Genomic DNA, 56,376 nt, shown 5'->3' on the forward strand with positions numbered 1-56,376 from the left:
TCGACCAGCTTGTAGACCAGCCCCACGGTGGGCGCGCCGGACCCGGTGACCACGGCGGTGCCCGCGCCGTACATGTCGACGGGCTCGGCGGCGAGCGCGGCGATGGCGTACTCGTCGAGGTCGCCCGAGACGATGATCTTCGTCTCGGTGGCGCCGAGCGAGTCGAGCAGCTCGCGGGACTGCTGGGCGATCACCGCGAGGTCGCCGGAGTCGATCCGGACGGCCCGCAGGCCGGTGCCGGCCACGGCGATCGCGTTGCGGATGCCCTGGCTGATGTCGTACGTGTCGACGAGCAGCGTGGTGTCCTTGCCCAGCGTGGCGACCTGGGAGGCGAACGCCGTCCGCTCGTCGTCGTGGAGCAGGGTGAAGGCGTGCGCCGCCGTCCCGGCGGTGGGGATGCCGTAGCGGCGGCCCGCCTCCAGGTTCGAGGTGAAGCCGAAGCCGGCCAGGTAGGCGGCCCGGGCTGCGGCCACGGCGGCACCCTCGTGCGCCCGCCGGGATCCCATCTCGATGAGCGTACGGCCCCGGGCCGCGGTCACCATCCGGGCGGCGGCCGCCGCGACGGCGCTGTCGTGGTTGAGGACCGACAGGACGAGCGTCTCGAGCACGACACACTCGGCGAAGCCGCCGGAGACGGTGAGCACCGGGGAGTTGGGGAAGAAGAGCTCGCCCTCGGCGTACCCGTCGATGTCCCCCGTGAAGCGGTAGTCCCGCAGCCAGGCGGCGGCCTGCTCGTCGACCACGCCGGCACGGAGCAGGTAGTCCACCTCGGCCGCGTCGAACCGGAACTCGCGGATGAACTCGATGAGGCGCCCCGTGCCGGCGACCACGCCGTATCGACGGCCGGTTGGGAGCCGGCGGCTGAACACCTCGAAGACGCACCGGCGGTCGGCGGTGCCGTCGCGCAGCGCCGCGCTCACCATGGTCAGCTCGTAGTGATCGGTCAGCAGTGCGGGGCGAAGGGTGGTCACGGCACCAGCCTAGAGTTCACCCGACGGCCCCGCCCTCGTGGCCCGGGATCGCCCGCAGCGCCGCCCGCAGCTCGGCACGGCCCGCCACGCCGAGCTTGGCGTAGACGCGCTGGAGATGGTTCTCCACCGTGCGGGCGGAGAGGAAGAGCTTCTCCGCGATGGCCTTGCTGGTCACCCCCTGGGCGGCGAGCCGGGCCACCTCCCACTCCCGGTCGGTGAGCGCCGGCGCCCCGGCCCGCAACGCGGGTGTGCGGATCAGGTCGCACCGGTTCAGCAGGGCGGCGAGCCGCTCCCGGGCCTCGCCCGCCGCCGCGGGCCGGTCACGGCGCAGCCGGTGCAGGGCCGTGGCGGTGGCCTCGGCGGCGTACACGTTCAGCTCCCGCGCCGCGAAGTCGCCGGCGACCGCGAGCAGGTCGGCCGGCGAGTCGGCGGCCGCGGCCCGGGCGTGCCGGGCCAGCAACGGCGGCAGGTCGCCGTCGACGCGTTCGGAGAGCTCGGTGAGGCGCTGGGCGACGGTGCGGCGGCTGCCGTCGGAGCAGGTCGGGCCGACCGGGGTGCCGGCCTGGTCGAGCCGGACCAGGTCGTGCAGGACGTGCACCTCGTGGCCGGCGAAGCCGTCCGCCCGGAGCCGGTCGGCCAGGTCGACGAGCTGCTTGACCGCCCCGGGCAGGTCACCCGCCGCGGCGAGGACCGCTCCCCGGGCCTGCTCCAGCCACGGGTAGAGCACGGCCATCCCGGGCGCCTGGGTGTTGTCGGCCTCGGCCATGGCCTCGGCGGCCTGGACGGCGTCGCCCCGGAGGGCCGCCGCCTGGGCCCGCTCGGCCTGGGCGAGCCCCGCGTAGACCCGGCTGGTGGCGAGCACCGCGCAGGCGCCGAGGCTGGTGCGCAGCGCCGCGTCGCTCTGGCCGCGCAGCCGCGCCGCGTACGCCTGGAGGATGGCGAGGTAGCCGGTGCCGAGTCGGAAGTCGCCGGCGCCGGCCAGGTCGGCGAACTCGTCGGCGGCGATCGCGTCGATGCCGGCCAGGTCGCCGGCGAGCGTGAGGCGGGTGCCCCGGGCGAGTTCGAGGGCGAGTTGCAGGTACGGCATGTCGGCGCGCCAGCGGGCGGCCTCGGAGTGCACCTGGGCGATGGCCGTGCCGCTGCGCCGCAGCTGCCCCTGCGCGGCCTGCAGGTAGGCGATCGTGGACCGCGCCAGCTCGCGGGCGGCGACGCTGGCGGCGGGGCGGTCGAGGACGCCCTGACTGAGTCGCAGCGCGGTGGTGGTGTCGAGCCGGTGCAGCCGCATGATGGCCTCGAACGCGCGGACGCGCGCCTGGTCGGCCGAGTCGGTGAGGTCGGCCGCCCGCGCGGCGATCTCCTCCACCGTGGACTCCCGGCTCAGACCCCAGTAGGTGACCATGCCGCGCACGGTCAACCAGCGGCTGAACCGCGGGCCGTCGGTGGCGTCGGGGGAGAGGGCGTCGATCACCTCGATCGCCTCCTCCGGCCGGTCGGCGAACATCAGGATGGTGGCGAGCAGCTCCGCCGCGTCGAACCCTCCGCCGGCGTCGAGCGCCGCGCGGGCCAGCCGGGTCGCGAGTGGTACGTCGTACCGGCTGAACGCCTGACCGGCCGCGTCGAGCAGGAGCGCGGCGTCCTGCGCGGTGCCCGAGTCGAGCCGCCACACCGCGACCCGGAGCAGGTCGTCGCGGCGCCGCTTGCCGACCCGCTCGAGCAGCTCGGCGAGGTGGGCCTGGAGGCGGCGGGTGCGGCTCACCGGGCAGCGGCGGCGCATGATCTCGCCGTAGAGCGGGTGGGCCAGCCGGACGTTGGTGCGCCGGTCATGGCGGATCACCGAGATGAGGCCGCGTTCCTCGGCCACCTCCACGTCGTCCGGGTCGACGGCCTGGTTGAGAAGGTGCAGGCCGAGCGGCTCGCCGAACGCGACGAGCTCCACGACCGCCCGGACGCCGGGGGTGAGCTGACCGATGCGGGTGTCGATGAGGTCGGTGAGGTTGGGCGCCAGCTCGAACCGCCCGGTCCACTTCCAGATGCCGTACGTGCGGGTCAGCTCGGCGCTGCCGGAGGCGGCGTGGACCAACTCGCGCAGCAGCAGCGGGTTGCCCGCGGAGAGTCGTCCGAGCCGGTCGGCGGAGCCGGCGTCGACCGGGCCACCGAGGATCGCGGCGAGCAGCCCGGCGGTCTCGGCCGGCGCCATCGGGCTCAGCTCGGCCTTCTCCACCAGGTCGTCGGTCCAGAGTGCCCGGATCGGCAGCGGGATCTGCTCGCCGTCGCGGAGCGTGCCGATCACGGTGGTGTTGTCGGCCCGGGCCACGAGGTGCACGAGCGCGGCCGACGGCGGGTCGAGCAGGTGGGCGTCGTCGATGGCCAGCACGATGCGGCGGCCGGCCGCCTGCTGCTGGAGCACGTCCAGTGCCCAGCGCAGGATGCCGGCCGGCGAGAGGCCCTGCGGCTGCTCGGCGGGGAGCACCTGCACGAGACCGCCGAAGGGCAGCGCGGCGGTCGTGGCGCTGGCCGCGATCGACCAGATCGCGTAGCGATCGGTGGGCAGCGCGGCGACGCCCTCGCGGAGCAGCCGGCTCTTGCCGATGCCCGCGCTGCCGCTGAAGAACAGCCCCCGTCCCTCCGCGCCGGTCACCGCCGACAGCAGACGGTTGAGCTCATCCGTTCGGCCGACGAAACTCCACCGACTCATCCCGGCAGCATATCCATCGAAATCGGTCCGCGTGCAGACCGTCACGCACCGAAGTTGAGTAATCCCGCGATTACCGGTGAGTATCCGAAGTGTTCCGCCAGGTGGCCGGATGGCTCGTAGTCTTCCGGCATCCGGTTCTTCGCACCGGAGATTCCACGCGGCCGGCGTTGCCCGTCCGCCCGTCCCGGGAGGTCGCCCTGATGAAGCCGGGTCCTCTCCCCTCCACGGACGTGTCCGAAATGCCCGGGCCGAGCGACCTGCCGCGATGCGCACCCCTGCCCACCCGCCTCGGTGTGACCGAGCCCGGCCCGGACGAGCCGCTCGGCGTGCTCGCCGTGGGTCCGGGCGGGGCCAACCGCCGCGGCGTGCTCGCCACCCTCCTCGACCTCGACCCCGCCCTGCTCGGCACGCCCGACGGCAGCTGGCTGGTGATGCGCCACTCCGCCACCTCCACCCGGGCGGCGTACGTCCCGGGCTACCGGCAGCCCCACCCGTACGGCGCCGACCGGACGGCCGCCGGCCCGGCGCTGGCGCGTCCTCCACGCCGTGTCGAGCTCGGCCTGCCCGACCCGCTGCTGCGCCACTTCAACCTCGTCGACACGACCGACACGGGCGCCCTCGGCGTCGCCGGGGCGCGGGTGGTGCTCGACGCGGTCGGCCGGGCCGGGGCGCTGCTCTTCGTCATCGCCGCCGACCAGGCGTTCACTGCGGCGGAGCTCAACTTGCTCGCCGAGGTCGCCCGCACGCCGGTCACGGTCTTCTTCGTGGTCACGCCGGGTTCGGCCGGCTGGTCCGGGTCCGACGGCACGGCGGCGACGGAGGACACGGGGGCGTCCGTCCCGCCGTCCGGGGCCGGGCTCCCCTCGCCCGGCCCCACGGTCGACCCGGTCGCCGTGACGGTGGAGGCGCACCGTGCCGCGCTGCTCACCGCCGTTCCCCGCCTCGCCGAGGCGCGCTGGTTCGCGCTGCATCCCGGCGCCGCGGCCGACCTGCGCCGGGCCCTGGTCGGGTGGGCCGCCGACGAGGGGCTGCGCCGAGCCAGCTCCGACCCGCCGGTGCTGCCCGGCGAGCACGTCCGGGTGTCCGTGGCCGCCGACCCCGGTGACTGGTCGGAGCGGCTCGACCGGCAGACCCGCACCTGCGCCCAGCGCATCCGCCAGCACCTCGCGCTCGAGCTGGCGAACGTCCACCTGCGCGTCGTGCAGGAGATCGTCTTCGGGGTCGGCTGCGAGGGGCTGCCCCAGCTGCTCGACCGCGAGATGGAGGCGCTGTCGCTGCTGGCCACCGCCCAGTGCGACGGCGCCGTGCGCGGCATCGTGGACGACGCCGTGGCGCGCGTGTTCGGCGCCCCGCTGCCCGATGGCGTGGACCGGCGCGTCGTCAAGGCGATGCGGTGGGGCCTCATCGAGGACCGGACCGGCCGCGACCTCGACCGGGTGCTGCTCGTCACCAGCACGGCCGGGGTGGCGGGCCTCAGCGGTGACGGGGCGATCGACGCGCTGGCGGGCTATCCGAGCCGCGCCCGCGCCGAGGTGCTCCCGCCGGTCGCCGTCGCCCTCTCCGGCGGCTGCTGGCAGCACTGGCGCAGTCCGGGCAACAACGACCCCAACGAGGCGCGGGCGTGGGCCCAGCGGGCGCTGCGGGAGGTCGAGCTGGAACTGTCCCGGGAGATCTCCCGGCGGTTCGAGGTCGTCCGCCTCGGCCTCGGGGCGGTGCTCTCCGATGCGGTCGACCACGGCATCCTGCTCGCCTGACGGCGCCCGCGCCCCCCGGCCCGCCGGGCCCGCCTGCCCACCCCTCGGGCGCGGCGCCGGCGGGTCGGGGCCGCCTGCCGAGGGCGATCCCGGCCGGTCCGGCGTTCCGGTTCCTCGGTTCCGGGAAACCGGTGGCACGATGGGGGGCATGGCGGCTCCGCAGGTTGCACCGGTCGAGACGCCGGCCACCGAAGAGGTGCCGGTCTCGGACCGGCAGTGGGTGACGATCGTGTGGGACGACCCGGTCAACCTCATGACGTACGTGACGTGGGTCTTCCAGAAGCTGTTCGGCTACAGCCGGGAGAAGGCCGAGAAGCTGATGCTCGACGTTCACCACAAGGGGCGCGCCGTCGTGTCGACCGGCGCCCGGGAGCGCATGGAGCACGACGCCTCGCAGCTGCACGCGTACGGGTTGTGGGCAACGGTGGACCGCTCGTGAGCGCGAGGAGTGGGCCGGGGTTGCGAGCCCCGCAGTCGCGAACAGGAATGTCGCCGTGAGTATGTTCCGCCGCCAGAGCGGCCGCTATGTCGCGACGTTCGCCGTCGACGAGGTGCGGGTGCTGCGCAAGGTCGCCTCCGAGGTCGTGGGCCTGCTCACCGACGGCTTCGACCATTCCGACCCGGTGGTGGGCCGGCTCTTCCCCGAGGTCTACCCCGACGACTCGAGGAGCAACGCCGAGTTCCGCCGCTACACCGAGGGCGACCTCAAGACCGCGAAGATCGACCAGGCGGGCGCCATCCTCGCCGCACTGCCCGGCGAGGCCGGCGAGGTGCGGCTGGACGCCGAGGCGGCCGAGGCGTGGCTGCGGGCGCTCAACGACGCCCGGCTCGCCATGGGCGTCCGGTTGGAGATCAAGGACGGCACCGACCTCGGCGAGGAGCTCGACGAGGCGGTCGCGGAGGATCCGACGTCCAGCCGGGTGTTCCAACTGTCCGTCTACGCGTATCTCGGTTATCTCCAGGAGTCCCTGCTCAACGCCCTGATCGACGGGGCGTGACCGCCGCCACTTCGCCGCCCGGGCCGGCCAGGCGTTAGGCTGGAGCGCGTGCTGAGCATCGACCGGTCGATCGTCGACGCGATCGTGGCCCACGCGCGCCGGGACCACCCGGACGAGGCGTGCGGGGTCGTGGCCGGTTCCGTCGGCAGCGACGCTCCGACCCGGCACATCCCCATGGCGAACGCGGCCCGCTCCATGACGTTCTACGAGTTCGACTCGATGGAGCAGCTGCGGGTGTGGCGCGAGATGGACGACCGGGACGAGGAGCCCGTCGTCATCTACCACTCGCACACCGCGACCGAGGCCTACCCGTCCCGCACCGACGTCTCGTTCGCCGGTGAGCCCGGCGCGCACTACCTGCTCGTCTCCACCCGCGAGCCCGACACCGAGGAGATCCGCTCCTTCCGGATCGTGGACGGCGTGGTGACGGAGGAGCCGGTCCGGATCGTGGACGCCGCAGTGGATCCGCACGCCGTGCAGTCCTACATGTTCGGGCAGAGCCCGGCGACGGTCGACTACGAGTGTTCCGGCCGCTGATCCCTCGCGCCGCAACACCCGTTTACGTCCCGTCACCCGGCACACAAGGAGCACGACATCATGGCCATCGAGGTTCGCATCCCCACCATCCTGCGCAGCTACACCGGCGGCGCGAAGGTCGTCGAGGGCAGCGGCGACACCCTGGGCGACCTGCTCACCGACCTTGACTCCCGGCACGGCGGCCTGCGGGCCCGCCTCGTCACCGACGCCGGCGCGCTGCACCGCTTCGTCAACGTCTACGTCAACGACGAGGACGTCCGCTTCCTCGGCGCGCTCGACGCCAAGCTGAGCGACGGCGACAGCGTCACCATCCTGCCGGCGGTCGCCGGCGGGGCGTTCGGCTTCGCGGCGGCCGCGGCCATCGCGCAGCAGAAGGTCACCGGTCCCACGACGGCCGGCCACCCCTCCGCCACCCGCTGAGGCGGCGCGCCATGGCGCGGTACGACAGCCTGCTCGACGCCTGCGGCGGCACGCCGCTCGTCGGCCTGCCCCGGCTCTCGCCGACGGTCGCCGCGGGGGCGCCGCCCGTGCGGCTCTGGGCGAAGCTGGAGGACCGGAACCCGACGGGCAGCATCAAGGACCGGGCGGCGCTGTTCATGGTCCGGGCTGCCGAGGAGGCCGGCCGGCTCCGGCCGGGGGACACCATCCTCGAACCGACCAGCGGCAACACCGGCATCTCGCTGGCGATGGTCGCGAAGCTGCGGGGCTACCGGCTGGTGTGCGTGATGCCGGAGAACGTGTCGACCGAGCGGGTCCAGCTGTTGCGGATGTACGGCGCGGAGATCATCTTCTCGCCGGCGGCGGGCGGGTCGAACCAGGCGGTCGCCACGGCGAAGCAGATCGCCGTCGAGCACCCCGACTGGGTGATGCTCTACCAGTACGGCAACGAGGCGAACGCCCGGGCGCACTACGAGACGACCGGGCCGGAGCTGCTGCACGACCTGCCCACCATCACCCACTTCGTGGCCGGCCTGGGCACCACGGGCACTCTCATGGGCACCGGACGGTACCTGCGGGAGAAGGTCGAGGGGATCCAGGTCGTGGCCGCGGAGCCGCGCTACGGCGAGCTGGTCTACGGCCTGCGCAACATCGACGAGGGGTACGTCCCCGAGCTGTACGACCCGGGCGTCCTGTCCCGTCGGTTCTCGGTCGGCACCCGCGACGCCGTGCTGCGCACCCGCCAGCTCGTCGAGGTGGAGGGGATCTTCGCGGGCTTCTCGACCGGGGCCATCCTGCACGCGGCGCTGGCGGTCGCGCACGAGGCGGTGCGTGAGGGCCGTCGGGCCGACGTGGCGTTCGTGGTCGCCGACGGCGGTTGGAAGTACCTCTCCACCGGGGCGTACGGCGGCACGCTGGCCGACGCCGAGGAGGCGCTGGAGGGGCAGCTCTGGGCCTGAGCCCGCGAGCCCCGAGGCGGGTGCCGCCGGCCGCGTCGTGCCGGCGGCACCCGCTTTCGCATGTCGCCGCGCCATCACGGAGCGCGACGGTCGATCGGGTTCACGGCCGGCCCGCCGGAGGGTCGGCCGCCGCCGGACGCGCTGGGTGTCACCTTGGTGACAACTTTCTACGGATGATTCTTGCGCCCCCGCGCGCGGGCGTAGGCTGCGCAGCGTGGCGTACGCGTCGGTAGAGATCATGGGCCGAGCGGTGACCGGCGCGGCGACTACGAAGCGTGACGGCGAGAGCACCAGATGCGACTGACCGTCCTGGGCTGTGCGGGAAGTTTCCCCGGGCCGGAGGCCCCCTGCTCCTCCTACCTGATCGAGGCGGACGGCTTCCGGCTGCTGGTCGACTTCGGCTCGGGGTCGCTCTCCAGCCTCCAGCGCTACGCGGGGCTGCACGCGCCGGACGCGATCCTCCTGAGCCACCTGCACTGCGACCACATCCTCGACGCCGTGACGTACGTGGTGGTCCGCCGGTACGCGCCCGACGGCCCGTACCCGGCCCTGCCGGTGTACGCACCCTCCGGCGCGCCCGACCGCCTGATGGCCGCGTACGGCGACGACGGCACGATGGACGACGTCTACCAGTTCTACGGCCTCCAGCCCGGCACCTTCCCGATCGGCCCGCTCACCGTCACGGTCGACCGGGTCAATCACCCCGTCGAGACGTACGGGGTGCGGCTGGAACACGAGGGACGGGTGCTGTGCTACTCGTCCGACACGGCCCCGTGCGACGCGCTGGTGCGGCTGGCCCAGGACGCCGACGTGTTCCTCTGCGAGGCGAGCTACCTCGACGGGGTCGAGAACCCACCGGACCTGCACCTGACCGGCCGGGAGGCCGGCGAGGCGGCCACCAAGGCGGGTGTGGGCCGGCTGCTGCTCACGCATCTGGTGGCCGCCTGGGGCAGCGAGGCGCACACCGTCGAGTCGGCCGCCGCCGCGTACGCGGGCCCGCTCGAGGTGGTCCGCGCCGGCGCCAGCTACGACATCTGACCCGCTCCACGCCCGGGCCGCCCGGCTATCGCTCTTGCCGCAGTGTTCGCCAACCGGTCAGCATCCGGTCGTCTTACGCACCCGTGGCACCCGCACGGTGTGGGCATGCGGATCGCCATCGTGACCGAGTCGTTCCCGCCGGACGTGAACGGCGTCGCGCACTCCGTCGTCCGGGCCGCCGAACACCTGGCTGCCCGCGGCCACGAGCCGCTCGTCATCGCGCCTGCCCCGCCCGGCGCCACCCGACACGACAGTGGCGGGCACCCCTACCCGGTGGTGCGGATCCCGAGCGTCCCGATGCCCCGCTACCAGGGCTTCCGGCTGGGTGTGCCGACGACCCCCCGCCTCACGGGGGCGCTGCTCGGGCACGCGCCGGACGTCGTCCACCTCGCCAGCCCGTTCGTCCTCGGCGCGCGCGCCGCCACGCTGGCCGTGCGGCACGGGCTGCCCACGGTGGCCGTCTACCAGACCGACGTGGCCTCGTACGCCCGCGCGTACCGGCTCGGCTGGGGCGAGGCGGCCGCGTGGCGGCGGCTGCGCGAGATCCACAACTCGGTGCAGCGTACGCTCGCGCCGTCCACCCGCGCCGCGGCCGACCTCATCGCCAACGGGGTGCAGCGGATCTGGCTGTGGCGGCGGGGCGTGGACGCGGAGCGGTTCCAGCCGGCGAAGCGGTCCGCGGAGCTGCGCGCCGGGCTCGCCCCGAACGGCGAGCTGCTGGTCGGCTACGTCGGGCGGCTCGCTCCCGAGAAGCGGGTCGAGCTGCTCGCGGAGACGTCCCGGCTGGCCGGTGTCCGGGTGGTGGTGGCGGGCGACGGTCCCGTTCGGCGGCAACTGGCCCGGGCCCTGCCCGGGGTCACCTTCCTCGGTGTCCGGCACGGCGAGGACCTCGCGCGGCTCTACGCGAGCCTCGACGTCTTCGTGCACACCGGCCCGCACGAGACGTTCGGCCAGACCGTGCAGGAGGCGCTGGCCAGCGGCGTGCCGGTGGTGGCGCCTGCCGCCGGCGGGCCCGTGGACCTCGTCGAGTCCGGGGTGACCGGGCTGCTGGTGCCGCCGGGCGACGGGGACGCGCTGGCCGCCGCGGTGGCCGCGCTCGCCGCGGACGAGGAGCGCCGCGTCGCGTACGGGCGGGCCGCCCGCGCGGCCGTGCGGCGGCGAAGCTGGGCCGCCGTGGGCGACGAGCTGATCGGGCACTACGAGGCGGTACGCGCCGGCGCGACGGCCGCGAACCTGCCCGCCGCCTCGTGACGGGGTCGGCTCCCGCCGCCGGGCTGCGGATCGTCCGGTTGGCCAACTTCGTGACGGCCCGCTCCGGCGGGCTGCGGACCGCGCTGCACCAGCTCGGTGTGGGCTACTGCGAGGCGGGGCACGAGCCGGTGCTGGTCGTCCCCGGGCGGCGTCCCTCCGACGAGTGGCACCCGTGGGGGCGGGTGATCACCCTGGCCGGGCCGGAGCTGCCGGCCAGCGGCGGGTACCGGCTCCTCACCGCGCGGCGCCCGCTGGCCCGGGTCCTCACCGAGCTGGCGCCGGACCGACTGGAGGTCTCCGACCGGTTCACCCTGCGGTGGACGGGGGACTGGGCGCGGGCGCACGGCGTGCCGTCGGTGATGGTCTCGCACGAGTCGCTGACCGGCCTGCTCGGGCAGTGGGAAGTGCCGGGTGCGCTTCGCCGCCCCCTCGCCGACCGGTTCAACGGCCGCACGGCCCGGGCGTACGACCGGGTGGCCTGCACGACGCGGTGGGCGGCCGAGGAGTTCGCCCGGATCGGTGCGCGCAACGTCGACCTGGTGCCGCTCGGGGTGGACCTCGCCACGTTCCATCCCGACCGGGCCGACCCCGAGGTGCGCGGCCGGTACGCGGACCGCGGCGAGCTGCTGCTCGTGCACTGCGCGCGGCTGTCCCGGGAGAAGCGGCCGGAGCTGGCCGTCGACGCGCTCGCCGCGCTCCGCCGGGCGGGCGTGCCGGCGGTGCTCGTGATGGCCGGCGACGGCCCGCTGCGGGCCGCGTTGCAACGGCGGGCGGCCGGGCTGCCGGTCACCTTCACCGGCTTCCTACCGGACCGGTTGGCCGTGGCCGCGCTGCTGGCCAGCGCCGACGTGGTGCTCGCACCCGGGCCCGTGGAGACGTTCGGGCTGGCCGGGCTCGAGGCGTTGGCCTGCGGCACCCCCGTGGTCGTCAACGCCGCCAGCGCGCTGCCCGAGGTCGTCGGCACGGCCGGGCGGGCCGCGGACGGCTCGCCGGCGGCCGTCGCCGAGGCGGTGCGGCACCTGCTCGCCCGGCCCGAGGCGCAGCGGCGCGCGGCGGCCCGGGCGCGTGCCGAGGAGTTCGGCTGGCCCGCCGCCGTGGCCGGTTTCCTGCGCGTGCACACCGCCGAACCGGCCCGGCCGCCGGCACCCGCCTGACCGGGCGGCCACCGGCCCGGGGACACCCGCGCGACTGGATCCGGCCACCGCATAGGGTGCAGGCATGGCACGACCCGACGGGCGACGGCCCGACCAACTCCGACCGGTGACGCTGACCCGGGGATGGAGCACCCATCCGGAGGGCTCCGTGCTCGTCGAGTTCGGCGCGACGCGGGTGCTGTGCACGGCGAGCGTCACCGAGGGGGTGCCCCGCTGGCGCAAGGGTTCCGGTCTCGGCTGGGTCACCGCCGAGTACGCGATGCTGCCCCGGGCCACGAACACCCGCTCGGACCGGGAGAGCGTCAAGGGCCGCATCGGCGGGCGTACGCACGAGATCTCCCGGCTGATCGGCCGGAGCCTGCGCGCCTGCGTCGACCTCAAGGCCCTCGGCGAGAACTCGATCGTGCTCGACTGCGACGTGCTCCAGGCCGACGGCGGCACCCGTACGGCGGCGATCACCGGCGCGTACGTGGCGCTGCACGACGCCGTCACGTGGCTTGCCGAGCGCAAGGCGCTGGCCGGCAAGCCGGCGGCCGTGATGCACCGGTCGGTCGCGGCGGTGAGCGTCGGCGTCATCGGGGGCGAGGCCCGGCTCGACCTGTGCTACGCCGAGGACGTGACCGCCGAGGTCGACATGAACGTGGTCTGCACCGGCACCGGCGACTTCGTCGAGGTGCAGGGCACCGGGGAGGCCGGCGTGTTTCCCCGGAGCCAGCTCGACGCCCTGCTCGACCTGGGCGTGGCGGGCTGCGCGGAACTGGCCGAAGCCCAGCGGAAGGCGCTCTCATGAACAAGGTGCTGCTTGCCACCCGTAACCGCAAGAAGCTGGTGGAGCTCCAGCGGATCCTCGACGGCGCGCTCGGCGCGCACCAGGTCGCCCTGCTCGGCCTGGACGACGTCGAGGAGTACCCGGAGCTGCCGGAGACCGGCCTCACCTTCGGCGAGAACGCGCTCATCAAGGCGCGGGAGGGTTTCCGGCGCACCGGCCTGCCGACCGTCGCCGACGACTCCGGCCTGGCCGTCGACGCCATGGGCGGGATGCCCGGTGTGTTCAGCGCCCGCTGGTCCGGCCGGCACGGTGACGACCAGGCCAACCTCCAGCTCCTGCTGGACCAGACCGCCGACGTGCCGGACGAGCACCGCGGGGCGTCCTTCGTCTGCACGGTGGCCCTCGTGCTGCCGGGCGGCAAGGAGCACCTGGTCGACGGCCGGCAGGCCGGACGGCTGCTGCGCGCCCCGCGTGGGGAGGGCGGCTTCGGCTACGACCCGATCTTCCTGGGCGACGGGCAGACCCGCACGAACGCCGAGCTGACGCCGGAGGAGAAGGACGCGATCAGCCACCGCGGCAAGGCGCTGCGCGAGCTGGCCAAGCTGATCGCCAAGGTCCTGCCGCCGGCCGCCTAGGCTCCACGGTCACCGCACGTCGGGCCCGCACGAAGATCCCCCACGTCGGGCCCGCGCAAGATCCGCACAACATCCGGGAAGTAGTGGCCTCCACCATCGCTGAGGCCACTACTTCGGGGAAGTTGCGCGGATCTTGGGCATTCCCGGACCGCCGTGCTGCCGACGCCGGCCGCCTTGCCCGCAGGGGTGGCCGCCCACACCGGACGGCCGCCCCCGAAGCGTCAGCTCAGCGACCCGATCTCCCGCTCGATGGCCGCGCGCAGGTCGGGGCCGCGCAGCACCTCGCGCGCGGCCTCCATGAGCGGTGCGAGGAACACGTCCGGGCCCGGCTCGCCGGCGATCCCGCCGAGGGCCTCGACCGCTGCCCGGCCGGCGGGCGACGGGGTCAGCGGGGCGCGGAGCTGGAGCCCGCGTACGGCCGCCAGCAGCTCGACGGCGAGCACGCTCGTCAGGTTGTCGAGCACCGTGCGCAGCTTCTTGGTGGCCGCCCAGCCCATGGAGACGTGGTCCTCCTGCATCCCGCTCGTGGGCAGCGAGTCGACGGACGCGGGGGCGGCCAGCCGGCGGTTCTCCGCGACGATCCCGGCGGCCGTGTACTGGGCGATCATCAGCCCGGAGTTCACCCCGGCGTCGGGCGACAGGAAGGCCGGCAGTTCCCGGGAGCGGGTGACGTCGAGCAGGCGGTCGACCCGCCGCTCGGCGATCGCCCCCACCTCGGAGGCGGCGATGGCCAGGTAGTCGGCCGCGAAGCCCAGCGGCGCGCCGTGGAAGTTCCCGGTCGACTCGACGCGGCCGTCGGGCAGCACCACCGGGTTGTCGACCACCGACAGCAGCTCGCGGCCCGCGACCGTCGAGACGAACTCCAGCGTGTCCCGGGCCGCGCCGGCCACCTGCGGGGCGCAGCGCATCGAGTACGCGTCCTGCACGGCGTGCGCGAGGTCGTCGCGGTGCGAGTCCATCACCCGGGAGTCCTGGAGCAGCCGGTGGATGTTCGCCGCCGAGGCCGCCTGGCCGGGGTGCGGGCGGATCGCGTGCAGCTCGGGCAGGAAGGGCCGCTCGGAGCCGAGCATCGCTTCGATGGCCAGCGCCGCGGTCACGTCGGCCATGGTGAACAGGTGGGCGGCGTCGTGCAGGGCGAGCAGCAGCATGCCGAGCATGCCGTCGGTGCCGTTGATGAGCGCCAGCCCCTCCTTGGCGGCCAGCTCGATCGGGCTCAGGCCGGCCTCGCGCAGCGCCTCCGCCGCGTCGACGCGCTCGCCGGCCGGGCCGAGCACCCAGCCCTCACCGAGCAGCGCCAGCGCGCAGTGCGCCAGCGGGGCCAGGTCGCCGGAGGCGCCGAGCGACCCGTGTTCCGGCACCCACGGGGTGATGTCGTGGTTGAGCAGGTCGACCAGGGCCTCGGCGACCAGCGGCCGGACGCCGGACCGGCCCATCGCGAGCGAGCGGACGCGCAGCAGCATCATGGCCCGCACCACCTCGCGTGGCATGGGCGCGCCGACCCCGGCGGCGTGCGAGCGGATCAGCGCGTGCTGGAGTTCGGCGCGCCGCTCCGGGGCCACGAACGTGTTGGCGAGGGCGCCGAAGCCGGTGGAGACGCCGTAGACCGGCCGGCCGGCCGCCTCGATGCCGTCCACGATGGACCGACTGGTCGCCATCGCCTCCGTGGCGGCCGGGTCGAGCACGACCTTGGCGGCGCCACGGGCCACGGCGAGCACGTCGGCGGGTGTGATCCCGGTGGGCTGGATGGTCACGGTCGTCATTGCGGAACTCCGTTGTGCAGGACGGTGCGGATCAGGGGCACACCGGGCCGGTAGGCCAGGTGCAGGTGGGACGGGGCGTCGAGGACGACGAGGTCGGCCCGGGCGCCGGGGCGCAGCACCCCGACGTCGTCGCGGCGCAGCGCCCGCGCGCCGCCGGCGGTCGCGGCCCAGACCGCCTCCGCCGGGGTCATCCGCATCTCGCGTACGGCGAGCGCGATGCAGAACGGCATCGACGAGGTGTACGACGAACCGGGGTTGCAGTCGGTGGCCAGTGCCACGGTGACACCGGCGTCGATCAGCCGCCGGGCGTCCGGGTAGGGCGACCGGGTGGAGAACTCGGCGCCGGGCAGCAGCGTGGCGACGGTCGTCGTGGCCCGGCCGGAGGGCCCGTCCGCGGCGGTCGACGCCAGCGCGTCGACGTCGGCGTCGCTGAGGTGGGTGCAGTGGTCGACGCTCGCCGCGCCGAGTTCCACCCCGAGCCGTACGCCCGGGCCGGGACCGAGCTGGTTGGCGTGCAGGCGCACGCCGAGGCCGACCGCCTGCCCGCAGGCGAGGATGGCCCGGGCGTGGTCGACGTCGAAGGCGCCCCGCTCGCAGAACACGTCGATCCAGCGGGCGTGCGGGGCGGCGGCCGCCAGCATCGGCCCGCAGACCATACCGACGTAGTCGTCCGGGCGGTCCGCGTACTCGGCGGGCACGACGTGCGCACCGAGGAACGTGGTGTCCTCGCTGAACTCGGCGGCGATCCGCAGCGAGCGGGCCTCGTCGGCGACGGTGAGGCCGTACCCGCTCTTGATCTCGATGGTGGTCGTGCCCTGCCGCAGCGCCTCGCCCCGCAGCCGGCGGACGGTGGCGCGCAGTTCGTCGTCGCTGGCCGCGCGCGTGGCGCCCACCGTGGTCCGGATGCCGCCGCCGGTGTACGGCTCGCCGGCCATCCGCGCCGCGAACTCGGCGGCGCGGTCGCCCGCGAACACCAGGTGGGCGTGGCTGTCCACGAACCCGGGGAGCACGGCCGCGCCGTCGGCGTCGATGCGTCGGTCGGCGGCCGGGGCGTACCGGGCCGGCCCGATCCAGGCCACCCGCCCGTCCTCGACGAGCAGGGCGGCGTCGCGCCGGAGCCCGAGCGGGCCGCCACCGCCCTCGCCGGAGCCGTTGGTGACCAGCTCACCGATGTTGTCGACGAGCAGGCTGCCGGTCATGCGGTCACCTCCGTGATGGCGGCCTGCAACTCGGCCGGCACGTCGACGGCGAGGTGCCGGCCGTCGGCCACGACCGTCCGGCCGTCGACCACCACGTGCGCGACGTCGGCGGCGGTGGCCGCGAAGAACGCCCCGACCGGCGGGACACCGGCGGTCCGGGCGCTGTCCAGCCGTACCGTGACCAGGTCCGCGCGGGCGCCGACGGCCAGCCGGCCGGCGTCGGTCCAGCCCAGGGCCGCGTGCCCGGCGACGGTGGCCGCGTCGACCAGCCGCGCGGCCGTGAAGTGGCCGCGCCGGCGGGTGCGCAGCCGCTCGTCCAGCTCCACGGCCCGCGCCTCCTCGAAGATGTCGATGACCGCGTGGCTGTCGCTGCCCAGGCTGAGCGGGCTGCCGGCGTCCGCCATCCGGCGCGCCGGGCCGATGCCGTCGGCGAGGTCACGCTCGGTGGTGGGGCAGAGGCAGACGCCCGTGCGGCTCTCCCCGAGCAGCGCCAGGTCGGCGCTCGTCGGATGGGTCGCGTGCACGGCGGTCGTGGCGGGGCCCAGCACGGCCCGGTCGGCGAGCAGGCGCGTCGGGGTGCAGCCGTGCACCGCCCGGCAGGCGTCGTTCTCCGCGGGCTGCTCGGAGAGGTGCACGTGCAGCGGCGCGTCGCGCTCACGTGCCCAGCTCGCCACGGTGCCCAGCTGCTCGGCCGGTACGGCCCGGACCGAGTGCACGGCGGCGCCCACGCGGGCGTGCCCGCCCTCCGGCGTGAAGGCGGCCACCCGCTCCGCCCACCGCGCGGCGTCCCCGTCGCCGAAGCGCACCTGCGGCCCGGTGAGCGGCCCGCCGTCCACCGACGCCGTGAGGTAGCAGGCGTCCAGCAGGGTGATCCGGACACCCGCGTGGGCGGCGGCCTCGACCAGCGCGGCGCTCATCGCGTTCGGGTCGTCGTACGCCGTGCCGTCCGGGGTGTGGTGCAGGTAGTGGAACTCACCCACGGAGGTGATCCCGGCCAGCGCCATCTCGGCGTAGGTGGCCCGGGCCAGCGCCAGGTACGAGTCCGGGTCGAGGCGGGCGGCCACCGCGTACATCTGGTCCCGCCAGGTCCAGAAGTCACCTCGCCCGCCGTGCGTGCGCCCGCGCAGCGCCCGGTGGAAGGCGTGCGAGTGCGCGTTGGCCAGCCCGGGCAGGGTGAGCCCGGGCAGCCGTACCGCGTCGGTGAGGACCTCGACCCCGGCGGTGGGCGCGCCCGCGCCGGCCAGCGGGGTCACCGCCGTGAACCGACCGTCCTGTGCCTCGATGAGCACGTCGGCGGTCGGCTCGCTCCGGTCCGGCAACCAGGCGTACTCGGCCAGCCAGCGCGTCGCGGTCATGCTCCGCGCCCCCTTCGGCGCTGGACCGGTCGCGACATCGGGGCGGCAGGACCGCCGCGGAGCCGGCCCCGGCGGCCGGCCGGGAACGGCGTCGCCGTCAGCATGCCAGCTCCTTGAGCACCCGGGCGAGGGCGGTGACGCCGGCGGCGCAGTCCTCGTCGGTGGCCGACTCGGCGGGGGAGTGCGACACCCCGGTCGGGTTGCGGACGAACAGCATCGCCGTGGGCAGGTGCGCGGCGAGCACACCGGCGTCGTGCCCCGCCCCGGTCGGCAGCACGGGCGCGTCGAGCAGCCGGGCCAGCCGCCCGGCCAGCCCGCCGTCGAACGCGACCAGCGGGGTGGCCGACTCCTCGGTCAGCGTGACCGTCGTCCCGTCGCGCCGGGCCCGCTCGACGGCCTTGTGGTGCACCGCCTCGACGAGCCCCGTGAGGGTCTCCGGCTCGGCCGCCCGGGCGTCGAGCCAGCCGCTGACCCGGGACGGGACGGCGTTCGTCGCGTTCGGCTCCACCGACACGCGGCCCACGGTGGCGTGCGCGTCGCGCAGCCGGGCCTCCTTGTTCGCCGCGAGCACCGTGAACGCGTACGTGAGCATCGGGTCGCGGCGGTCGGCCATGCGGGTCGTGCCCGCGTGGTTGCCCTCGCCCGCGAAGTCGAAGCGCCAGCGGCCGTGCGGCCAGATGGCGCTGGCCACGGCGACCGGCGAGGACGTCTCCGCGAGCGCGCGGCCCTGTTCGACGTGCAGCTCCACGAAGGCCCGGAACCGTCCCAGCAGCTCGGGGCGGGCGCCCGCCGGCACGCCGCCGAGCGCCTCGGCGAAGCTCACCCCGGCGGCGTCGCGCAGCACCGCCGCCCGCTCCGCCGGCAACGCGCCGCTGAGCAGCCGAGACCCCAGGCACGGTACGCCGAACCGGCCGCCCTCCTCCTCGACGAAGGCGCCGACGACCACCGGCCGGGCCGGGGTGACGTCCGCGGCCCGCAGCTCGTCGACGGCGAGGAAGGCGCTCACGATGCCGAGCGGACCGTCGTACGCCCCGCCGTGCGGCACCGAGTCGAAGTGGCTGCCGGTCAGCACCGCGTCGCCGGCGTCCGGGTCACCCCACCACGCGAAGAGGTTGCCGTTGCCGTCCTCGACGACGGGCAGGCCCCGGTGGGCCGCCTGGTCGCGGAACCAGCCGCGCAGCCGCAGCTCGGGCTCGGTGAGCGCGTACCGCAGGTAGCCGCCGCTGCCGGCGTCCCGCCCCACCGGGGCGATCTCGTCCCACAGCTTCCGGAACCGGCCGACGAGATCACTCACGCTGGACCCCTCTTGTTCGCGACTGCGGGGCTCCGCTGCGCTGCACTCCTCGCGCTCACGGCGCTCCTGTTGTTCGCGACTGCGGGGCTCCGCTGCGCTGCACTCCTCGCGCTCACGCGTCGCCCTCCGCCATGGGCACCCGCACGCCGGTCCGCTCGGCGACCTCGCCGGCGATGTCGTATCCGGCGTCCACGTGCCGGATGACGCCCATAGCGGGGTCGTTCGTGAGCACCCGCTCGATCTTCTGGCCGGCGAGCGCGCTGCCGTCGGCCACGCACACCTGCCCGGCGTGGATCGAGCGGCCCATGCCGACGCCGCCGCCGTGGTGGATGGAGACCCAGGACGCCCCGCTCGCGGTGTTGACCAGCGCGTTGAGCAGCGGCCAGTCGGCGATGGCGTCGGAGCCGTCGGCCATCGCCTCGGTCTCCCGGTAGGGGCTGGCCACGCTGCCGGCGTCGAGGTGGTCACGGCCGATGACCACGGGGGCGGACAGTTCACCGGAGGCGACCATCTCGTTGAACCGCACGCCGGCCTTGTCGCGCTCGCCGTAGCCGAGCCAGCAGATCCGGGCCGGCAGGCCCTGGAACGCGACCCGCTCGCCGGCCATCCGGATCCACCGGGCGAGGGACTCGTTCTCCGGGAACAGGTCCAGGATGGCCCGGTCGGTGGCCGCGATGTCGGCCGGGTCGCCGGAGAGCGCCGCCCACCGGAACGGTCCCTTGCCCTCGCAGAACAGCGGCCGGATGTACGCGGGCACGAAGCCGGGGAAGTCGAAGGCCCGCTCGTAGCCGCCCAGCTTCGCCTCGCCCCGGATCGAGTTGCCGTAGTCGAAGACCTCGGCGCCCGCGTCCTGGAAGCCCACCATCGCCGCCACGTGCCGGGCCATCGAGGCCCGCGCCCGGTCGGTGAACTCGGCTGGCTTCGCGGCCGCGTAGTCGCGGGCGTCGGCCAGCTCCACCCCCACCGGCAGGTACGACAGCGGGTCGTGCGCGCTCGTCTGGTCGGTGACGATGTCGATCTCGACGCCCTTACCCAGCAGCTCGGGGAAGACGACGGCGGCGTTGCCGACCACGCCGACGCTGAGCGCGCGGCGTTCCCGCTTGGCGGCGAGCACCCGCTCCACCGCGTCGTCCAGGTCGTCGGCGATCTCGTCGAGGTAGCGGTCGTGCGCCCGGCGCTCCAGCCGGCCGCGGTCCACGTCGACGATGAGGCAGGCGCCGCCGTTCATGGTGACGGCGAGCGGCTGCGCCCCGCCCATGCCGCCGCAGCCGGCGGTCAGCGTGAGCGTGCCGGCGAGGCTGCCCCCGAACCGCTTGGCGGCCACGGCCGCGAACGTCTCGTAGGTGCCCTGCAGGATGCCCTGCGTGCCGATGTAGATCCACGAGCCGGCCGTCATCTGCCCGTACATGGTCAGGCCGAGCTGCTCCAGGCGGCGGAACTCCGGCCAGGTCGCCCAGTCGCCGACCAGGTTCGAGTTGGCGAGCAGCACTCGCGGCGCCCACTCGTGCGTGCGCAGGACGCCCACCGGCCGGCCGGACTGCACGAGCATCGTCTCGTCGTCGCGCAGGTCGGTGAGCGTACGCACCAGCGCGTGGTAGGACGGCCAGTCCCGGGCGGCCTTGCCGGTGCCGCCGTAGACGACCAGGTCGTCGGGGCGCTCGGCCACCTCCGGGTCGAGGTTGTTCATGAGCATCCGCAGCGCGGCCTCCTGCGGCCAACCGCGGGCGGTGCGCTCGGCGCCACGGGCGGCGCGGACCGGGTGGGACATCTCGGTTCTCCTCTCAGCCGAGGAACAGCTGTCGGCGGGCAGCGGACGCCTCGAACGCCTCGAGCCGGCGCTGGGTGTCGGCCGGTGCGGCGTCGCAGATCGCCTGGAGCAGCACCATGGCCAGGGTCATCGGGGCGGTGTGCAGGTCGAAGACGAGGTCGGTGCCGACCGTGGCGGGCAGCACCACGTCGGCGTGCTCGGTGGCCGGGCTGACCGGCGAGTCGGTGATCGCCACGACGGCGAGCCCGGCGGCCCGGGCCTCGCGCAGCGCGTCCAGGGTCTCCCGGGGATAGCGGGGGAGCACGAACGCGAGCAGGGCGCTGGCCCCGGCCTCGGCGGCCTGCTCCAGGCGGTCGGTGAGCAGGCTGCCGCCGTCGTCGAGCACCCGGACGTCCGGCAGAACCTTCGCGGCGAAGTAGGCGAAGTACGCGGCCAGCGGCGCGGCGGCGCGCAGGCCGAGCACCGGCAGCGGCCGGCTGGCGGCGAGCAGCTCGCCGGTTCCGGCGATCCGGTCGCGGTCGGCGAGTTGGGCGGCGAGCCGGTCCAGGTTGCCGGCCTCGGCGCGTACCGCCTGCTGGAGTTCGTTGCCAGCGTCGGTCGGGCCGTCCGGCGTGCCGGCGGCCAGCTCGCGCAGCCGGCGGCGCAGCGCGGGGTAGCCGTCGTGGCCGAGCGCGACGGCGAACCGGGTGACGGACGGCTGGCTGACCCCGGCCAGCTCGGCCACCTCGGCCGCGGAGAGGTACGCCACGGCCGGCGCGTGCTGCACCAGGCAGTGCGCGATCCGGCGTTGGGTGGGGGTGAGCCGGACCCCGTGGAACAGGTCGAGCACGCGCTGGGTGGGCGCCGCGACAGCTCCGTCATTCACACGGGGACTCTATGCATGAAAACTTTCAGGAAGCAAGACGTGCGCGCGGCGGCACCTTCCACCGACCTGTCGTTCGGCCGACCGGTGGGCAGCTCCGCTCGCTCCGGCTCTGTAGGATCCGCAAGGCGGTTGAGCTAAGGAGTGGCATGCAGCCCGAGAGCCCATACAGGTACACCCACATGCTGGGCGCGTGTCAGGTCGGCAAGGCCTGGGCCGCGGTGGATGGGCAGGGGCGGTTCGCGACCGTGGCCGTGTTGGACGGGGTCGCGGCCTCCGACCCACGCTGGCGGGAGGCCTTCGCCAGCGCCGCGAACACCCTGGCCCACGCCGAGGGCGGGCACCCCTACGCGGGCGCCGACTTCGCGGCGGCCCACCCCTGGGTGGCCTACACGGCCGAGGAGGGGCACGCGCCGCAGCGTCTCTTCCAGAGCCTCGGCCTCGACTACCAGCCGGCCCCCGACCTGCCGACCTCGGCGCCGCCCGCGTCGGCGCCACCGGTGTCCGGCGTGCCGCAGCAGGTCAGCGGGCCACCGACCCCGGTCTCCGGCGCGCCCGAGCTGGTGTCCGACAAGCCGCAGCTCCCGTGGGCGATGCACGCGTCGTCGGTCTCCGGCCAGCCGGGGCCGGCCGCCACGCAGCCGATCTCCGGCGCACCGGCCTCGCCCGCGGCGCCGGCGCCCCGGCCGGTCTCCGCCGCCCCGCAGTCCCCGGCGCACTCCGCTCCGGCCGACCCCGTGCCGGCGTACGATCCATTCTCCTCGGGAGGCCGGCGGATCACCCCGGTGCGGCCGGAGCCGAAGCGGCGCGACTGGATCTGGGTCGCTGCCGCGCTTGTGCTCACCCTGGTGGGCGGCACCGCGGGTTTCTTCATCGGCCGGGGCAGCGGCTCGGAGGCCTCCCCGTCGCCGTCCGCCAGCGCCCCGCTCCCGCCTTACGAGGCGACGCAACTGTCCATCAACAAGGCGAAGCTCGGCGGCCAACTGGCGCCCCTGGCCGATCCCTGGCTGGCCCGGATCGGCGGCTGCGTGGCCTACAACGAGCCCGGCGCGCCCAAGCTGCCGTCCGACGAGAAGCAGCACGTGTTCTGCCACTACGGGGGAGCCTGGCTGCATTTCGCCCTCTATCCCGGCAGGAAACAGAAGGACACGGCGCGCTCGTACCGTCAGCAGCTCAACCTGGCCGGCGGTTCCCTGGCGCCGGGGCTCCGCGAGGCGAGTCGGACGACGGGCGGCGTGACCGGCGCGGCCGGCAGCTACGTCGAGTACGCCTTCGAGGGCGAGGACGGCAAGCCGATCTGCGGTGTCTGGTGGGACCGGGACGACATCGAAGGGGCGTTCTACATCGAGACGCTCTGCGAGGACGGCATCGCCGGCAACTGGGACGCGCTGCGGGATCTGTGGAGCCGCGGCAGCTGACGCCCACGCCCACACCGCGGCCGTGCCGCGGCGTGGGCGGGCCTCAGCCCTTGCTGATCAACGTTATCGGCTCCACGCCGTCGGTGACCTGCTCGACCCGGTAGTCGGCGAGCGCCGCTCGCCAGGCGTCCACCTCCTCGCCGACCACGTGCGAGCGGATCAGCCAGACGCGCGCGCCGGCGCCGCGCCGCGCCGCCAGTTCCAGCGCGTGGCTGAGCCCGCCGCGGATCGCCACGGTGTCCCGGCCGGAGACCACGACGACGTCGGACCGGGTGGGCATCTCGACCCACCAGCCCACCGTGTTGCCATAGGGCGCGACCAGCTCGATGGGGTCGCCCTCGGAGTAGAACGCGAAGCCGTACCAGGCGGCGCTGTTCATGACGATCACGTCGTTCGGCGCGCGGTGGGTGGCCACGTACCTGGTCGCCGACCGGATGTCCGTCACCGCGACGGCCGTGTAGTAAAGCCCCGACGTGTTGCCGTCGAACCGGTACCAGCGGTTGTTTCCGAGCGCGAAGGCGCCGAGCAGGACCGCGCACAGCGCCGCCGCCACGACGGTGGGCCGTGCGCGAAGCCGGCGGCCGGTGAGCGTGGCGGCGAGATCCGCCAGGCCGGCGACCCCGATGCCGGCCACGGCCGCCGCCGTGACGAGCAGGAAATGCGAGGTACGCAGTTCCAGCAGCGGATAGACCCCCATGACCCCCAGGATCACCGCGACCGCCGGCAGCAGGCTCACCGCGATCATCGTGGCGCGCCGGTCCCGCTTGGTGAGGGTCACCGCGCCGGCGACGAGGAGGCCGGCAACGACCGGCGTGGGCGCACCGATCAACGGGGTCAGGGTCTCCATCTGCCGTCCGAGGTACGCGGGCAGTTCGGTCAGCGAGGGAAAGCTGCCGGCCCAGTACTGCTGCATCGCCTCGTTGCGACCGCGCGCGGAGATGCCGAAGTAGACGGCTGCGATGATCAGCGCCGCGTTGACCGCGGCCAGGGCCACCTCGACGAGTCGCTGCCACTGCCGCTGGATGGCCGTCGTGAGCAGGAGCGCGCCGAACACACAGGGAGCGACGATCGCGGTCACGTGACTGACGAGCATCCCCACGGCGACCACCGCGGTGATCGCGCCCAGTCGCCTCCGGGACCAGCGCTGTTCGGTCCAGGAGAGCAGGACGAGCAGGCCCACCGCGACGGCGGCGTCGGCGGTGTACTGCTTGAGGTCGTGGCGAACCTGCTGGGCGGGTAGGAGGAGGACGGCGACCGCGCAGGCGCCGCCCGCCACGACGCCCCGGCCCGGCGTCGGCCACCTCAGCGACCGGCCGAACGCGTACGCTGCCACGACCGCGAGTCCGTGGAACACGAGCGGCACCACCCGCAGGTAGTCCGTATCGGGGACGAGCCGCAGCAGGAAGCTCCATCCGAGCGGGCTCGACGACGTGGTCACCGGCAGGTCGCCGAGCGGGAGCCGTACCGAGAGCGCGACCCAGGCCTCGTCGAGCCAGTACGGCGCAGTGAGCACATTCTTGACGTCGTGTACGACAGGAATGAGTTCCAGCAGAACGAGGATGACGATGATGTCCTGCAGGACGGGGTGGGGCCGCTTCGCTCCTGCGGCATCTGCGTCGGTTCTGCCAACGTCCGCTGGTTCGAGCTGTGCAACCACGCAGATCCCAATCCCGACTGCCGACCGGCCGGGCGTCACCCTAACGCACGGCCGAACGATGTCGACAGGGCCCGGAATCGGTGCCCGGATTGGCGCCGGCATTTCACCTGATCCGCCCGACCTGAGTGGTTACGGGGTGGAGACCCGCGGCCGATAGGTAGGGGCTGATACGTACGATCGCACGGTGCGAGTGTTGACTCACGGGATCCGGGGCGTCGCAGGCCCGGTGCGCTTCCTCGGCGCGGGCCTTGTCGTGTTGGCGGCCGGGTTCCTGTTGGCGGGGAGGTGGGACCTCGCACTCGCGGTGCTGGTCGGCGGACTTCTGGGATGGGCGTTGTGGGAGCCTGCCCGGATCACGTGGGCGATATTCGTCGTTGCGTTCGTGATTCCGGTGACCATCGATTTCGGTTATCCCACGAATCCGTCGTACACCCTGCTGTTGGTCCTCTTTGTCCTCGCCGTCTGGGGGCGTGTGCTCCGCGCGGAACGGGACGGGTGGCATCCGCGGCTGATGGCAGCGGTGGTCCTGCTTCCGCTCTGCGCGGTGCTGGCCGGCCTCGTGCACTGGCACGGGATCAAGCCGGTGGTCGTCGGTGTCGCGCCCCTCCTGTGTTTCGGCGTGGTGGCGTGGCACCTCGTCGAGGAGGCACGTCGCGATTCCCGGCTCATCATTCGAATCGCCGAGGCGTTCACCTGGTTCAGCGTCGCCGTTGCCGTTTTCGCCAAGTACCAGACCCTGTCCCGCACCTGGCCGATCTTCGATCAGCTCGCGTACGACTGGACCTACACCTCCGCATTCGACGCGACCCGCGCCGTCGGTATCTCGGGACATCCCATCATCTACGGCACGTTCGCCATGGCCATGGCGCTCGTCGCGCTGACCATCCGGGGCCGGCTCTGGTACGTGCCCTTCACGGCCAACCTGGTGGGATTGGTGCTCTCGGGTACGCGAAGCGCGTGGGTCGGCATGGTTCTGGCCCTTGCGCTGTGGCTGTTCTTCACCTGGCGCAGGGTCTCCTGGCGCGGAATCGGCAGCGCGATTGCCATCGCCGCGGTCACCCTCGTGGGAGTGGCGGTCGATTCGCCGGCCTTCCGCCCCGCGCCCGCCCCGGCGGTGTGGGTCGCGCCGCCGGCCGCCCCCTCGGTCGCCCCCGCCGCGCCGACGTCCGCTGCGGCCCCGACGTCCGCTGCGGCGCCGACGTCCGCTGCCGCCCCGACCTCCGCCGCCGCACCGACCTCCGCGTCGGCGCCCACGTCCGCTGCCGCACCGACCGCCGCGGTTCCCGCCCCCACGTCCGTCGCCCCCGCACCCTCGAGCGGGGGGAGGCTCTCCGACCCCATGGACTCGGCCAGCGCAGACGCACGCTTCACCCGTATCAGCGTCGTCTGGGACGGCATCACACAAGACTGGTCCACCATCGTCTTCGGTAACGGGCCGGAATCCAACGTGCGCTACCTGGAGAACATCGGCATCGGCGACGGCGAGGCGCAGGTCTTCGACAACACGTACCTGACCTTCTGGTACAACTACGGGCTGGTCGGGCTGGCCGGCCTGCTGCTGCTCCTGGCCGTCGCGTACCGGCGTCTGCGCTCCCTGCCCGCCCGTCTGCTGATCGTGGGGTTCACCGCCCAGGTCTTCTTCTTCGACGTGTGGTTGTGGCTGGGGGCGGTGGCCGTCTTCCTGCTGGCTGTCGGGTTGGGTGCCGCGGGCGACCCGTCGTCGGCGGCCCGGCCGCCACGGCAACTCGTGCCGCCACCGTGGGGCGCCCGACCGGCAGGGAACACCACCGAGGGGGTGCCCCTGCCGGTCGCGGGTACGACGATCGGCGGTGTGCCTCCGCGCGGACCGCTCGGCTGAGCTACCGCCGGGGTTCGGCCACGTCGGCCGCGGGCGCGTGCGACACCGACGAGCCGATCAGCCGTGCGGCCTCACGGTGCCGTCGCGAGGCCGGAGGCAGCCCGATCAGGAACTCGGGGAACATGCCGAAGAAGGTCCGGGCGCTCTGCAACTCCAGGGTGTGCGCCTTGGACCACCGGAAGGTGTTCGTGGCCCGCCCCCAGTGGTGGGTCCACTGGACGTCACCCAGCAACGCGACGGGCAGGCCGTGACGCCACGCGCGCAACCCGAGCTCGTGGTCCTCGTAGTAGAGGAAGAACTCCTCGTTCCACCCGCCGATCTCGACGAGGTCCCGGGTGCGGCCGGCGACCGCGGCGCCCATGAGCCAGGCGACGTAGAACACCTCGCCGGGTTTTGCCACCATCCGGTACGAGGCGTGGAGGCGGGACAGCGGCCAGATCTTCCGATTGCCCAACTTCGCCGTGGCGTAGGGGAAGCCACGGCCGTTGGGCTGCGGGACTCCCTCCGACGACAGCAGTTGCGGAGCGACCAGGCCGCCGTGCGCGTCGAGGTGCCGCTTGAGCACGTCGAGGCCGTCCGGGCGGATCTCCAGGTCGGGGTTCGCGAAGAGGAGGTACTCGCCCGCGGCCTCCCGTACGCCCACGTTGTTGGCCTTGGCGAAGCCGACGTTCTCGTCCAGCCGGATGACGCGGGCGCCCAGTTCCTCGGCGACCGCGGCGGAGTCGTCGGCCGAGCGGTTGTCCACGACGATCCACTCGTACGGCTTCTCCGCTCCCCGCCAGCACCGGCGCAGCGTGTCCGCCGAGTTGTAGGTGACCGTCACGACACTCCAGGGGTGTCCTGCCATCAGGCTCTCCGACCTTTCAGGTAGCCGAACAGGGATGCGAAGCCGAACCTCTCGCCCTTCCACTGCCGCCGGGCGGCCGGCCCGTCGAGCAGCCCACGGCCCACACCGCGCAGGAATGGTCGGAGCAGGCCCTGACGGACGCGCCGTGCCGCGAGCGCGAGGTGCGCCAGCGCGAGGACCGGTATCGCGACGACCATCAGCGGCCAGGTGAAGGTGCGGGCCGCGACCAGGAGCCGATTGCGGGCCAGGAGGAACGCCCGGAATCCCTGGAGCTTGTTGTCGCCCTCCACGCTGTGGCCGCCGGCGTGCGGGAGCACGAGGTCCAGGCCGCGGGTACGCAGGCCCGCGGCGTACAGCCGGAAGGCGAGGTCGGCGTCCTCGCCCCAGGCGAACAGGTGCTCGTAGAAGCCCCCGAACCGGTGGAACAACCCGGTCGGAAAGACGGCCGCGCCGCCCGACGGCCCGAGGGGTCCCCGCGACGCCGTGGCCGACCGGTCGATGAAGAGCGAGATCGGATTCAGGTCGATGCCCACGTACCGGCCGCCGTGCATGGCGAGGCCCACCGCGACGGGGGTGTCGGGGTCCTCGGTGACGGCGGCGTGGATGCGCGCCAGCGCGTCGTCGGGCAGCCAGACGTCCGGGTTCAGCAGGAAGACGTGGCTCGTCGTCGCGGCGCCGACCGCCCGGTTGCAGCCTGCGGCGAACCCCGGGTTCGACGCGTCGGGGAGGTACGTGTACCGGTCGTCGTCGAGGAGACCGGCGATGACCTTCTCGCATCCGTCCTCGGGCCAGTTGTCGGCGAAGACGAACCGCACCGGGAGCCCGGCGGCGCTGCGTACCCAGGTGGGAAGCGTCTCGGCGAGCATGTCGGCCGATCGGTAGAGCACCGTGACGATCGTCAGTTCTTCCGCCACTCGGGCACCGCCTTCATCCGTTCGCCGATCAGGTGACGTGCGGGCACTCGCGGCCACGACGCTCCGGTCACAGCAGCGACCGGTAGAGGTTCTGCCAGCGCGCCACGCAGCGGTCGAACGCGTACTCCTCGGCGTACCACTCGGCCACGCGCTGTCGCTCGTCCGTGGAGTCGGCGCGGCCGAGCGCCTCCCGGATCGCGGCAGCCAACGCGGTGGGTGTGGGGTCCGACCGGAAGGCGAGGGCGCCGTCGGCGTGCCGCGTGACCTCGGCGAGGCCGCCGGCCCCGGTGTGCACCACGGGCACCCCGAGGGACAACGCCTCCAGCGCGCTGAGCCCGAAGGACTCCACCCTGGACGGGACCAGGAGGCAGTCGATCCGCTGCAGGAAGTCCGCCGCGTCGACCCGGCCGACGAGTTCGAGGTTCGGTCGGGCGGCGATCGGCAGCGCACCGGCGCCGGCGACCCGGAAGTCGGCCTCCGGCAGGTGCGCGGCGATCTCGGCCAGCAGGTCGGCGCCCTTCTCCTTCTCCAGTCGGCCGAGGTAGCCGACGACCGGCCGGCGCCCGGGCGTCGGTGTGCCCGCGGGCTTCGGGTCGGGCCAGGTCGCTGGCAGCGGATTCGGGATGAGGTGAACGTTCTTGACACGGCCGCGGTCCCGCAGCTCGGCGGCCTCGAACTCGGACACGGCGACCGTGGCGTGCGGCCGGAGGCGGCGCATGGCCAGATCGAGCGTGATGTTGGCCTGCACGGTGGCCTTCTGCGGCAGCGATTCGGCGGTGTCCCGGTACTGCCAGAGGCTGTTGTGCAGGCTCACCACGAGCGGCGTCCGCTGACGCTCTACGCTCAGCGCGGCCCGCGAGTGCATCGCGGCCGACAGCAGGTGTGCGCAGACCACGTCCGGCTTGACCTCACGGACGAGGCGGCGGATCTCCCGTGCGTAGGTCAGGTCGATCCGGCTGGCCGCACTGAGCGGGATCCAGGGCACGCCGGCCTCCCGCAGGGCCCTGCCCACCTCGTCGTCGGAGGTGGCGGCGAGCACGTCGACGCCGGTGCGGGCATGGGCGGGGATGAGTTCGGTGAGGATCCGTTCGGCGCCGCCGAGTTGCCGCCGGCCGGAGCCTCCCGTGGTGCAGACGAACAGCACCTTCACGAGGCACGCAGCCCCTCGACGGCGCCCCGCGCGATCGCGCGACGTACCGGGTCGGGGCCGACTGCCGCCCGGAGCAGCACGCCGCAGACGTACGCCGTGGCGGCGACGTGACCGCGGCGTCCACCCATGTCCCGGCTCGCCCGGATGAACTCCCGGGTGCGCCGCCGCGAGATCTCCGCCTCGGACCAGCGGCGCTTGGCCGTCGCGTCGTCCTCGTGCATGATCACGGCCTCCGGCACGTACGCCAGCCGCAAACCGTGCTGGCGCACCGCCCAGCAGAGCCGCATGTCCTCTGAGTAGAAGAAGGACGTCTCGTCGACCCCGCCGATGGCGTCGAAGGTGCTGCGACGCAGGGCGACGAAGGGTCCCGTCAGCCAGTCCGCGTCCGCCGGCGGCGCGACGATGCGCAGGCGCGGCATGACCAGGCTCAGCCCGGTGGCGTGGGCGAGCCCGACCCGCATGGTCAGGAAGCGTCCGCCCTCCGTCTGCTGGACGCCCGTCGGAGTCACCACGGCCGGGAAGGCCGCACCCACCCCGGGGTCGTCGAGGGCGGCCAGCAGGCGGGCCACGGCGCCGTCGTGCACGATGATGTCGTTGTTGGACAGGATGACGTTCGCCCTGCTCGTGTGGCGCACGCCGAGGTTCATTCCCCGGGCGTACCCCAGGTTCGAGCCGGACTGGACGTACGTGACGCCCTGCTGGGCGCAGAACTCGCTGAGCGCCTGCCGGATGTGCTCCGAACTGCCGTTGTCGACGACGACGATCTCCGCCTCCGGCGGCATCGACAGGACGCACGCGCGGGTCCGCTCGAAGTCCTCCCAGGCGAGGACGACAATTGAGACATCCATTTCAAACCGTCCCATGATCCGGCGGCTGCGCTCGTCGCAGGCTCGCTCTCGACGCGAAGGCGTGTACGGCGTAGGCGAGCGAGGAGGCGACAGCCGCTCCGATCGCGCCGGCCCACGGAATGATCCCGAAGTACGCCGGTATCGCGACTACCAAGGTGATGATGGCGACGACCGTGGTCGCCTTCTCGCCCCGCCTCTTCAACAGGAGGGCGCTCCAGCTCTTGCCGGCGGCCGTGGCCAGCGAGCCGGGCAGGAGAACGAGACCGAGGATCCACGCGTGCCGGTACTCCGGCTGGAGGAAGCCCAACACGGCGAGGCCGACGACGGCGGCCACGGCGATCGGCAGGGCGGCCTTCACCACGGCTCGCGTCGGGTCGCGGCCATCCGACCCCTTCCGGTCGGCGAGGATCCGCTGCGCGGCGACCACGGCGCCGGCCTGGGCGAACTCCAACGCCGCGACCGCCAGCGCGTAGACGCCGAGGGGCCCGGCCCCAACGAACCGGGCCACCAGGATCTGGTTGAACCGCAGCGTCATCATCTGCGCGAAGATTCCGATGTGGAGGCTTCCGACCGCGAGCATGTCCGCCCGGTAGTCGGATCTCGTGGCCGTGGGCGCCGGCGGCGCGCCGACCCGCCGGACCAGCCCCAGCACCAGGCCGCACACGGCCAGCGCGCTGAGCCACTGCACCGCGAGCCAGACCTCGCTCCACAGGCCGCCGTCGAGATGCCCGGCGGCGTAGAGCGCCACGTAACCGCCGACCAGGACGGCCCCGCTCACCGCGCGCATCGCGTAGACGAGCCGGAAGCGGCCCTGGCGCAGGGCGATCGACGAGACGGTGTTGAAGACGGTCAGACCGGCGGCGGAACCCACGCCGATCAGGTGACTGCCGATGCCGGCGGCCGTGGTGAGCAGCGCGGCCGCGACGCCGGACAGGAGGATCGAGATCCCGAGGATCCCGAGGATCCACGTCCGGCCACGGGAGAAGATCCAGCCGGCCGGGCGGGACAGCAGGAACGTGTCCAGCGACAGACCGCCTACGGCCGCGCCGAGCGTCGCGCTCACCATGTTGGCCGACAGTTCACCGCGCTCCGCCGCGGGTAGCGTCACCGACACCACCGCGGCGAGGCCCGTGAGGCCGAGAGCGGCGATGTAGAGACGTTCGGGTGCGAGGAGCAGCCGGACGAGGTCCGGCGCCCGGCGCCCGGGAGGCCGGTCCGCGCCGAGGTCGGGGGACTCCTGGGCAGCGTCGACCAGCGAACCGCCTGTCACTCGTCTCCCCTAAACCGCGTGGCACCTGGACGGGTACGACGAGTTCCACGTCGCCGGCATGTTCTACCCGAACGAGTTTCGACCCGCAAACGCCTGGCCGGCTCCCGCCGACGGACCGGCCGGTCAGGACGGGCGGCCCGGGTGGTCGAACCGGTCACCGACCGCCACCCCGGAACACCTCCGCGACGGTCCGGAGCACCACCTTGATGTCGAGCCAGAGCGACCAGTTCTCGATGTAGTAGTTGTCGAACCGCGCCCGGTCGGAGATGGGGGTGTCGCCGCGCAGGCCGCTGACCTGCGCGAGCCCGGTGAGGCCGACGGGCACCCGGTGACGCATGGCGTAGTGCGGGTACTCGGCCGAGAACTTCTCGACGAAGTAGGGACGCTCGGGTCGCGGCCCCACCACGCTCATGTCACCGCGCAGGATGTTCCAGAGCTGGGGAAGCTCGTCCAGCGACGTACGCCGCATGAAGCGGCCGACCGGCCCGACCCGCCGGTCGTGGGCGATGGACCAGTTCGTCTGCGACTCGTGCTCGTCGACCGGGCGCATCGAGCGGAACTTGATGACGTTGAACGACCTGCCGTACCGGCCGATCCGTTCCTGGTAGAAGAAGATGCCCCGACCGCCGTCGAGGAGGGTCGCGATCGCGCAGAGCAGGAGCACCGGGCTCAGGACGATCAACGCCACGGCGGCGAAGACCACGTCCGAGGCCCGCTTGATGGCCCACCGTGGGCCCGACAGCTTGGTGTCACCGATCTTGACGATGGGGATGGCGCCGATGTGGTCCGGATATCCGCCGAGGGACCGGGAGCCCCAGAGCCGCGGAACCGCCCAGAGGTCGCAACGTGAGCTGGCCGGCTGGAGCAGGATCTCCATGAGCGCGGACTCCGGGCAGTCCGGGTCGGCGATGACCAGCACGTCGCAATCCAGCATCGTGGTGAGCTTCTCGAGGTCGTCGAGGGTGCCGATGAGCGGAACCGACCCCACGCCCTGCCGCGACGGCGCGTCGACGCAGCCCACGAACCGCAGGCCGTACCGCGGGTAGCGGCGCAGGAGCCGGGCGAGTTCGACCCCCACCGGGCCGCTGCCGATCACGATGGCGTTGTGCTCCACCCACCGGCGCTTACGGGCCGAGTTCGCGAGCATCCGGCTGACGGCACGGCCGACGATCACCAACCCCGCCGAGATCGCGACACCGCGCATGAACCCGCCGACGTACGTCACCGAGTCGTGGCGCTCGGCCGCGATGATGGCCACCACGGCGGCGGACGCCAGCAGCCGCCCACCGATGCTCGGCAGCTCGTCGAGGATGCCGATGTGGCGGCGGGCCCGGTAGAGCCCGCCGGTGGTGAAGATGGCCACCGTGAGCGCCGCGTTGGCCAGCGTCCCGCGCCAGTAGTGCTGCGTGAGCAGCAACGGCGACAGGAGCGCGACGACATCGAAGGGCGCCGTCAGCATCCAGGATCGGAGCCAGCGTGTGCGCTTCGAGGCCCGGGAACTGGCGTACGGCAGGACCGCCGTCGTGTCGAGGCCGCTGCGCCTGTCGGCGACGACCGGCGGGTCGTCCGTCAGCCGCATCGACGGCAGCGCCGTGAGGATCCGCTCGTCGCCGGTGGGTTCGTGCTCTTCTCCTTCGTGTGCCGGTGCTTCGGCAAGGCGCGTGGCGGCCGCAGCCGGCTCACTTATCGCCGGTTGGCTCGACATGGATTGTCCTCCCCCGTGACAGCCCCAGCCGTGCATGCCGGCCTATGGGCGAACGCAGGATATGGCCACGTCTGCCGCCGTACCAGAGCCCGCGGCACAGTTCGGCCTCCTACTTTCCGGCAGCCAGGATCTCGGAGACCGCGTCACGGCGGACGGCGTCGAACAGGACCTTGGCCTTCGCCTTGTCGGCGATCACGACGCTCTCGTTCCCCATCTGGCCCGTTCCCTTCGTGGGGCAGGTGACGAACGTGAGGTTGCCGCTGCGCAGCCCGCGCATCTCCATCGCGAGGTCCACGAGGGACAGTGACTTGTCCACCGCCACGGCGTCCGCGGTGGCCTTCACGAACGAGTTCAGCTTGCCCGGGCTGGCCAGCGTGCCGCCGGACGCCGCCTTGTCGAGGATCGCTTTGATCACCTGCTGCTGGTGGCGGATGCGGGCGAAGTCGCCGTCGGCGAAGGCGTGCCGCTCACGCGCGTAGTCGAGCGCGGCGGCGCCGTTCATGGTCTGCGGGCCGGTGGGGAACGTGCGGCTGCCGTTGAGCGCGTACGCCGTGGTGAAGCCCTTCTCCACGTCGATGTTGACGCCGCCCAGGGCGTCGACGATCTCCTTGAAACCGGAGAAGTCCACCATCGTGACGTGGTCGACGCGGACGCCCGTGAACTCCTCCACGGCCTGCACCATCAGCGGAATGCCGCCCCACGCGTACGCTGCGTTGATCTTGGCGTCGCGGCCGCCCCGCCCCTCCTTGGACTTCGGCACGTGCACCCACGTGTCGCGGGGGATCGAGATGAGCTGGGCGCTCGACCGGTCGGCCGGCAGGTGGGCCAGGATGATGGTGTCGCTCCGGGAGCCGCCCGTGTTCTCCGGGTCGCGGGAGTCGCTGCCCAGGATCATGATGTTCATGGCGTCCTTGGCGACGACCTGTGGGCGGGACTCCTCCGGCACGCCGTCGAAGGCGTCGACCCGCTCGATCCCCGAGTTGATGGAGCGAACGTACAGGCCGCCGCCGATCAGACCGGCGCCCGCGAGCAGCACCACGACGACGAGACTGATGAGGAGGACCTTCCGCCACCGGCGACGCCGCGGAGGCGGCTGTTCCTCGGTGGCCGGCTCCTGCCCCGGCTGCCTCGGGAGGAACTGGGTCGCGGGCTCGGCGTGCTCCTGGCTCTGACGCATGGCGCGATGCTACTTATTCGCGTTTCGGTGCGCGTACCCTCGTCCGGTCGGCTCTGCGACACCGACCGGAGGCAGTTCTTTCACAGGCTGAAAGGCCGACGTATCGCCATCGGTCACCGTCTGCTGGTATGAAGTCACGGGTGGACGCAACGAAGCTCCGGCGGGCGATAGCCCGTACCCGGCTCGCCCCCGTCGCCGCGTTTCCCAAGCGGCTGGCCTCGGTGGCCCGTCACGACACCAAGGTGCTGCGGACCTCGGCCCGGTGGCTGGTCACCTCGCGGGAGCACCACAACTACACGTACGACCTGACCACGCTCAGCCGCCACCACCTGGCCTGGTTCGTGAGCGTCGTCTGCGACGTGCCGGTGACGCAGGTGCGCGGCCACCTCGCCGAGATCGAGTCGGACGACGGGCTGCGGCGGCACATCGAGCAGGCGACGGCGCGTGCGGCCCGGCGCGGCCTCGCCGACCGGCGCGTCCGCTACGCGCGGCGGATCGGCTGGTACGCGATCGTCCGCGCCACGCGCCCGACCCACGTCGTGGAGACCGGGGTGGACAAGGGCCTCGGCAGTTGCGTCCTGGCCTCGGCCCTGCTGCGCAACGCCGAGGAGGGGCATCCCGGCCGGCTCACTTCGCTGGACATCAACCCGGAGGCCGGTTACCTGGCCCGCTCCGCGCCCTGGTCGGAGGTGGTGGACCTGGTGATCGGCGACTCGATCGCCTCCATCGCGGCGCTGGACCGGCCGGTCGATTTGTTCCTGCACGACAGCGACCACAGTCGCGCCCACGAGAAGCGCGAGTTCGAGGCCGTGGAGCCCAAGCTCGCCCCGGGCGCGATCCTGCTCACCGACAACGTCACCGCCACGAACGTCCTCGCCGAGCACGCCGAACGCACCGGCCGCCGGTTCCTCGCCTACCGGGAGACGCCCGCCAACCACTGGTACCCGGGGGACGGCATCGGCGTGGCATGGTGAGCGGGTGCGGCTGAACGCGATCTCCACGTACCCCGTCAAGGGTTGTCACCGGCTCGACCACGACGGCGCGTCGGTGCAGCCGTGGGGCCTGGCCGGTGACCGGCGGTGGATGGTGGTGGACGCCGACGGCGTCGGCGTCACCCAGCGGGAGACGACCCGGCTCGTCGGCCTGCACGCCACACCCCGCGACGGTGGCCTGGTCCTGAGCGCCGAGGGGCGGCCCGACCTCGACGTGCCCGAGCCGGCTGGCGGCGAGCCGGTGCAGGTGCGGACGTTCCGCAGCCGAAAGGTGCCCGTGCCGGCGCTGCCCGCCGGGCCGGCCGCCGACGAGTGGCTCGGCGCGCTGCTCGGCCGGCCGGTCCGGCTGGTCTGGCTGGCCCGGCCCACGCGGCACCTCGGCGTCGACGAGCGGGAGCACGACACCGGCGACCAGGTCAGCTTCGCCGACGCCTACCCGTTGCTGCTGGCCAACGCCGCCTCGCTGACCGCCCTCGCCGACTGGCTGGTCGAGGCCGGCGAGGAACCCGTGCCGATGAGCCGGTTCCGTCCCAACCTGGTCGTCGAGGGGGCGCCGGCGTGGGCGGAGGACGGGTGGCAGGGCCGCCGGCTGCGCATCGGTGACGTGTGGTTCCGTGCCGCCGGGGCATGTGACCGCTGCGTGGTCACCACCACCGACCAGGAGACCGGGGTACGCGGCAGGGAGCCCCTGCGCACCCTGGGCCGGCACCGCAACATCCGGCAGAAGCTCCTCTTCGGACTGCACCTCGTCCCCGTCGGGACCGGGCGGCTGGCGGTCGGCGACCCGGTGAGCGTGAGCGACTGACGACGGCCCGGCCGCTGCGGCGCCCTACGTCCGCGCGTCACCCGTGGCCGGCGTGAGGTCCAGCCACATGAGGACCTCGTCCCGGTCGTCGCCGGGCGCCACCCGCAGCGCGCCGGGCAGCCGGCCGATCTCCCGGTAGCCGAGCCGCCGGTAGAAGTGGTCGAGCCCCAGCCCGTCCCGCAGGGTCACGTGCAGCGCGGCGAGACCGAGGTCGCGCGCGACGCGTTCGGCCTCGCGCATGAGCGCCAGCCCGTACCCCCGGCCCTGGGTGGCCGGGTGGACCATCACCCGCTTCAGCACGCACCAGTGCGTCTTGAGGCTGAACCGGTTGTCGGCGAAGACGAGCGCGGCCACGAGCCGCTGCCCCTCGTAGCCGAGCAGCAGCCGGTCCGGGCCGTCGGCGATCTCCGTGAACGTCGGGTCGGCGATGGTGCGGACGTCGTCCGCGGTCACGGGTGGCACGAAGCCGACCGCCCCGCCGGGCGTTGCTGACGTCCACCCAGAGCGCGACGATCTCGTCGCGTAGCCGAGGGGTGAGCTCGGGGTCGAGGACGAAGCGCAGGGTCACGACCGCCATCCTGGCCCGCCGTGCCGCGCGGGCACCCCCGATCGTGACGCGGGCGACAACCGCCGCTGGTGCGGGAGGGGGGATTCGAACCCCCACGTCCTTTCGGACAATAGGACCTAAACCTACCGCGGCTGCCGTTACGCCACTCCCGCGTGCGTTGCTGAGTCTAGAGCGCCCGTCCGAGGCGGTGGCGCGCCCGGCCCCGCAGCGTCAGTCGAGGCCGAGGTCGCGGCGGAGCTTGGCCACGTGCCCGGTGGCCTTGACGTTGTAGAGCGCCCGCTCGATCTTGCCGTCGGCGTCGATGACGAACGTCGAGCGGATCACGCCGGTGACCGTCTTGCCGTAGAGCTGCTTCTCGCCGTACGCGCCGTAGGCCGCGAGCACGGACTTGTCGGGGTCGGACACCAGCGGGAAGGTGATGGCGTCCCGCTCCCGGAACTTCGCGAGCTTCTCCGGCTTGTCCGGCGAGAGGCCGACCACCTCGTAGCCCGCCGCCTGGAGCGACGCGAGGGAGTCGCGGAAGTCGCACGCCTGCTTGGTGCAGCCGGGGGTCATGGCCGCCGGGTAGGCGTAGAGGATGACGCGGCGGCCGCGCAGGTCGGCCAGGGCGAGGGTGTCGCCGGTGTCGGTGGGGAGGGTGAAGTCGGGCGCGGGGTCACCGGGGGCGAGGCGGTCAGGCGCGGTCATGGCCCCGACCCTACCGCCGCCCGCCGACACGGGACGGACCCCGGCGCGCCGAACCGTCGTGATCAACACCATGGCTTGTTGCCAAGCCTTGGCAACAAAGAGGTACGGGAAATAGGCTGACCCCGCCGGCGCGGACGGGCCCGCCGACGCGTGGGAGGTCGCGTGGAAACCCTGGCGATGCACATCTCGAACGGGATCATCAACGGTCCCGTCGCCGCGGTCTTCGCGGCGCTCGCACTGGCCGCCCTGACCGTCTGCGTGCTGCGCGGCCGGCGCGACCTGGACGACCGGCTCGCACCGATGGCCGGCCTGGCGGCGGCGTTCATCTTCGCCGTCCAGATGCTCAACTTCCCGATCTTCACGGCCGGCGTGAGCGGTCACCTGCTCGGCGGCGCGCTCGCCGCGATGCTGGTCGGCCCGTGGGTCGGCGCGCTCTGCGTCGCGGTGGTGCTGGTCGTGCAGGCCCTGGTCTTCGGTGACGGCGGCGTGGCCATGCTCGGCCTCAACATCACCAACATGGCGTTGCTCGGCACGGCCGCCGCGTACCTGCTCATCGCGCTCCTACTGCGGGTGCTGCCGCGGACGCCCGCCGGCCTCGCGGTGACCGCCTTCGTCTCCGCCCTGCTCAGTGTGCTCGTCGCCTCGCAGGGCTTCGTGGTGCAGTACTGGCTGGGCGGCACCACGGACCTCGGCGGCAACCTGGCCGGCCTGGCCGGCACGATGGCCGGCGTCCACCTGCTGATCGGCATCGGCGAGGGTCTGATCACCGCGACCACGGTGGTCACCGTCGCGAAGGTGCGCCCCGATCTCGTCTACGCGCTGCGCGGGCTGCGTCGTCCCGCGGGCGCGCCCGCCGTTCCGGCCGTCGGAGGTGTCCGGTGAGCAAGCGTCCCTGGGCCTTCGTTCTCGGTGGCCTGCTGGTCGCCCTCGTACTCGCCGGCGTGGTGAGCAACTACGCCTCCTCCCACCCCGACGGGCTGGACTCGTCGCTGCTCAAGGGATGCACGGTCGACGCCGAGGACAACATCACCGGCGGCAACTGCCCGGCCCAGCAGGCCAAGGACCACGAGCTGGCGGACAGCCCGCTGGCCGACTACGGCGTACGCGGCGTCGACAACGCGTACCTCTCCACCGGCCTGTCCGGGGTGCTCGGCGTGCTGCTCACCTTCGCGGTGGGGGCCGGGGCGTTCTGGCTCCTCCGCCGGCGCCAGAACGGCGGCGCGGCGTCGGGCGGCGCGGCGGCGGGCGCCGAGGCCGCGCCGGCGGCGGATCGGGCGGCCCCCGCAGAGCCGTCCGCCCGGGGCTGACGACGGTGGGAGCCGGTCACGGGCACGTGCTGTACCGCGAGACCTCCTCGCCGGTGCACCGGCTGCCACCCGAGGTCAAGATCGTCGGAATGGTGGTCTTCACCGTGGCGGTGGTGGCCACCCCGCGCGAGGCGTTCTGGGCCTTCGGCGCGTACGCCCTTCTGGTCGCGGCCGTCGCGGCGCTGGCGCGGGTGGGCGCGCGGTGGCTGCTCAGCCGTGCGTTGATCGAGCTGCCGTTCGTGCTCTTCGCGCTCGCGCTGCCGTTCCTCGGGGCGGGGGAGCGGGTCGCGGTGGCCGGGCTGCACCTCTCGGTCGACGGGCTCTACGGCAGCTGGAACATCCTGGCCAAGGGGACCCTCGGGGTCCTCGCCTCGCTGCTGCTCGCCGCGACGACCACGACCCGCGACCTCATCCTCGGCCTGGACCGGCTGCGCTGCCCGCAGATGCTCACCCAGATCGCCACGTTCATGCTGCGCTACCTCGACGTGCTCGTCGGCGAGGCCCGGCGGATGCGGGTGGCCCGGGTCTCCCGGGGCGACGACCCGCGTTTCCTCTGGCAACTGCGGGGCTTCGCGGCCGGCGTGGGCGCGCTCTTCCTGCGCGCCTTCGAGCGGGGCGAGCGGGTCTACCTCGCGATGCTCTCCCGTGGCTATACCGGCCGGATGCCGGCCACGTGGCAGGGCGCGGGCGCGGCCACCTCCGGGCAGTGGCTGGTCGCGGCCACCGTGCCCGTGGCGGCCGCCGCCGTCGCCGCCACGGCGGTCGTCCTGACATGATCGGGTACGTGCAGCCGACAACACCCAGCCTGGACGTCCGGGGCGTCCGCTACGCGTACCCGGACGGGCACGTGGCCCTGCACGGGGTGGACCTCACCGTGCCGCGCGGTGAGCGGGTCGCCCTGCTCGGCCCGAACGGCGCCGGCAAGACCACGCTGGTGCTGCACCTCAACGGCATCCTCACGCCCACCGAGGGGAGCGTGAGCGTCGGTGGTCTGACCGTCGCGCCGGACCGGGCCACGCTGGCCGAGGTGCGGCGGCGGGTCGGCATCGTCTTCCAGGACCCCGACGACCAGCTCTTCCTGCCCACGGTCGCCGAGGACGTGGCGTTCGGCCCGGCGAACCTGGGGCTGCGGGGGGCGGAGCTGGCCGCGCGCGTCGACGAGGCGCTCACCGCCGTCGGGATGGCCGAGCACCGGGACCGGGCCCCGCACCACCTCTCGTTCGGGCAGCGCCGCCGGGTGGCGGTGGCCACCGTGCTCGCCATGCGTCCGGAGATCCTGGTCCTCGACGAGCCGTCGTCGAATCTCGACCCGGCCGCCCGGCGCGAGCTGGCCGGGATCCTCCGCGACCTGCCGGTGACGATGCTCATGGTGACCCACGACCTGCCGTACGCCGCCGAGCTGTGCGACCGCTCGGTGATCCTCGACGGCGGCCGGATCGTGGCCGACGCCCCCACCGGCGACCTGCTCGCCGACGCCGACCTGCTGGCCCGGCACCGTCTGGAACTGCCCTACGGCTTCGACCCCCGCGCCGCCGCCCGCCGCTGACCCGCGCTCCGGGATCCTCCGGCACCCCTCGGCTTCGCGATCGTGCGGTTTCGGCCCCGGATCGTGGGCGCCGGGGGTTGATCCGCGCAACTTCTCGGAAGTTGTGCCCTCCCGGGCTGCCGGACCCGACAACATCCCTGATGTTGCGCAGATCTTGGGCGGCGGTCGGCGGGCGGGCAGCGCGAGCTGCGCCACGGCCGACGTGCCGAACGGCCCGACCGGGGCCGTCACTACGGATCGCGGGTCAGGAGGGGGTCGGGGAGGGAGCCCGGGTTGGGGTGGGGCGTGGTGTGGCGGGGGTGCGGGCGGCGTGCAGGCGCAGGGCGCCGGCCGCGAGGGCGCCCGCGCCGGCGACCAGGACGAGCGCGACCAGCACCCGGGCCCACGTCGCGGGCCACGGCACCGGAGCCACCGCCCGCGCGAAGACCGCCGCGTTGGCCACCCCGCCGAACAGCGCCAGGCAGGCGCCGGCCAGCGCCACGGTGAAGTCGGCGGCCGGCCGGCGGGCCAGCGCGTACGCACCGGCCGCGATCGCCCCGAAGCCGGTGAGCAGCGTCCAGAGCTGCCCGGTCAGCAGCCCGAGCAGCAACCCGCCGACGCCCTGCGCCCCGGCGTCCAGTTCCCGGCCCACGGTGTACGCGACGGCGGCCAGCCCGCCAGCGGCCAGCAGCCCGCCCAGACCGGCGAGCGACCGGGCGCCGGGCGCGGAACCGGCCGGCAGCAGCCCGAGCGCGCCGACCGCGAGCAGGCCGACGATCGTGACCGCCCACCAGGTGTACGCGTCCGGCGGCGGCACCCAGTCCAGCGTGCCGCGGATCTCCAGGGGCTCGGAGCCGTCGCGCAGCGGCACCGCCCAGTCCCGGACCCGGTGCTCCCGGTCCGGGGCGGTCCGGGTCACGGCCGGCGGAGCGGACTCGCGGTACAGCGCGCGCTGGTCGTGCCAGCGCACGCTCGGCCCGTCGGCCACCCGCCGCCACGACGGCGCGGCGGCCGGGTCGGCGTCCGCGGGGAGCGTGGTGTCCCCGGCGATCGTCCGGTTGAGGTACGTGGCGGGGGAGCGGACGTTCTCGTACACGCCCTCCGGACCGACCCGCAGGTACGGCTCACCGGAGTAGCCGATCACCTCGACCGCCCGCCCCGTGCGGTTGGTCAGCTCAAGCCGCGCGCCGGCCTCCACCGTCCGGACCTCGAGGCCGTCACGCGCCGGGGTGACGCCGGTGACCGTGGTGCGGTAGTCGGTGCCGTCGGGGGCGTCCGCGCCGTGGGCGGCGGCGGGTGCGGCGGTCGCGACCGTCGCGGCGAGCGCGGCGGCGGCCACCAGCCCCGCGCGCGTCAGCAGGGCGCGGATCACTTGCCGGCCGCCGCCACGGCAGCCCGGATCCCCTCCGGGCTGCGGTCGGCGAGCTGCTGCCCGTCGACGATGACCGTGGGCGTGCCGGTGACGTTGTTCCGGCTGGCCTGGTCGGTGACGTGCTCGGTCCACGGCTTGAAGGTGCCCTTCCGTACGCAGGAGCCGAAGCTGTCCCGGTTCAGCCCGACCCCGGCGCCGATGTCGATCAGCTTGTCGTCGGTGAGCCCCGCGCTGCCCTCCGGCGGCTGCTGGCCGTAGAGCGCCTTGGCGTAGTCGGCGAACTTGCCCTCCTCGGCGGCGCAGCCGGAGGCGGCGGACGAGCGGGTGGAGTACTCCGTGGTGGAGAAGCGGTTGAGGTACGCCACCGGGTGGTACACCGCCCGGATCTTGCCCTCGCTGATCAACTGGTCGACGGTGGCGCCGCTGGTGTCCTGGAACTGCTTGCAGACGGGGCAGAGGAAGTCCTCGTAGATGTCCACGGTCACCGGGCCGGACCCGACCACCACGCCGGTGCCGCCCTCGGCCGACCCGGCGGGGGCCGTGAAGTCGGTCGCCCGCTGGCTGGACCACACGCTCCAGCCGATGAGCCCGGCGATGACGAGGACGGCCACGGCGGCCACCGAGACCCAGAGGGTGCGCTTGCGGCGCCGTTCCCGCGCCAACTGCTGCCGGACCACGCGGCCGGCCGTGCCCTTCTGCCCCTTGCGCCTACTCATCCTCGTCCTCCACGACGGGCTCGCCCGTCAGCCAGCCGTCCACCGAGACGGGCGTACGGGGCCAGATCAGCAGGAACCCCGCCAACACCAGGAAACCCAGGTCCCGGAGGATCTCCGGGAGGTAGCTCGGCGCCTGCCCCTCGGCGAGCTGCCCGCCGCTGCCGAAGCACCCGCAGTCGATCGAGAGCCCCCGCGCCCACGCGGAGGCGATCCCGGCGATGAAGACCACGAGCAGCAGCGCGGACACACCCGCCGTGAGCCGGGTCGCGAGGCCGACGAGCAGGAGTACGCCCAGCGCCAGCTCGACGAACGGCAGCGCGGCGCCGACCACGGTCGACACGTCGTACGGCAGGATCTGGTACGCGTTCACGGCGCGGCCGGAGGCGGCCAGGTCGTCGACCTTGGACGCGCCGGCGAGCAGCCAGACGGCGGCCAGGCCGAGTCGGGCGGCTGTGCCGAGCCAGGGTCGGACGGCGGGCCATCGCGCCGCCGGGGTGGTCCTCGGTGCTGTCACGATCATTAGTCGTCGCGCCTCCGCCGGAAGTTCCGCCCGGTCAACCGGCGAGGGCGTCGCCGACCGCCTCGACCAGGTCGTCGCGGGCCCGGGCCACCCGGGAGCGGATGGTGCCCACCGGCACCCCCTCCACGGCGGCGGCCTCGGCGTAGGAGAGGCCGAGCAGTTGGGTGAGCACGAACGCCCCGCGCCGCTCGGCGGGCAGCCGGCGGAGGAGGTCGGCGGCGCCGAGCTGACCGGCCGGGTCCGGCGACGGGCGGTCGGTGTGCGCGTTGGCCGCGAGGCGGGCGTCGAGCCGCCGGCGGCGGACCACGGTGCGGAGGTGGTCGGCGCAGGTCCGCCGGGCGATGCCCAGCAGCCAGGTGCGCGCGCTGGAGCGACCCTCGAACGCCGGCAGGGCCCGGAACGCGCGCAGGTACGTCTCCTGGGTGAGGTCGTCCGCGTTGTCCGGGTCGACAAGCGCCGCCGCGAACCGCCACACCTCGGCCTGCGTGAGCCGGACGAACGCGGCCTGAGCCGTCGGATCGCCCTCGCGGGCGGACAGCGCCCACTCGGTGGCCGGATCCCGGGCAGCGCCGGTCGCCTCGGCCGGGTCGGCCGTGCGGTCGCGCGGGGCGGGGATCACGACAACCCAGGTTACGCGGCACGCGGCGGGCCGCGCCGGTCCTTGGGCGCTTCCATGGCTTGCGCCACGCCGGGAACTTTCTCCGCGCGGGGGCCGACTACCCCGTCATGAACTGTGACGACGTGCGGGCGGCGCTGTCGGCACGGCTGGACGGGGAGGATCCGCAGGCCACGCCGGCGGAGCTGGACGCCCACCTGCGGGGGTGCCCCGGGTGCCGGGCATGGCAGGCCCATGCGGAGGAGGTCACCCGCCTGGTCCGGGTGCAGGCGGTGGAGGTGCCCGACCTCACGGCGTCGGTGCTGGCGGCGGTGGCCGCCGACCCGCTGGCCGCCGGACGGGCGCGGGAGGCGGCCCACCGCGCCCGCCGTCAGGTGCTGCGGCTGGCGGTGGCCGTGGCCGCCGTCGCGCAGCTCGCCATCGCCCTGCCCATCCTCCTCGCGGGCCTCGGCGGAGGTGTCGATCCCCACACCAGCCGGGAGATGGCGTCGTTCGACGTGGCGCTCGCGGTCGGCTTCGTGCTGGCGGCGTGGCGCCCCGAGCGGGCCCGCGCGTTCCTGCCGGTGGCGCTCGTGCTCGCGGTCTGCCTGGCCGCCACCAGCGCGGTGGACATCGCCAACTCGACCACCGCGCTGGTCCACGAGGTCGGGCACCTGGCCGCCGTCGTGCAGGCCGGCCTGCTGTGGGCGCTCGGACGGGCCAGCGGGGACGCCGACCGTCCGCTGGCGCCAGCCCTGTCGGCGGGGCGTGGATGAGCCCACACAGCGCGGCGCCGGCGAGCGCCGACCGCCGGGCGTGGGTGGCGCGGGGTGGCCGCCGGGCGCCCCGGTCGGCAAGCATGATCGGCATGACTGCCGCCCCTCGTCGCTGGCTCGCCCGGCTCTGCGCCACCGCCGGCCTGCTCGTCACCGCCGTCGCCCTCCTGATCGCCCCGGCCGCCCCCGCGAGCGCCCACGCCGTGCTGTCCAGCTCCAGCCCGGCCGCCTCGGCGATCGTGCCGAGCGGCCCGGAGGAGGTGGTGCTGACCTTCAGCGAGTCGGTCCGGAAGGTGCCCGACAAGGTCCGTGTCATCGCGCCGGACGGCTCCCGCGCGGACCGTGGCGACCCGACCTTCGACGGCAGCGTCGTACGCATTCCCGTGGATCCCGGCGGGGCGCGCGGCACCTACCTGGTCAGCTACCGGGTCATCTCGGCCGACAGCCACCCGGTCTCCGGCGCGTTCACCTACTCCGTCGGCGCCCCCTCGGCGCCGCCGACGGACACCGGCGACACCAGCCGGGCCGACCCGGTGGTCGGCACCGCCGTGAAGGTCGCCAAGTACCTCGGCTACGCCGGTCTCGTGCTGCTGGTCGGGCCCGCGCTGGTGCTCGCCCTGCTGTGGCCGCGGCGTCTGGACCGGCGCGGTCCGGCCCGGCTGGCCTGGGCCGGCCTCGGCCTGGTCGTCCTTTCCACCCTCGCCGACCTGTGGTTGCAGGTGCCCTACACGGCGGGCGGCGGGCTCTTCGACGTCACGGGCGAGGGCCTGAGCAGCGTGCTGGGCAGCGCCTTCGGGGCCGCGCACCTGGTCCGGCTGGGCCTGCTGGCCGCCGCGGCCTTCCTGCTGCGGCCGCTGTTCGCCGGGCCGGTGGGGCGCACCGACGGCATCATCCTCGCGGTGCTCGGCGCCGCCACCCTCGTGACGTGGCCGCTGGCCGGTCACCCCGCCGCGTCGCCGGCGCCGGCGGTGTCCGTGGTCGTGGACGCGGTGCACCTGGGCAGCATGGCCGTCTGGCTCGGCGGCCTGCTGATGCTCGCCGCCTTCCTGCTGCGCCGGGCCGACGAGCGGGAGCTGGGCGCCATCCTGCCTATCTGGTCCCGGTGGGCGGCGCTGGCCGTCTCCGCGTTGCTGCTCGGCGGCGTCGTGCAGGGGCTCATCGAGGTGGCCACCCCGAAGGCCCTGGTCGACACCACCTACGGCCGGCTGCTGCTGGCCAAGATTGGTCTGTTCGCGGTGGTGATGGGCGTGGCCGCGTACTCCCGGCAGATGGTGCGCCGGCGGGTCGCCGAGCAGCGTCCGGCGCCGGTGCGCCGGGCCGTCTGGGTCGAGCTGGCGATCACCGCGGTGGTGCTCGGGATCTCGGCGGTACTCGTGCAGACGCCGCCGGCCCGTACCGCGAACGAGGTGGCCGCCTCCTCCTCGGCCGGCTACTTCAGCACCACGCTGAACAGCTCGCTCCTGTCGGTCCAGGTGGAGCTGGACCCGGCCGAGCGGGGCAACAACTCGATGCACCTGTACGCGTACACCAAGGACAACCGCCCGCAGCCGGTGGTGGAGTGGAAGGCGACGGCCGCGCTGCCGTCGGCCGGGATCGAGCCGATCGAGATCCCGCTGCTGCCGCTGACCGACAACCACGCGACCGGTGAGGTCAGCCTGCCGGCGGCCGGCGACTGGCAGCTGAAGATCACCGCCCGTACGTCCGACATCGACCAGGCCACGGTGACCGCCACCGTGCCGATCCGTTAGAGAGGTTCCGACCCATGATCCGTACCCGGCGTTCCGCGACGGCAGCCGCCGCCCTGGCGCTCGGCGCCGTCACCACCGCGGTGCTCGGCTTCGCCGCGCCCGCCTCGGCGCACGTCACCGTCAACCCGAAGGAGGCGACGCAGGGCGGCTACGGCCGGATCGCGTTCCGGGTACCGAACGAGAGCGACACCGCCTCGACCACCAAGCTCGAGGTGGTGCTGCCGGAGAACGCGCCGGTCGGGTCCGTCTCCACGATGCCGGTGCCGGGCTGGACGGTGGCGGTGGAGAAGCGGAAGGTGGACCCGCCGATCGACGTGCACGGCAGCCAGATCACCGAGGCGGTGTCCAAGCTGACCTGGACGGCGACCGGTGACGCCGCCGTCAAGCCGGGCCAGTTCCAGGAGTTCCCCGTCTCCCTGGGCCCGCTCCCGCAGGTCGACAAGATGGTCTTCAAGACCCTGCAGACGTACTCGGACGGCAACGTGTCGCGGTGGATCGAGGAGCCGACCCCGGGCGGCGAGGAACCGGACAACCCCGCGCCGGTGCTCGCGCTGACCCCGGCCTCCGCGTCGGCGTCGGCCGCGCCCGTGGCGGCCGCCGCGCCGGCGGCCGACGACGATGACGATGACGACGAGGGCGAGGGGAACGGCGCCGCGCTCGGGCTCGGCATCGCCGGCCTGGTCGCCGGTCTCGGTGGCCTGGTGCTGGGCGGTCTCGCGTTCGCGCGCAACCGCCGGGAGCCGGTCGCGAAGGCCTGACCCGTACCCGTCCGCGGGCCCGCCGGTGATCCGGCGGGCCCGCGCGCTTTCCCCCGATCCGGTGCCGTGGATATCCCCTGATCGGCCGGCCGACGTCGGTAAGGTCGGCCGGGTACCTGGCTACGGAGGGGGACGGAACGGATGCGGTTCGTGCGGATGATCGCCGGAATCGTGCTGCTCATCGTCGGTCTGCCGGCGTTGCTGGCCGGTGGCGCGCTCTGGCTCGTGACCCGGCACGCCGATCCGGGTGGCGCGTTCACCGCACGCTTCGAGACGGTGCAGACGGCCGGCCATGCGATGGTCGTTCCGGACCTGGACCGGCTGCTGCGGCGGGAGGCGCCGTTCACCCGGGTCGGGCAGACCCGTCTCCGCATCGAGGCCCGGACGCCGGACGGTCCCGCGTTCCTCGGCCTGGCCCCCGCCGACGAGGTGGGCCGTTGGCTGGACCCCGTACCGCACGCCACGGTGCGGCGTGTGGTGCTGGCCCGCGGTCCGCTGCCGGTCCGCCTGGACTCGGCCGCGGCCGCCCCGACCGGCGGGGCGCCGGCCGCCGGGTCCGCGCCCATCGGCCGTCCTCTGTGGGTACGCGAGGGAATCGGCGCGATCGAGTGGACTCCCGACGAGCTGGCCGGCCGCCCGCTCAGCCTGGTGGTGATGCGCCCGGACGGCGGCGCAAACCTCGCTCTCGACCTGCGCGCCGAGTTCCGCGCCGGATGGACGGCGCCGGCGACCTGGGGACTGCTCGCCGGCGGCGTGCTGCTGGTGACGTTCGCGGTGCTGCTGCTGTTCCGCCCGGTACGCCCCCGGGAGGTGGTCTTCGTGGTCGAGCCCGACCAGGTGCCGGTGCTCGCCGGCCGGCTCGGCGTGAGTTCGCTGAGCGGTCTGGGCGCGCAGCCGGGCGGGCCCGACGACCGGGCCGCCGTGGCGCAGCGGCAACTGGCCGCCGTCGGCTCCGGAGCGCCCGAGCGGTCCCGGACCGCCATCGACGCGGTGCCCGCCCGCCGTCCGGCCAGCCTCGCGGATCTCGTGGAGGCCGAGAGGACCGGCCCGGAGCGCGGCCCGTCGGCGACCGCCGGGGAGGGCGGAAGTAGTCCGGCGCGCCCGCCCGGGGTGACGCTGACGCTGGCCTGGCCGCCCGCGCAGCCGGAGCGCACCGCGGGGCCCGTGCCGGTGGACGGGGACACGGTCGACGGGCAGCCGGCCTGAGCGCGGCCAGAACGGCGAGTGGCCCTCCGCGCTGCCGACGCGGAGGGCCACCCTCACCGGGGGATCGGTGCGGCTACCCACGATGCTGCTGAGGTAGATGAGGCCAGATTAGCGCCGATCGTCGCTACTCGGGGCCTCTGTCCATTTGGTGCAACTTCTGGGGCTCCGGAGCCGGGCGGGTCCGCCGGCCCGGCCCCACCTGTGGACGGGCCGGGAGGGTGGCCAGCAACAGCAGGCTGAGCAGCACGTACGTGTTCTGGACCAGGAACTCTCCGGGGTTGTCGGTCCGGGCCGGCGCGACGCCCCAGTCGTGGAACGAGACGACGCCGTAGATGATCACGGCGGCCGTGCCGACGGCCAGGACGCCCCACCAGCGCCGACGCGCGAGGCTGCGACCCGTCGACGAACGGGCCGCGGGGTCGGCTCCCGCCGACATGTCGGCCGCGGGGTCGGGGCGCAACGCCGCGTCGGTCAGCACCACCACCGCCGGGATGAACCAGTAGAGGTGGTGGGCCCAGGTGATCGGGCTGACCAGCCCGCCGATCAGGCCGGTCAGCGTCAGCCCCGCGAGGTGGTCGCCCGCCCGGGCGGCGCGGGCCGCCCGCCACAGCCCGTACGCGGTCACCGCGGCGACCAGCAGCAGCCAGGGCAGCCGGTCCGGCTTCTCCGGCGCGGTGAACCGGCTCAGCAGCCCGAACAGCGACTGGTTGCCGGGGTAGTCGGTGCGGCCCACGCGATCGGTGTCCCACAGCTCGTGCGTCCAGAACCGCCACGAGTCGCTGGGCGCCACGGCCGCCGTCAGCAGCGTCGCGGCGGCGGCGCTTGCGCTGGCCACCGCCGCCGCCCACCAGCGCCGGCACGCCAGCAGGTAGACGATGAAGATGCCGGGGAACAGCTTCAGGGCGGTCGCGAGACCCACACCCGCCCCCGCCCAGCGCCGTCCCTGCGGCACGGCGAAGAGCAGGTCGGCGAGGATCAGCACCACGAGCAGCATGTTGATCTGACCGAAGGTGATCGTTTCGCGGGTGCTCTCCACGGCCAGCACCAGCAGCACCGCGACGGTCACGGTGAACACCCGGGGCAGGCCGTGGCGGGCGATGATCGGCTGGACGAGCCAGCGCGTCGTCACCACCACGCCCAACACGGTGAGCACCGTGAAGATCGCCACCGTGGCGCCGAGGGGGAGCAGCGCGAACGGCCGCAGCAGCAGGGCACTGAACGGCGGATAGGTGAAGTACAGCTCGCCCTGGACCCGGTCCGGCTGCACGTAGTCGTAGAGCGGGTTGCCGTCCGCCCACCACCGCATCGCCCGCATGTAGATCTTCAGGTCGAAGAAGTCGTGGACCCGGCCCGGCTGGTAGAGCGCCGGCAGCACGGCGGCCAGCGCCACCACCGTGACGAGGCGGCGGACCGTGCGGCCACCGGGGTCGTCGTCGGTGACGGCGGGCGGCGCGACGGGATCGGGTGGCACGGGGAAACCCTAGCGGCCCGGTCCCCGCAGAGCCCGCAGCCGCGGCCTGTGGGCTGCGCGTAGTCTGTGCCGGTGGCTGATCTCCTCGTCTGGATCGACTGTGAGATGACCGGGTTGGACCTCGGCAGGGACAAGCTGATCGAGGTTGCCGCACTGGTCACCGATCCGGATCTCAACGTGCTCGGTGACGGTGTCGACGTGGTGATCCACGCGGACGAGGCGGCCCTGGACGGGATGCCGGAGATCGTGCGGACGATGCACGCGAAGTCCGGGCTCACCGAGGAGGTGCGCCGCTCCACGGTCACGCTGGCTGAGGCCGAGGACATGGTGCTCGACTACGTGAGCACCTTCGTGAAGGATCCGCGCACGGCGCCGCTGTGCGGCAACTCGATCGCCACCGACCGCGGCTTCATCGCGCGGGACATGCCCCGGCTCGACAACCACCTGCACTACCGCATGATCGACGTGTCCTCGATCAAGGAGCTGTGCCGGCGGTGGTACCCGCGGGTGTACTTCGGCCAGCCGGCCAAGGGGCTCGCCCACCGGGCGCTCGCGGACATCCGCGAGAGCATCCGCGAGCTGGAGTACTACCGGCGGACGATCTTCGTGCCGCTGCCCGGGCCGGACGTGGACAGCGCCAAGGCCATCGCCGCCCAGCTCTGAGCCGGTCCGGTCCGGTCCGCTGGCCGGGCCGGCCACCGCCGGGGAACCCGCTGGACGCGGTCGCCCCGCGGGGGGCTATTATTGGTCCGCACCCGCCCGGGGCGTTTCGACCGGGTGCGGCGGCATGGTGGCTGTAGCTCAGTTGGCAGAGCACCGGGTTGTGGTCCCGGTTGTCGTGGGTTCAATTCCCATCAGTCACCCGGCACACGAAAGCCCCCTCCTTCCGGAGGGGGCTTTCGTCGTCGCGGGGACGGTCGCTCAGGCGGTCGGGCCGGTGCTCGGGGTGACGTCCGGGTCCGGCGTCGACTCGGTGCCGGCCTCGGTGGGCGGCTCGTACGGCAGGGCGCTGCCCTTCACGTACTCGTTCCAGCTCATGTTCCAGTCGGTCCAGCCGTTGCCGTTCTGGAGCTTGCGCTCGGTGCCCTTCACCGTGATCGGGTCACCGATCCGGGTGTTGGCGAAGAGCCACGCGCCGTCGGCCATCGAGACGTTCACGCAACCGTGCGAGACGTTGACGCTGCCCTGCTGCCCCTCGGACCACGGTGCGGCGTGGATGAACTCGCCGCCCCACGTGAGCCGCTGGGCGTAGTCGATCTTCGTGCGGTAGCCCTCGTCCGGCCCGAGCTCCTCGAACGTGTCGAAGACCGTCTTCCGCAGCTTCTCGATGACCACCATGGTGCCGCTCGACGACGGCGTGCTCTTCTTGCCGAGGCTCACCAGGATCGTCTTGATCTTCTTGCCGTCCTTGGTGACCGTCATCCGCTTGGTCTTGTTGTCCACCGTCATGATCAGCGAGGGGCCGATGGTGACGTCGACGGTGAGATCGGCCCGGCCGTACCAGCCGTCGCCCATCGGCAGACCGCCGGCCTGCACCCGGTACGACACCTTGGTGTTGGGCTTCCAGAACTCCTTCGGCCGGTAGCGGATCTCGGTGGGGCTCACCCAGTGCCAGATGCCCTCCTGGGCTGGCGTCGAGGTCACCGTCATACGGCGCTGCACGTCGTCGCGGTAGTCCTCGGGGACCTCGCGGCTGAACTTGACGATCAGCGGCATGCCCACGCCGACCACCTGACCGTCGCCGAGGAAGCTGCTCACCCGAATCTGCTTGCCGGGCTTCGCCATCGTGGTGAACGTGCTGGTCGCCGTGGCGGGCCGGCCGTCGTCGCCGGTCGCCGTCACGGTCGCGGTGTAGGTCTCCCCGTACTTCAGCGCGCCGGCCGGCAGCCAGCTCTTGCCGTCCGCGGCGAGCTTGCCCTCGACCGTCCCGCCGGCCGAGTCCTTCAGCTCGACCGCCGTCTCCACGGCGTCCTTCGTGGTGAAGGTGATGCCCGTGGAGGCCGGGACGTCCTTGGCGTCGGCCTGCGGCTCGCTGATCGTCGCCGCCGCCTTCGGGGCGGGGCTCTCCGAGCCGCCCTGCCAGGCGGACGGCTTTCCGCCGCCCCCGCCGTCGGTGCAGGCGGCGGTGAACGCCATCGCGACGGCGAGCACCCCCGCGGCGAGCACGCGGCGACGCCCCCTGGGCCGGTCGCCGCCGTGCCGGTTCAGCTGGTCCTGGTGGTCAGCTCGCATGATTCCCTCACTGTGTGGTCCCCGCACAGAGCCATCGTCTCTCACAGACGCACCAGAACAGGTACCCGTTGCACGGGGTGAAACGAAACACTCCGCGACATCGCGCCGGATTGTTGCTAGAATTGGCGATTTGCGAGGCTGGCTCGCATCATTCGGTGGGAAAAGTAGCAACTCGGCGGCCGTGCCCTGTCGGCGCTGGTCGCCGCTGGCCGCAGGGCCGGCGCCGGTCGGCCGGCCCTGCGGTGGGGTGTCAGACCGCGGGACCGGCCCCGCCCTTGGGCACCGGCAGGGCACTGCCCTTGACGAAGTCCGACCAGCTGAGACTCCAGGCGGTCCACCCGTTGCCGGCGACCAGCCGGCGTTCGGTGCCCTTGATGGTGATCGGGTCGCCGATCCTCGTCTTCTCGAACAGCCAGCGGGCGTTGGCCATGGAGACGTTCACGCAGCCGTGCGAGACGTTCTGCCGGCCCTGCACGTGCTCGGACCAGGGCGCCGCGTGGATGTACTCGCCGCCCCAGGTCAGACGCTGGGCGAATTCGATGTCGGTGACGTAGCGGTTGGCGGGGTCCGGATCGTCGCGGGTGTCGAAGACGGTCTTCTCCTTCTTCTCCATCACGACCATCGTGCCGCTGGAGGAGGGGGTGCTCTTCTTGCCCAAGCTCACCGGGAGGGTGCGGATCACCTTGCCGCCCTCGTACACCGTCATCTGCTTGGTGGCGTTGTCGACCTTCATGACGAAGGACCGGCCGATCTTCGCGGTCGCCTTGCGGTCCACGTCGCCGTACCGGCCGTTGCTCAGCGGGACGCCGGCGAGCGCGATCCGGACGGTCAGCGTGGTGCCGGGCTTCCAGTACTCGGGCGCCCGGTAGTACGCCTGGCTGCCGTTGTCGACCCAGTGCCACGCCCCCGGCTGCGGCGGGTCCGTCCGTACGAACATCCGCTTCTGCACGGCGGCGCGGTCCTTCTTCGGGATGCCCGGATGGAACTCGGCGACCACCGGCATGGCGACGCCGTAGGTCTTGTCGTCGAAGAGGTAGAGGCCGGAACCGACTGTCGACTTCGGCTTCTTCATCGTGGTGAAGGTGCTCGTGCCCTGGCGGGTCGCGCCGTCCGCGCCCGTGGACGTGACGGTGGCGGTGTAGCGGGTCCCGTACTTCAGCGCGTTGTTCGGCACCCACGACGAGCCGTCCGTACGCAGCTTCCCCTCGACCCGCTTGCCGTCGGCGCCGGTCAGGGTGACCTCGGACACCTTGCCGCCGTCCGGCAGCTCGGCGCTGATCTCGGTGCTGATCGGCCGGTTGCTCGCGCCGTCGGCCGGGCTGAGCGTCAACGGCGGACCCGCGGGCGTGGACGGCGCCACCGGCCCGCCGGACGCCGCATCGACGGCGCTGCTCGGTGTCGCGCCGCCGACGAACGACGGTTTCTGCTGGTCGTCGCCACAGCCGGTCAGTGCCAGCGACGCCGCCAGGACCAGGGCACCCGCCACCGCCCCGGCCCGCGTGAACCTGCCCATTCCCACCTCTGCTCTCACGTGCCTGGCGGACATCGTGCCCTATCCCGACGTTTCCGCAGGACCCCTGCCTTGTCCGGCTGGGGTGTTTGGCCGTTTTGCCCGTTAAGCTCGCCCGAAGGGGGGAGCCGGGTATCGGATTGGAACCCCTCTCCGGGGCCGTGCTAAGGTTCTCCCCGTTGCCAGCGAGCGCCGCTAGCTCAACTGGCAGAGCAGCGGACTCTTAATCCGCGGGTTCGGGGTTCGAGTCCCTGGCGGCGCACCAGCAATAAGGGCTCTGGCCTGGTGGTTTCCACCCGGCCGGAGCCTTTTTCGTGTACGCCGCTGGTGGATGGTCGCTCGGTGGGTGCTCGGAAGCCGTTGGACCGGGCCTGCGTTGCTGGGACATATCGTTGTTGCGTGGACGCCTGCGCTCATCGTCATTTCTGAGGTGGCCAGCCCGCATCGGGCCCTTGGGGTCATTGGCGCATCCGCTCGCCCAGGGGCGACGGGCTTCATTTGGGCAGCCACGCGGAGCCGGTCGTTGGCGATTACGCTGGCGGCGTGGGGGGACAGCCGCGGGTTCGTGTGCAGGGAGATCTCTATCACCCGGTGGTTCCGCCGGGTGCCGTGTATGTGGGGCGGCAGGGGTTCGGGTTGCGGCGTTCTCCCTGGGCCAATCCGTTCAGCCTGCGAAAGCATGATCGGGCGGAGGCGTTACGTCTCTATCGGCAGTGGCTTGTGGGGCAGCCGGCCCTTGTTGACCGGGCGCGGCGGGAACTGACGGGGAAGCAGTTGGCGTGCTGGTGCCGCGTCGAGGATGCGTGCCATGCCGACGTGCTGGCCGACATCATCGGTTGAGGTGCAACCGGTATCGCGCGTTAGGCCGTCTTGGTGCGTAGACACCGCCGATGCTGAAGGACTGCGGTCTTGCCGCTTGGTTTCCTACATAGAAGGCGACGTCGCGGTCGGCGGCGCAGAGCTGGGTAAGGAACTTGTCTCTCAGCTGCTCCATCGCCTCCGCGTCGGTGAGCTGGTCCAGACGGCGTTGTAGGGCGACGAACTCCCAGTCCCAGAGGGTCTGCTGGTGACCGCGGCAACGACGGTCCGCGCAGCGGTAGCGGTAGGCACCGGTGAAGCGCGGTGCTTGAAGCGGGCTGCGCTTGGCCGGTTCCAGGAGATCGAGCTGGTTGAGGTAGCCAGTGATCTTCCTGCGATCCTCCACCGACCAGCCGGGGTGTGCTTTGACCTGAAGCGCCGAGATGTCGGCCGCGCGAATGAGAGCGATCGATCGTGCGCTCGGGTCGTCGCGGGCCTGTTTGTTGAGCCGGCACATGGAGTCTTCGACGAGTGGATCGAGGAGGTTTCGACGCGACTGCCGACTGGCGAGGTGCCGTTCGGTGGTGATGGTGTCCACGATCGGCTTCCAGCTCTCGCGTCGCTGGTCTTGCCTGGCTGGCAGTGCGTCGACGTGGATGATGTCGTACTTGCGGAACTTGCCGTCGTCGTCGAGGTCTCGATAGTGGACCGGGTAGAGGCGAATCCAGCCCGTCCAGGGTGGGTCCATGCCCAGTGCCCCGACGCAGACCGTCTCCCCGTACCGCGCGGAGGGGTTGGGTGCCGCTTTCACCGTGATCAGGAGGCGCAGTTTTGCTGGTCGTGCCAGGACTGGCTTCGATCTCGGCTCTTCGTCGGTGCTCGGTCCCCACAACGGAAGCTGTTCCAACGGAACCACCCACATTGCTCAACGCATCTGAACATACACTGTTAGTTACATAGACAGTCTCACATCTGGGGATCCGGCGCTAGCTGGCCGGGGGCGAAGGCGGCTGTCCAGCCGAACGCTGGCGCGGAGAGTTCTCCTGAATTGATCACTTTCAGTAACCACTGTCTCGGTGGGTGACGCTTCTCGCTGAGCCGGGAAGGCGCGCGCCAGGCATTTCTGGCGATCGGTACCGCGGTGCGGTGCACTCCGTGGAGATCAACTTTTGGTGGCCCGGTTTAACCGCTTCGCTTCCTTCGTCCTCGGCTCTTCGGCTGATTCATTGAACAGTGATCTCCAAAATCGGCCCCAAAACCACGGTTTGGTATGTGGGTGCTCGCACGGCTCGCCGACGCCTGGCCCAACGGCCCACGGCGGGCGCTGTCTCCGGCCACGGCGGTCCCAACTTCCGATCTCCCGGTCAGAGCATCGATCACTCTCTGTTGCAGCTGTGGGAAACAGGATGTCGGACCGCCGGGGCTCGGAGGGATCATCAGGGGATGGGCGACCAGGGTGCCGCGCGGCGGTTGTCCCCGCGGCGGTGGCGGATCCTGTCGTACCTGGCGCAGCACGGTTCCGCGTCGACGCTGGACGTGGCGCTCGTCTGTGCGGTGTCGCGGCTGACGGCCCACCGCGACCTGGTGTGGCTGCACGAGGCGGGGCTGGTGCGCCGTGAACGCTCGGCGGAGGACCGGACCCACACCTGGTGGTACGAGGTCACGGCCGAGGGGACGGAGGTGCTCCGCCGCGCCCTGACGGCGTCGGGGCGGCCGGTTCCGCTGCGGTTGGGTCAGCGGCCCTCCGGCAGGGCGGATGCCCTGCTGTTCCTGCCGTTGATCGAAGTGTCACGGCGCAACCCGGGGCGGTGCGAGCTGTTCCAGTGGCTGGCGACGATGGAGACCTCGTCATGGTTGCGCCAGCACGACCTCGCGCAGTTGCGGGCCGACGGCTACGGCATATGGCTGCAGGACGGGCGGTGCCTGCGGTTCCTGGTACACGTCGACCGTGGCCCGGTCGGCGACGTTGTCGCCGAGCATGAGCGGCCGGCGTCAGGGCTGGGTGGACTGTTGGCCGGCTACCGGCGTGCGGACCGGCTGGTGCCGGTCGGGGCGGTTCTGCTGATCGCGCAGGACGCCGAGCGGGAGGAACGACTGCAGGCCGACCTGTTTCGTGGGCCGCTGCCGAACGTTGTCGCCACGACCACACGGCAGCTGTTGTATCGCCACTGGCCGGACGAGCAGGTGTGGCAGGTGCCGGGCGAAGGCGGCAGGCGTTGCCTCGTCGAGGTCGGATACTGACCGCACCCCTTCATGATGCCTTGGCCGCCGCCAGCCCTCTGGTCCTGACGAGGTCAGCGGCGTGGTGCTGGAGTCAGCGGCGTCCTGCTGCCCTGCTAGCCCTACGCTGGCGGCATGAGGGAACCAGCGCGGACCGGACCTGGTAGGTGCTGATGAACCGGCATGCAGAGGCACCTGCCGAGGCGATCCCTGACGCGATCCGGGCTGATGTGGAGACGCTGTGGCGCTACCACGACATGCGTCACGAGTTGCGCCCGTGCGACGTGGG

52 protein-coding genes, 3 tRNA genes and 1 pseudogene (2 of these 56 cut by a window edge) are annotated in these 56,376 nt (G+C 73.2%); 29 read left to right on the forward strand and 27 right to left on the reverse strand.

The features are described from left to right. Both ACSNOA_RS07315 and ACSNOA_RS07320 read right to left on the reverse strand, forming a co-directional pair. Positions 1-971: the 5' portion of a nicotinate phosphoribosyltransferase gene (locus ACSNOA_RS07315; protein ID WP_436657170.1), read on the reverse strand. The gene continues 316 nt to the left of window position 1, outside the view; the window shows 971 of its 1,287 coding nt (coding positions 1-971); its start codon is at positions 969-971; its stop codon lies off the left edge, out of view. 16 nt (positions 972-987) lie between these two features. Beyond that, on the reverse strand, positions 988-3,666 hold the full coding sequence (locus ACSNOA_RS07320) for a LuxR C-terminal-related transcriptional regulator (RefSeq protein ID WP_436657171.1): 2,679 nt from the start codon (positions 3,664-3,666) through the stop codon (positions 988-990). Positions 3,667-3,905: 239 nt separating this feature from the next. Here ACSNOA_RS07320 and ACSNOA_RS07325 point away from each other — a divergent pair, with 239 nt between their 5' ends. From ACSNOA_RS07325 to rdgB, 11 genes are all read left to right on the forward strand, one after another. Next, positions 3,906-5,420, forward strand: a complete 1,515-nt coding sequence (locus ACSNOA_RS07325; protein WP_436658338.1) for a hypothetical protein — start codon at positions 3,906-3,908, stop codon at positions 5,418-5,420. Between the two features lie 148 nt (positions 5,421-5,568). Beyond that, a complete protein-coding gene (gene clpS / locus ACSNOA_RS07330; protein ID WP_091591611.1) occupies positions 5,569-5,859 on the forward strand; it encodes an ATP-dependent Clp protease adapter ClpS in 291 nt (96 codons plus the stop codon). Between the two features lie 61 nt (positions 5,860-5,920). Further along, positions 5,921-6,418: a DUF2017 domain-containing protein gene (locus tag ACSNOA_RS07335; RefSeq protein ID WP_436658339.1), complete on the forward strand. Its 498-nt coding sequence runs from the start codon at positions 5,921-5,923 to the stop codon at positions 6,416-6,418. Positions 6,419-6,466: 48 nt separating this feature from the next. Further along, entirely contained in the window at positions 6,467-6,955 is a 489-nt protein-coding gene (locus ACSNOA_RS07340) for a Mov34/MPN/PAD-1 family protein (RefSeq protein ID WP_436657172.1), read from the forward strand. 60 nt (positions 6,956-7,015) lie between these two features. Next, the gene (locus tag ACSNOA_RS07345; RefSeq protein WP_436657173.1) at positions 7,016-7,375 is read left to right on the forward strand and encodes a MoaD family protein; all 360 of its coding nucleotides are present in this window, start codon (positions 7,016-7,018) and stop codon (positions 7,373-7,375) included. An 11-nt stretch (positions 7,376-7,386) separates the two neighbouring features. Next, positions 7,387-8,352, forward strand: a complete 966-nt coding sequence (locus ACSNOA_RS07350; RefSeq protein ID WP_436657174.1) for a PLP-dependent cysteine synthase family protein — start codon at positions 7,387-7,389, stop codon at positions 8,350-8,352. Between the two features lie 294 nt (positions 8,353-8,646). Then, positions 8,647-9,390 (forward strand): MBL fold metallo-hydrolase, encoded by a 744-nt coding sequence (locus tag ACSNOA_RS07355; protein ID WP_436657175.1) that lies wholly within the window; start codon positions 8,647-8,649, stop codon positions 9,388-9,390. A 105-nt stretch (positions 9,391-9,495) separates the two neighbouring features. Continuing rightward, a complete protein-coding gene (locus tag ACSNOA_RS07360) occupies positions 9,496-10,641 on the forward strand; it encodes a glycosyltransferase family 4 protein (RefSeq protein WP_436657176.1) in 1,146 nt (381 codons plus the stop codon). Further along, complete coding sequence (locus tag ACSNOA_RS07365; protein ID WP_436657177.1) at positions 10,638-11,795, forward strand: glycosyltransferase; 1,158 nt, start codon at positions 10,638-10,640, stop codon at positions 11,793-11,795. The genes ACSNOA_RS07360 and ACSNOA_RS07365 overlap by 4 nt, the downstream gene beginning before the upstream one ends. 64 nt (positions 11,796-11,859) lie before the next feature. Then, a complete protein-coding gene (gene rph / locus ACSNOA_RS07370; protein WP_436657178.1) occupies positions 11,860-12,585 on the forward strand; it encodes a ribonuclease PH in 726 nt (241 codons plus the stop codon). Continuing rightward, the gene (gene rdgB, locus ACSNOA_RS07375) at positions 12,582-13,199 is read left to right on the forward strand and encodes an RdgB/HAM1 family non-canonical purine NTP pyrophosphatase (protein ID WP_436657179.1); all 618 of its coding nucleotides are present in this window, start codon (positions 12,582-12,584) and stop codon (positions 13,197-13,199) included. Before rph ends, rdgB begins: the two co-directional genes overlap by 4 nt. Positions 13,200-13,420: 221 nt before the next feature. Here rdgB and hutH read toward each other — a convergent pair whose 3' ends face one another. The 6 genes from hutH to ACSNOA_RS07405 all read right to left on the reverse strand — a co-directional run bounded on the left by hutH (position 13,421) and on the right by ACSNOA_RS07405 (position 21,440). Then, on the reverse strand, positions 13,421-14,959 hold the full coding sequence (gene hutH / locus ACSNOA_RS07380; RefSeq protein WP_436657180.1) for a histidine ammonia-lyase: 1,539 nt from the start codon (positions 14,957-14,959) through the stop codon (positions 13,421-13,423). Next, on the reverse strand, positions 14,956-16,158 hold the full coding sequence (hutI, locus tag ACSNOA_RS07385) for an imidazolonepropionase (protein WP_436657181.1): 1,203 nt from the start codon (positions 16,156-16,158) through the stop codon (positions 14,956-14,958). Before hutI ends, hutH begins: the two co-directional genes overlap by 4 nt. After that, entirely contained in the window at positions 16,155-17,513 is a 1,359-nt protein-coding gene (locus ACSNOA_RS07390) for a formimidoylglutamate deiminase (protein WP_436657182.1), read from the reverse strand. The genes hutI and ACSNOA_RS07390 overlap by 4 nt, the downstream gene beginning before the upstream one ends. A 97-nt stretch (positions 17,514-17,610) precedes the next feature. Next, positions 17,611-18,807 carry an allantoate amidohydrolase gene (locus tag ACSNOA_RS07395; RefSeq protein ID WP_436657183.1) on the reverse strand — a complete coding sequence of 399 codons (1,197 nt, stop codon included), beginning with the start codon at positions 18,805-18,807 and terminating at the stop codon, positions 17,611-17,613. 112 nt (positions 18,808-18,919) lie between these two features. Then, on the reverse strand, positions 18,920-20,575 hold the full coding sequence (hutU, locus tag ACSNOA_RS07400; RefSeq protein ID WP_436657184.1) for a urocanate hydratase: 1,656 nt from the start codon (positions 20,573-20,575) through the stop codon (positions 18,920-18,922). A gap of 13 nt (positions 20,576-20,588) precedes the next feature. Then, a complete protein-coding gene (locus ACSNOA_RS07405) occupies positions 20,589-21,440 on the reverse strand; it encodes a MurR/RpiR family transcriptional regulator (protein ID WP_436657185.1) in 852 nt (283 codons plus the stop codon). Between the two features lie 146 nt (positions 21,441-21,586). Here ACSNOA_RS07405 and ACSNOA_RS07410 point away from each other — a divergent pair, with 146 nt between their 5' ends. Further along, complete coding sequence (locus ACSNOA_RS07410; protein ID WP_436657186.1) at positions 21,587-22,855, forward strand: hypothetical protein; 1,269 nt, start codon at positions 21,587-21,589, stop codon at positions 22,853-22,855. Positions 22,856-22,898: 43 nt separating this feature from the next. On the opposite strand, the gene ACSNOA_RS07415 is transcribed toward ACSNOA_RS07410, so the two are convergent. Next, positions 22,899-24,368, reverse strand: coding sequence for a hypothetical protein (locus ACSNOA_RS07415; RefSeq protein WP_436657187.1), 1,470 nt, complete (start codon positions 24,366-24,368; stop codon positions 22,899-22,901). 370 nt (positions 24,369-24,738) lie between these two features. Between ACSNOA_RS07415 and ACSNOA_RS07420 the strand changes: the two genes are divergently transcribed. Beyond that, complete coding sequence (locus ACSNOA_RS07420) at positions 24,739-26,370, forward strand: hypothetical protein (RefSeq protein ID WP_436657188.1); 1,632 nt, start codon at positions 24,739-24,741, stop codon at positions 26,368-26,370. 1 nt (position 26,371) lies between these two features. Here ACSNOA_RS07420 and ACSNOA_RS07425 read toward each other — a convergent pair whose 3' ends face one another. The 7 genes from ACSNOA_RS07425 to ACSNOA_RS07455 form a co-directional block, all read right to left on the reverse strand. After that, on the reverse strand, positions 26,372-27,217 hold the full coding sequence (locus tag ACSNOA_RS07425) for a glycosyltransferase family 2 protein (protein ID WP_436657189.1): 846 nt from the start codon (positions 27,215-27,217) through the stop codon (positions 26,372-26,374). Further along, complete coding sequence (locus ACSNOA_RS07430; protein WP_436657191.1) at positions 27,217-28,131, reverse strand: glycosyltransferase family 2 protein; 915 nt, start codon at positions 28,129-28,131, stop codon at positions 27,217-27,219. The genes ACSNOA_RS07425 and ACSNOA_RS07430 overlap by 1 nt, the downstream gene beginning before the upstream one ends. A 67-nt stretch (positions 28,132-28,198) precedes the next feature. Then, positions 28,199-29,281 carry a glycosyltransferase family 4 protein gene (locus tag ACSNOA_RS07435; RefSeq protein WP_436657192.1) on the reverse strand — a complete coding sequence of 361 codons (1,083 nt, stop codon included), beginning with the start codon at positions 29,279-29,281 and terminating at the stop codon, positions 28,199-28,201. Further along, positions 29,278-30,129, reverse strand: coding sequence for a glycosyltransferase (locus ACSNOA_RS07440; protein ID WP_436657193.1), 852 nt, complete (start codon positions 30,127-30,129; stop codon positions 29,278-29,280). Before ACSNOA_RS07440 ends, ACSNOA_RS07435 begins: the two co-directional genes overlap by 4 nt. A gap of 1 nt (position 30,130) precedes the next feature. After that, positions 30,131-31,399: a lipopolysaccharide biosynthesis protein gene (locus tag ACSNOA_RS07445; RefSeq protein ID WP_436657194.1), complete on the reverse strand. Its 1,269-nt coding sequence runs from the start codon at positions 31,397-31,399 to the stop codon at positions 30,131-30,133. 154 nt (positions 31,400-31,553) lie between these two features. Further along, a complete protein-coding gene (locus ACSNOA_RS07450; protein WP_436658340.1) occupies positions 31,554-32,858 on the reverse strand; it encodes a sugar transferase in 1,305 nt (434 codons plus the stop codon). 355 nt (positions 32,859-33,213) lie between these two features. After that, the gene (locus tag ACSNOA_RS07455; RefSeq protein ID WP_436657195.1) at positions 33,214-34,281 is read right to left on the reverse strand and encodes an LCP family protein; all 1,068 of its coding nucleotides are present in this window, start codon (positions 34,279-34,281) and stop codon (positions 33,214-33,216) included. Positions 34,282-34,421: 140 nt separating this feature from the next. Here ACSNOA_RS07455 and ACSNOA_RS07460 point away from each other — a divergent pair, with 140 nt between their 5' ends. Together ACSNOA_RS07460 and ACSNOA_RS07465 are read left to right on the forward strand one after the other, a co-directional pair. Further along, a complete protein-coding gene (locus ACSNOA_RS07460) occupies positions 34,422-35,255 on the forward strand; it encodes a class I SAM-dependent methyltransferase (protein ID WP_436657196.1) in 834 nt (277 codons plus the stop codon). A gap of 4 nt (positions 35,256-35,259) precedes the next feature. After that, positions 35,260-36,078: an MOSC domain-containing protein gene (locus ACSNOA_RS07465; RefSeq protein ID WP_436657197.1), complete on the forward strand. Its 819-nt coding sequence runs from the start codon at positions 35,260-35,262 to the stop codon at positions 36,076-36,078. Positions 36,079-36,102: 24 nt separating this feature from the next. On the opposite strand, the pseudogene ACSNOA_RS07470 reads toward ACSNOA_RS07465, so the two are convergent. The 3 genes and pseudogenes from ACSNOA_RS07470 to bcp form a co-directional block, all read right to left on the reverse strand. Beyond that, positions 36,103-36,646: pseudogene (locus ACSNOA_RS07470) on the reverse strand (N-acetyltransferase family protein). A 66-nt stretch (positions 36,647-36,712) separates the two neighbouring features. Continuing rightward, positions 36,713-36,798: transfer RNA gene (locus ACSNOA_RS07475), tRNA-Leu, on the reverse strand. Between the two features lie 58 nt (positions 36,799-36,856). After that, entirely contained in the window at positions 36,857-37,333 is a 477-nt protein-coding gene (gene bcp, locus ACSNOA_RS07480) for a thioredoxin-dependent thiol peroxidase (RefSeq protein ID WP_436657198.1), read from the reverse strand. Positions 37,334-37,495: 162 nt separating this feature from the next. Here bcp and ACSNOA_RS07485 point away from each other — a divergent pair, with 162 nt between their 5' ends. The 4 genes from ACSNOA_RS07485 to ACSNOA_RS07500 are packed head-to-tail and all read left to right on the forward strand — an operon-like array spanning position 37,496 to position 40,186. Continuing rightward, entirely contained in the window at positions 37,496-38,215 is a 720-nt protein-coding gene (locus ACSNOA_RS07485) for an energy-coupling factor ABC transporter permease (RefSeq protein WP_436657199.1), read from the forward strand. Beyond that, entirely contained in the window at positions 38,212-38,640 is a 429-nt protein-coding gene (locus ACSNOA_RS07490; RefSeq protein ID WP_436657200.1) for a PDGLE domain-containing protein, read from the forward strand. Before ACSNOA_RS07485 ends, ACSNOA_RS07490 begins: the two co-directional genes overlap by 4 nt. A 5-nt stretch (positions 38,641-38,645) precedes the next feature. Beyond that, entirely contained in the window at positions 38,646-39,416 is a 771-nt protein-coding gene (cbiQ, locus tag ACSNOA_RS07495; RefSeq protein WP_436657201.1) for a cobalt ECF transporter T component CbiQ, read from the forward strand. Next, a complete protein-coding gene (locus tag ACSNOA_RS07500; RefSeq protein ID WP_436657202.1) occupies positions 39,413-40,186 on the forward strand; it encodes an energy-coupling factor ABC transporter ATP-binding protein in 774 nt (257 codons plus the stop codon). The genes cbiQ and ACSNOA_RS07500 overlap by 4 nt, the downstream gene beginning before the upstream one ends. A gap of 244 nt (positions 40,187-40,430) precedes the next feature. On the opposite strand, the gene ACSNOA_RS07505 is transcribed toward ACSNOA_RS07500, so the two are convergent. Genes ACSNOA_RS07505 through ACSNOA_RS07520 form a run of 4 tightly spaced genes read right to left on the reverse strand, consistent with a single transcriptional unit; the run spans position 40,431 to position 43,392 of the window. After that, on the reverse strand, positions 40,431-41,537 hold the full coding sequence (locus ACSNOA_RS07505) for a hypothetical protein (RefSeq protein ID WP_436657203.1): 1,107 nt from the start codon (positions 41,535-41,537) through the stop codon (positions 40,431-40,433). Then, the gene (locus ACSNOA_RS07510) at positions 41,534-42,253 is read right to left on the reverse strand and encodes a DsbA family protein (RefSeq protein ID WP_436657204.1); all 720 of its coding nucleotides are present in this window, start codon (positions 42,251-42,253) and stop codon (positions 41,534-41,536) included. The genes ACSNOA_RS07505 and ACSNOA_RS07510 overlap by 4 nt, the downstream gene beginning before the upstream one ends. Next, positions 42,246-42,767, reverse strand: coding sequence for a MauE/DoxX family redox-associated membrane protein (locus ACSNOA_RS07515; RefSeq protein ID WP_436657205.1), 522 nt, complete (start codon positions 42,765-42,767; stop codon positions 42,246-42,248). Before ACSNOA_RS07515 ends, ACSNOA_RS07510 begins: the two co-directional genes overlap by 8 nt. 40 nt (positions 42,768-42,807) lie before the next feature. Next, positions 42,808-43,392 (reverse strand): sigma-70 family RNA polymerase sigma factor, encoded by a 585-nt coding sequence (locus ACSNOA_RS07520; protein ID WP_436657206.1) that lies wholly within the window; start codon positions 43,390-43,392, stop codon positions 42,808-42,810. 107 nt (positions 43,393-43,499) lie between these two features. On the opposite strand from ACSNOA_RS07520, the gene ACSNOA_RS07525 reads away from it, so the two are divergent. From ACSNOA_RS07525 to ACSNOA_RS07540, 4 genes are all read left to right on the forward strand, one after another. Continuing rightward, a complete protein-coding gene (locus tag ACSNOA_RS07525; RefSeq protein ID WP_436657207.1) occupies positions 43,500-44,144 on the forward strand; it encodes a zf-HC2 domain-containing protein in 645 nt (214 codons plus the stop codon). Positions 44,145-44,227: 83 nt separating this feature from the next. Next, a complete protein-coding gene (locus ACSNOA_RS07530) occupies positions 44,228-45,892 on the forward strand; it encodes a copper resistance CopC/CopD family protein (RefSeq protein ID WP_436657208.1) in 1,665 nt (554 codons plus the stop codon). A 14-nt stretch (positions 45,893-45,906) separates the two neighbouring features. Further along, the gene (locus ACSNOA_RS07535; RefSeq protein ID WP_436657209.1) at positions 45,907-46,650 is read left to right on the forward strand and encodes a YcnI family copper-binding membrane protein; all 744 of its coding nucleotides are present in this window, start codon (positions 45,907-45,909) and stop codon (positions 46,648-46,650) included. Positions 46,651-46,791: 141 nt separating this feature from the next. Then, positions 46,792-47,856 carry a hypothetical protein gene (locus ACSNOA_RS07540; protein ID WP_436657210.1) on the forward strand — a complete coding sequence of 355 codons (1,065 nt, stop codon included), beginning with the start codon at positions 46,792-46,794 and terminating at the stop codon, positions 47,854-47,856. A 124-nt stretch (positions 47,857-47,980) separates the two neighbouring features. Here the strand turns inward: ACSNOA_RS07540 and ACSNOA_RS07545 are convergent, their stop codons facing one another. Beyond that, positions 47,981-49,327 (reverse strand): glycosyltransferase 87 family protein, encoded by a 1,347-nt coding sequence (locus tag ACSNOA_RS07545; protein ID WP_436657211.1) that lies wholly within the window; start codon positions 49,325-49,327, stop codon positions 47,981-47,983. A 66-nt stretch (positions 49,328-49,393) separates the two neighbouring features. Between ACSNOA_RS07545 and orn the strand changes: the two genes are divergently transcribed. Together orn and ACSNOA_RS07555 are read left to right on the forward strand one after the other, a co-directional pair. Continuing rightward, complete coding sequence (gene orn, locus ACSNOA_RS07550) at positions 49,394-49,990, forward strand: oligoribonuclease (RefSeq protein WP_436657212.1); 597 nt, start codon at positions 49,394-49,396, stop codon at positions 49,988-49,990. 127 nt (positions 49,991-50,117) lie between these two features. After that, a tRNA-His gene (locus ACSNOA_RS07555) sits at positions 50,118-50,190 on the forward strand. Positions 50,191-50,248: 58 nt separating this feature from the next. Here ACSNOA_RS07555 and ACSNOA_RS07560 read toward each other — a convergent pair. Together ACSNOA_RS07560 and ACSNOA_RS07565 are read right to left on the reverse strand one after the other, a co-directional pair. Continuing rightward, on the reverse strand, positions 50,249-51,559 hold the full coding sequence (locus ACSNOA_RS07560) for an Ig-like domain-containing protein (RefSeq protein WP_436657213.1): 1,311 nt from the start codon (positions 51,557-51,559) through the stop codon (positions 50,249-50,251). Between the two features lie 250 nt (positions 51,560-51,809). Then, positions 51,810-53,072, reverse strand: a complete 1,263-nt coding sequence (locus ACSNOA_RS07565) for an Ig-like domain-containing protein (RefSeq protein WP_436657214.1) — start codon at positions 53,070-53,072, stop codon at positions 51,810-51,812. 186 nt (positions 53,073-53,258) lie between these two features. On the opposite strand from ACSNOA_RS07565, the gene ACSNOA_RS07570 reads away from it, so the two are divergent. Both ACSNOA_RS07570 and ACSNOA_RS07575 read left to right on the forward strand, forming a co-directional pair. Then, positions 53,259-53,334 (forward strand) — tRNA-Lys (locus tag ACSNOA_RS07570). 278 nt (positions 53,335-53,612) lie between these two features. Further along, a complete protein-coding gene (locus tag ACSNOA_RS07575; RefSeq protein ID WP_357159288.1) occupies positions 53,613-53,909 on the forward strand; it encodes a DUF4326 domain-containing protein in 297 nt (98 codons plus the stop codon). Here the strand turns inward: ACSNOA_RS07575 and ACSNOA_RS07580 are convergent. After that, positions 53,899-54,789: a hypothetical protein gene (locus tag ACSNOA_RS07580; RefSeq protein WP_436657215.1), complete on the reverse strand. Its 891-nt coding sequence runs from the start codon at positions 54,787-54,789 to the stop codon at positions 53,899-53,901. The two genes, ACSNOA_RS07575 and ACSNOA_RS07580, sit on opposite strands and share 11 nt — an antisense overlap. Positions 54,790-55,310: 521 nt before the next feature. Here ACSNOA_RS07580 and ACSNOA_RS07585 point away from each other — a divergent pair. Together ACSNOA_RS07585 and ACSNOA_RS07590 are read left to right on the forward strand one after the other, a co-directional pair. Beyond that, a complete protein-coding gene (locus ACSNOA_RS07585; protein WP_436657216.1) occupies positions 55,311-56,108 on the forward strand; it encodes a DeoR family transcriptional regulator in 798 nt (265 codons plus the stop codon). Between the two features lie 146 nt (positions 56,109-56,254). After that, positions 56,255-56,376, forward strand: partial view of a YdcF family protein gene (locus ACSNOA_RS07590; protein ID WP_436657217.1) — the start only. It continues 559 nt past the right edge of the window; only the first 122 of its 681 coding nucleotides appear in the window; the start codon lies at positions 56,255-56,257; the stop codon falls past the right edge of the window.

It is taken from the genome of Micromonospora sp. URMC 103 (assembly GCF_051386435.1).
GTDB lineage: Bacteria > Actinomycetota > Actinomycetes > Mycobacteriales > Micromonosporaceae > Micromonospora.

Bases quoted from the DNA above. Each gene is read 5' to 3' on its own strand.
- ACSNOA_RS07320 (WP_436657171.1), bottom strand. From the start codon at position 3,666: ATGAGTCGGTGGAGTTTCGTCGGCCGAACGGATGAGCTCAACCGTCTG.
- ACSNOA_RS07325 (WP_436658338.1), top strand. From the start codon at position 3,906: ATGCCCGGGCCGAGCGACCTGCCGCGATGCGCACCCCTGCCCACCCGC.
- clpS (WP_091591611.1), top strand. From the start codon at position 5,569: ATGGCGGCTCCGCAGGTTGCACCGGTCGAGACGCCGGCCACCGAAGAG.
- ACSNOA_RS07335 (WP_436658339.1), top strand. From the start codon at position 5,921: ATGTTCCGCCGCCAGAGCGGCCGCTATGTCGCGACGTTCGCCGTCGAC.
- ACSNOA_RS07345 (WP_436657173.1), top strand. From the start codon at position 7,016: ATGGCCATCGAGGTTCGCATCCCCACCATCCTGCGCAGCTACACCGGC.
- ACSNOA_RS07350 (WP_436657174.1), top strand. From the start codon at position 7,387: ATGGCGCGGTACGACAGCCTGCTCGACGCCTGCGGCGGCACGCCGCTC.
- ACSNOA_RS07355 (WP_436657175.1), top strand. From the start codon at position 8,647: ATGCGACTGACCGTCCTGGGCTGTGCGGGAAGTTTCCCCGGGCCGGAG.
- ACSNOA_RS07360 (WP_436657176.1), top strand. From the start codon at position 9,496: ATGCGGATCGCCATCGTGACCGAGTCGTTCCCGCCGGACGTGAACGGC.
- rph (WP_436657178.1), top strand. From the start codon at position 11,860: ATGGCACGACCCGACGGGCGACGGCCCGACCAACTCCGACCGGTGACG.
- rdgB (WP_436657179.1), top strand. From the start codon at position 12,582: ATGAACAAGGTGCTGCTTGCCACCCGTAACCGCAAGAAGCTGGTGGAG.
- hutH (WP_436657180.1), bottom strand. From the start codon at position 14,959: ATGACGACCGTGACCATCCAGCCCACCGGGATCACACCCGCCGACGTG.
- hutI (WP_436657181.1), bottom strand. From the start codon at position 16,158: ATGACCGGCAGCCTGCTCGTCGACAACATCGGTGAGCTGGTCACCAAC.
- ACSNOA_RS07390 (WP_436657182.1), bottom strand. From the start codon at position 17,513: ATGACCGCGACGCGCTGGCTGGCCGAGTACGCCTGGTTGCCGGACCGG.
- hutU (WP_436657184.1), bottom strand. From the start codon at position 20,575: ATGTCCCACCCGGTCCGCGCCGCCCGTGGCGCCGAGCGCACCGCCCGC.
- ACSNOA_RS07410 (WP_436657186.1), top strand. From the start codon at position 21,587: ATGCAGCCCGAGAGCCCATACAGGTACACCCACATGCTGGGCGCGTGT.
- ACSNOA_RS07425 (WP_436657189.1), bottom strand. From the start codon at position 27,217: ATGGCAGGACACCCCTGGAGTGTCGTGACGGTCACCTACAACTCGGCG.
- ACSNOA_RS07440 (WP_436657193.1), bottom strand. From the start codon at position 30,129: ATGGATGTCTCAATTGTCGTCCTCGCCTGGGAGGACTTCGAGCGGACC.
- ACSNOA_RS07450 (WP_436658340.1), bottom strand. From the start codon at position 32,858: ATGCTGACGGCGCCCTTCGATGTCGTCGCGCTCCTGTCGCCGTTGCTG.
- ACSNOA_RS07455 (WP_436657195.1), bottom strand. From the start codon at position 34,281: ATGCGTCAGAGCCAGGAGCACGCCGAGCCCGCGACCCAGTTCCTCCCG.
- bcp (WP_436657198.1), bottom strand. From the start codon at position 37,333: ATGACCGCGCCTGACCGCCTCGCCCCCGGTGACCCCGCGCCCGACTTC.
- ACSNOA_RS07500 (WP_436657202.1), top strand. From the start codon at position 39,413: ATGATCGGGTACGTGCAGCCGACAACACCCAGCCTGGACGTCCGGGGC.
- ACSNOA_RS07510 (WP_436657204.1), bottom strand. From the start codon at position 42,253: ATGAGTAGGCGCAAGGGGCAGAAGGGCACGGCCGGCCGCGTGGTCCGG.
- ACSNOA_RS07525 (WP_436657207.1), top strand. From the start codon at position 43,500: ATGAACTGTGACGACGTGCGGGCGGCGCTGTCGGCACGGCTGGACGGG.
- ACSNOA_RS07530 (WP_436657208.1), top strand. From the start codon at position 44,228: ATGATCGGCATGACTGCCGCCCCTCGTCGCTGGCTCGCCCGGCTCTGC.
- ACSNOA_RS07535 (WP_436657209.1), top strand. From the start codon at position 45,907: ATGATCCGTACCCGGCGTTCCGCGACGGCAGCCGCCGCCCTGGCGCTC.
- ACSNOA_RS07540 (WP_436657210.1), top strand. From the start codon at position 46,792: ATGCGGTTCGTGCGGATGATCGCCGGAATCGTGCTGCTCATCGTCGGT.
- ACSNOA_RS07560 (WP_436657213.1), bottom strand. From the start codon at position 51,559: ATGCGAGCTGACCACCAGGACCAGCTGAACCGGCACGGCGGCGACCGG.
- ACSNOA_RS07565 (WP_436657214.1), bottom strand. From the start codon at position 53,072: ATGGGCAGGTTCACGCGGGCCGGGGCGGTGGCGGGTGCCCTGGTCCTG.
- ACSNOA_RS07580 (WP_436657215.1), bottom strand. From the start codon at position 54,789: ATGTGGGTGGTTCCGTTGGAACAGCTTCCGTTGTGGGGACCGAGCACC.
- ACSNOA_RS07585 (WP_436657216.1), top strand. From the start codon at position 55,311: ATGGGCGACCAGGGTGCCGCGCGGCGGTTGTCCCCGCGGCGGTGGCGG.